Annotated in this window: 53 protein-coding genes (2 of these 53 running past the window's edge); 24 read left to right on the forward strand and 29 right to left on the reverse strand. The window is 72.2% G+C overall.

Annotated features, from left to right (window positions below; translation table 11 throughout):
* From ACIPSE_RS21650 to ACIPSE_RS21660, 3 genes are all read right to left on the reverse strand, one after another.
* A protein-coding gene (locus ACIPSE_RS21650) for an SRPBCC family protein (protein WP_401664720.1) crosses the window boundary here: on the reverse strand, positions 1-101 show its 5' portion. 340 nt of this gene lie to the left of the window's left edge; the window shows 101 of its 441 coding nt (coding positions 1-101); its start codon is at positions 99-101; its stop codon lies off the left edge, out of view.
* Between the two features lie 195 nt (positions 102-296).
* Positions 297-1,736 (reverse strand): family 43 glycosylhydrolase, encoded by a 1,440-nt coding sequence (locus ACIPSE_RS21655; protein WP_401664722.1) that lies wholly within the window; start codon positions 1,734-1,736, stop codon positions 297-299.
* Between the two features lie 19 nt (positions 1,737-1,755).
* Positions 1,756-3,243 (reverse strand): family 43 glycosylhydrolase, encoded by a 1,488-nt coding sequence (locus tag ACIPSE_RS21660; protein ID WP_401664723.1) that lies wholly within the window; start codon positions 3,241-3,243, stop codon positions 1,756-1,758.
* Positions 3,244-3,403: 160 nt separating this feature from the next.
* Here ACIPSE_RS21660 and ACIPSE_RS21665 point away from each other — a divergent pair, with 160 nt between their 5' ends.
* Positions 3,404-3,814 carry a (2Fe-2S) ferredoxin domain-containing protein gene (locus ACIPSE_RS21665; protein WP_401664725.1) on the forward strand — a complete coding sequence of 137 codons (411 nt, stop codon included), beginning with the start codon at positions 3,404-3,406 and terminating at the stop codon, positions 3,812-3,814.
* A 101-nt stretch (positions 3,815-3,915) separates the two neighbouring features.
* Entirely contained in the window at positions 3,916-4,611 is a 696-nt protein-coding gene (locus ACIPSE_RS21670) for an alpha/beta fold hydrolase (protein ID WP_401664726.1), read from the forward strand.
* Positions 4,612-4,635: 24 nt separating this feature from the next.
* Here the strand turns inward: ACIPSE_RS21670 and ACIPSE_RS21675 are convergent, their stop codons facing one another.
* From ACIPSE_RS21675 to ACIPSE_RS21690, 4 genes are all read right to left on the reverse strand, one after another.
* Positions 4,636-5,754 (reverse strand): FAD-dependent oxidoreductase, encoded by a 1,119-nt coding sequence (locus ACIPSE_RS21675; protein ID WP_401664727.1) that lies wholly within the window; start codon positions 5,752-5,754, stop codon positions 4,636-4,638.
* 58 nt (positions 5,755-5,812) lie between these two features.
* On the reverse strand, positions 5,813-6,961 hold the full coding sequence (locus ACIPSE_RS21680; protein WP_401664729.1) for an FG-GAP repeat domain-containing protein: 1,149 nt from the start codon (positions 6,959-6,961) through the stop codon (positions 5,813-5,815).
* A 148-nt stretch (positions 6,962-7,109) separates the two neighbouring features.
* Positions 7,110-7,910, reverse strand: a complete 801-nt coding sequence (locus tag ACIPSE_RS21685) for a thioesterase family protein (RefSeq protein ID WP_401664731.1) — start codon at positions 7,908-7,910, stop codon at positions 7,110-7,112.
* A gap of 154 nt (positions 7,911-8,064) precedes the next feature.
* On the reverse strand, positions 8,065-9,228 hold the full coding sequence (locus tag ACIPSE_RS21690) for an acyltransferase family protein (RefSeq protein WP_401664732.1): 1,164 nt from the start codon (positions 9,226-9,228) through the stop codon (positions 8,065-8,067).
* A 194-nt stretch (positions 9,229-9,422) separates the two neighbouring features.
* Between ACIPSE_RS21690 and ACIPSE_RS21695 the strand changes: the two genes are divergently transcribed.
* The gene (locus tag ACIPSE_RS21695; RefSeq protein WP_401665038.1) at positions 9,423-10,649 is read left to right on the forward strand and encodes a GNAT family N-acetyltransferase; all 1,227 of its coding nucleotides are present in this window, start codon (positions 9,423-9,425) and stop codon (positions 10,647-10,649) included.
* 27 nt (positions 10,650-10,676) lie between these two features.
* Here the strand turns inward: ACIPSE_RS21695 and lpdA are convergent, their stop codons facing one another.
* Together lpdA and ACIPSE_RS21705 are read right to left on the reverse strand one after the other, a co-directional pair.
* The gene (gene lpdA, locus ACIPSE_RS21700) at positions 10,677-12,089 is read right to left on the reverse strand and encodes a dihydrolipoyl dehydrogenase (protein WP_401664734.1); all 1,413 of its coding nucleotides are present in this window, start codon (positions 12,087-12,089) and stop codon (positions 10,677-10,679) included.
* Between the two features lie 119 nt (positions 12,090-12,208).
* Positions 12,209-13,333: a magnesium and cobalt transport protein CorA gene (locus tag ACIPSE_RS21705; protein WP_401665039.1), complete on the reverse strand. Its 1,125-nt coding sequence runs from the start codon at positions 13,331-13,333 to the stop codon at positions 12,209-12,211.
* Between the two features lie 130 nt (positions 13,334-13,463).
* Here ACIPSE_RS21705 and ACIPSE_RS21710 point away from each other — a divergent pair, with 130 nt between their 5' ends.
* Positions 13,464-14,543: a winged helix DNA-binding domain-containing protein gene (locus ACIPSE_RS21710; protein WP_401664735.1), complete on the forward strand. Its 1,080-nt coding sequence runs from the start codon at positions 13,464-13,466 to the stop codon at positions 14,541-14,543.
* Between the two features lie 134 nt (positions 14,544-14,677).
* Here ACIPSE_RS21710 and ACIPSE_RS21715 read toward each other — a convergent pair whose 3' ends face one another.
* From ACIPSE_RS21715 to ACIPSE_RS21725, 3 genes are all read right to left on the reverse strand, one after another.
* Complete coding sequence (locus ACIPSE_RS21715) at positions 14,678-15,466, reverse strand: S1 family peptidase (protein WP_401664736.1); 789 nt, start codon at positions 15,464-15,466, stop codon at positions 14,678-14,680.
* Between the two features lie 214 nt (positions 15,467-15,680).
* Positions 15,681-18,497 (reverse strand): AAA family ATPase, encoded by a 2,817-nt coding sequence (locus tag ACIPSE_RS21720; protein ID WP_401664738.1) that lies wholly within the window; start codon positions 18,495-18,497, stop codon positions 15,681-15,683.
* Positions 18,498-18,636: 139 nt separating this feature from the next.
* Complete coding sequence (locus tag ACIPSE_RS21725; RefSeq protein ID WP_401665040.1) at positions 18,637-19,431, reverse strand: response regulator transcription factor; 795 nt, start codon at positions 19,429-19,431, stop codon at positions 18,637-18,639.
* A gap of 106 nt (positions 19,432-19,537) precedes the next feature.
* On the opposite strand from ACIPSE_RS21725, the gene ACIPSE_RS21730 reads away from it, so the two are divergent.
* Positions 19,538-21,202, forward strand: a complete 1,665-nt coding sequence (locus tag ACIPSE_RS21730) for an AMP-binding protein (protein WP_401664739.1) — start codon at positions 19,538-19,540, stop codon at positions 21,200-21,202.
* Positions 21,203-21,234: 32 nt separating this feature from the next.
* Positions 21,235-22,818, forward strand: a complete 1,584-nt coding sequence (locus ACIPSE_RS21735; protein WP_401665042.1) for an AMP-binding protein — start codon at positions 21,235-21,237, stop codon at positions 22,816-22,818.
* Here ACIPSE_RS21735 and ACIPSE_RS21740 read toward each other — a convergent pair.
* Positions 22,815-23,534, reverse strand: a complete 720-nt coding sequence (locus ACIPSE_RS21740; RefSeq protein WP_401664740.1) for a hypothetical protein — start codon at positions 23,532-23,534, stop codon at positions 22,815-22,817. The two genes, ACIPSE_RS21735 and ACIPSE_RS21740, sit on opposite strands and share 4 nt — an antisense overlap.
* A 167-nt stretch (positions 23,535-23,701) precedes the next feature.
* Between ACIPSE_RS21740 and gcl the strand changes: the two genes are divergently transcribed.
* Positions 23,702-25,486 carry a glyoxylate carboligase gene (gcl, locus tag ACIPSE_RS21745; protein ID WP_401664741.1) on the forward strand — a complete coding sequence of 595 codons (1,785 nt, stop codon included), beginning with the start codon at positions 23,702-23,704 and terminating at the stop codon, positions 25,484-25,486.
* Positions 25,487-25,706: 220 nt separating this feature from the next.
* On the opposite strand, the gene ACIPSE_RS21750 is transcribed toward gcl, so the two are convergent.
* The 4 genes from ACIPSE_RS21750 to ACIPSE_RS21765 form a co-directional block, all read right to left on the reverse strand.
* Positions 25,707-25,946 carry a hypothetical protein gene (locus tag ACIPSE_RS21750; RefSeq protein WP_401664743.1) on the reverse strand — a complete coding sequence of 80 codons (240 nt, stop codon included), beginning with the start codon at positions 25,944-25,946 and terminating at the stop codon, positions 25,707-25,709.
* A 306-nt stretch (positions 25,947-26,252) separates the two neighbouring features.
* Positions 26,253-27,710 (reverse strand): catalase, encoded by a 1,458-nt coding sequence (locus tag ACIPSE_RS21755; protein WP_401664744.1) that lies wholly within the window; start codon positions 27,708-27,710, stop codon positions 26,253-26,255.
* Between the two features lie 208 nt (positions 27,711-27,918).
* Positions 27,919-28,809: a 2-hydroxy-3-oxopropionate reductase gene (locus tag ACIPSE_RS21760; protein WP_401664746.1), complete on the reverse strand. Its 891-nt coding sequence runs from the start codon at positions 28,807-28,809 to the stop codon at positions 27,919-27,921.
* A 28-nt stretch (positions 28,810-28,837) separates the two neighbouring features.
* Entirely contained in the window at positions 28,838-29,677 is an 840-nt protein-coding gene (locus tag ACIPSE_RS21765) for a TIM barrel protein (RefSeq protein ID WP_401664747.1), read from the reverse strand.
* Between the two features lie 137 nt (positions 29,678-29,814).
* Here ACIPSE_RS21765 and ACIPSE_RS21770 point away from each other — a divergent pair, with 137 nt between their 5' ends.
* From ACIPSE_RS21770 to ACIPSE_RS21800, 7 genes are all read left to right on the forward strand, one after another.
* Entirely contained in the window at positions 29,815-30,066 is a 252-nt protein-coding gene (locus ACIPSE_RS21770; protein WP_401664749.1) for a hypothetical protein, read from the forward strand.
* Positions 30,063-30,431, forward strand: a complete 369-nt coding sequence (locus ACIPSE_RS21775; RefSeq protein ID WP_401664751.1) for a helix-turn-helix domain-containing protein — start codon at positions 30,063-30,065, stop codon at positions 30,429-30,431. Before ACIPSE_RS21770 ends, ACIPSE_RS21775 begins: the two co-directional genes overlap by 4 nt.
* Before the next feature lie 156 nt (positions 30,432-30,587).
* Positions 30,588-31,097 (forward strand): 2-oxo-4-hydroxy-4-carboxy-5-ureidoimidazoline decarboxylase, encoded by a 510-nt coding sequence (uraD, locus tag ACIPSE_RS21780; protein ID WP_401664752.1) that lies wholly within the window; start codon positions 30,588-30,590, stop codon positions 31,095-31,097.
* Positions 31,098-31,131: 34 nt separating this feature from the next.
* A complete protein-coding gene (gene uraH, locus ACIPSE_RS21785) occupies positions 31,132-31,527 on the forward strand; it encodes a hydroxyisourate hydrolase (RefSeq protein WP_401664754.1) in 396 nt (131 codons plus the stop codon).
* A 7-nt stretch (positions 31,528-31,534) separates the two neighbouring features.
* On the forward strand, positions 31,535-32,458 hold the full coding sequence (pucL, locus tag ACIPSE_RS21790; RefSeq protein ID WP_401664756.1) for a factor-independent urate hydroxylase: 924 nt from the start codon (positions 31,535-31,537) through the stop codon (positions 32,456-32,458).
* A gap of 125 nt (positions 32,459-32,583) precedes the next feature.
* Positions 32,584-33,969 carry an 8-oxoguanine deaminase gene (locus ACIPSE_RS21795; protein ID WP_401664757.1) on the forward strand — a complete coding sequence of 462 codons (1,386 nt, stop codon included), beginning with the start codon at positions 32,584-32,586 and terminating at the stop codon, positions 33,967-33,969.
* 240 nt (positions 33,970-34,209) lie between these two features.
* Positions 34,210-35,577 carry a nucleobase:cation symporter-2 family protein gene (locus ACIPSE_RS21800; protein WP_401664758.1) on the forward strand — a complete coding sequence of 456 codons (1,368 nt, stop codon included), beginning with the start codon at positions 34,210-34,212 and terminating at the stop codon, positions 35,575-35,577.
* Between the two features lie 48 nt (positions 35,578-35,625).
* On the opposite strand, the gene ACIPSE_RS21805 is transcribed toward ACIPSE_RS21800, so the two are convergent.
* The 3 genes from ACIPSE_RS21805 to ACIPSE_RS21815 form a co-directional block, all read right to left on the reverse strand.
* The gene (locus ACIPSE_RS21805) at positions 35,626-36,378 is read right to left on the reverse strand and encodes a chitosanase (RefSeq protein ID WP_401665044.1); all 753 of its coding nucleotides are present in this window, start codon (positions 36,376-36,378) and stop codon (positions 35,626-35,628) included.
* A 176-nt stretch (positions 36,379-36,554) separates the two neighbouring features.
* Complete coding sequence (locus ACIPSE_RS21810) at positions 36,555-37,193, reverse strand: exonuclease (protein WP_401664759.1); 639 nt, start codon at positions 37,191-37,193, stop codon at positions 36,555-36,557.
* A gap of 142 nt (positions 37,194-37,335) precedes the next feature.
* The gene (locus ACIPSE_RS21815; RefSeq protein ID WP_401664760.1) at positions 37,336-38,763 is read right to left on the reverse strand and encodes an MFS transporter; all 1,428 of its coding nucleotides are present in this window, start codon (positions 38,761-38,763) and stop codon (positions 37,336-37,338) included.
* Positions 38,764-38,922: 159 nt separating this feature from the next.
* Here ACIPSE_RS21815 and ACIPSE_RS21820 point away from each other — a divergent pair, with 159 nt between their 5' ends.
* A complete protein-coding gene (locus ACIPSE_RS21820; protein WP_401664762.1) occupies positions 38,923-39,318 on the forward strand; it encodes a winged helix-turn-helix transcriptional regulator in 396 nt (131 codons plus the stop codon).
* Between the two features lie 21 nt (positions 39,319-39,339).
* Here the strand turns inward: ACIPSE_RS21820 and ACIPSE_RS21825 are convergent, their stop codons facing one another.
* The 4 genes from ACIPSE_RS21825 to ACIPSE_RS21840 all read right to left on the reverse strand — a co-directional run bounded on the left by ACIPSE_RS21825 (position 39,340) and on the right by ACIPSE_RS21840 (position 42,438).
* Positions 39,340-39,765, reverse strand: coding sequence for an acyl-CoA thioesterase (locus tag ACIPSE_RS21825; protein WP_401664763.1), 426 nt, complete (start codon positions 39,763-39,765; stop codon positions 39,340-39,342).
* Between the two features lie 137 nt (positions 39,766-39,902).
* Positions 39,903-40,538 carry a hypothetical protein gene (locus ACIPSE_RS21830; RefSeq protein ID WP_401664764.1) on the reverse strand — a complete coding sequence of 212 codons (636 nt, stop codon included), beginning with the start codon at positions 40,536-40,538 and terminating at the stop codon, positions 39,903-39,905.
* A 36-nt stretch (positions 40,539-40,574) separates the two neighbouring features.
* Entirely contained in the window at positions 40,575-41,174 is a 600-nt protein-coding gene (locus ACIPSE_RS21835; RefSeq protein ID WP_401664766.1) for a histidine phosphatase family protein, read from the reverse strand.
* Positions 41,175-41,229: 55 nt separating this feature from the next.
* A complete protein-coding gene (locus ACIPSE_RS21840; RefSeq protein ID WP_401664768.1) occupies positions 41,230-42,438 on the reverse strand; it encodes a pyridoxal phosphate-dependent aminotransferase in 1,209 nt (402 codons plus the stop codon).
* Positions 42,439-42,525: 87 nt separating this feature from the next.
* On the opposite strand from ACIPSE_RS21840, the gene ACIPSE_RS21845 reads away from it, so the two are divergent.
* On the forward strand, positions 42,526-43,152 hold the full coding sequence (locus ACIPSE_RS21845) for a winged helix-turn-helix transcriptional regulator (protein ID WP_401664770.1): 627 nt from the start codon (positions 42,526-42,528) through the stop codon (positions 43,150-43,152).
* A 67-nt stretch (positions 43,153-43,219) separates the two neighbouring features.
* Here ACIPSE_RS21845 and ACIPSE_RS21850 read toward each other — a convergent pair whose 3' ends face one another.
* The 3 genes from ACIPSE_RS21850 to ACIPSE_RS21860 are packed head-to-tail and all read right to left on the reverse strand — an operon-like array spanning position 43,220 to position 46,850.
* The gene (locus ACIPSE_RS21850; RefSeq protein WP_401664772.1) at positions 43,220-44,020 is read right to left on the reverse strand and encodes a hypothetical protein; all 801 of its coding nucleotides are present in this window, start codon (positions 44,018-44,020) and stop codon (positions 43,220-43,222) included.
* Positions 44,020-45,285, reverse strand: a complete 1,266-nt coding sequence (locus tag ACIPSE_RS21855) for a VWA domain-containing protein (protein WP_401664773.1) — start codon at positions 45,283-45,285, stop codon at positions 44,020-44,022. Before ACIPSE_RS21855 ends, ACIPSE_RS21850 begins: the two co-directional genes overlap by 1 nt.
* Before the next feature lie 59 nt (positions 45,286-45,344).
* A complete protein-coding gene (locus ACIPSE_RS21860) occupies positions 45,345-46,850 on the reverse strand; it encodes an IucA/IucC family protein (protein WP_401664774.1) in 1,506 nt (501 codons plus the stop codon).
* Between the two features lie 223 nt (positions 46,851-47,073).
* Between ACIPSE_RS21860 and ACIPSE_RS21865 the strand changes: the two genes are divergently transcribed.
* From ACIPSE_RS21865 to ACIPSE_RS21900, 8 genes are all read left to right on the forward strand, one after another.
* A complete protein-coding gene (locus tag ACIPSE_RS21865) occupies positions 47,074-48,576 on the forward strand; it encodes an IucA/IucC family protein (RefSeq protein WP_401664776.1) in 1,503 nt (500 codons plus the stop codon).
* Between the two features lie 106 nt (positions 48,577-48,682).
* Positions 48,683-49,189 carry a SigE family RNA polymerase sigma factor gene (locus ACIPSE_RS21870; protein ID WP_401664777.1) on the forward strand — a complete coding sequence of 169 codons (507 nt, stop codon included), beginning with the start codon at positions 48,683-48,685 and terminating at the stop codon, positions 49,187-49,189.
* An 11-nt stretch (positions 49,190-49,200) separates the two neighbouring features.
* Positions 49,201-49,740 carry a hypothetical protein gene (locus ACIPSE_RS21875; RefSeq protein WP_401664778.1) on the forward strand — a complete coding sequence of 180 codons (540 nt, stop codon included), beginning with the start codon at positions 49,201-49,203 and terminating at the stop codon, positions 49,738-49,740.
* Between the two features lie 118 nt (positions 49,741-49,858).
* Positions 49,859-51,070 carry a glycosyltransferase gene (locus tag ACIPSE_RS21880; protein ID WP_401664780.1) on the forward strand — a complete coding sequence of 404 codons (1,212 nt, stop codon included), beginning with the start codon at positions 49,859-49,861 and terminating at the stop codon, positions 51,068-51,070.
* Positions 51,071-51,120: 50 nt separating this feature from the next.
* Complete coding sequence (locus ACIPSE_RS21885; RefSeq protein WP_401665045.1) at positions 51,121-52,344, forward strand: glycosyltransferase family 39 protein; 1,224 nt, start codon at positions 51,121-51,123, stop codon at positions 52,342-52,344.
* A 71-nt stretch (positions 52,345-52,415) separates the two neighbouring features.
* On the forward strand, positions 52,416-52,670 hold the full coding sequence (locus tag ACIPSE_RS21890) for a hypothetical protein (protein WP_401664781.1): 255 nt from the start codon (positions 52,416-52,418) through the stop codon (positions 52,668-52,670).
* Between the two features lie 54 nt (positions 52,671-52,724).
* A complete protein-coding gene (locus tag ACIPSE_RS21895) occupies positions 52,725-53,630 on the forward strand; it encodes a HipA family kinase (protein WP_401664782.1) in 906 nt (301 codons plus the stop codon).
* The gene (locus ACIPSE_RS21900; RefSeq protein ID WP_401664783.1) at positions 53,627-53,923 is read left to right on the forward strand and encodes a SelT/SelW/SelH family protein; all 297 of its coding nucleotides are present in this window, start codon (positions 53,627-53,629) and stop codon (positions 53,921-53,923) included. The genes ACIPSE_RS21895 and ACIPSE_RS21900 overlap by 4 nt, the downstream gene beginning before the upstream one ends.
* A gap of 36 nt (positions 53,924-53,959) precedes the next feature.
* Here the strand turns inward: ACIPSE_RS21900 and aceB are convergent, their stop codons facing one another.
* Positions 53,960-55,585, reverse strand: a complete 1,626-nt coding sequence (aceB, locus tag ACIPSE_RS21905; protein WP_401664785.1) for a malate synthase A — start codon at positions 55,583-55,585, stop codon at positions 53,960-53,962.
* A 184-nt stretch (positions 55,586-55,769) separates the two neighbouring features.
* Positions 55,770-55,892, reverse strand: the final stretch of a protein-coding gene (locus ACIPSE_RS21910) for an NTP transferase domain-containing protein (protein WP_401664787.1). It continues 477 nt past the right edge of the window; 123 of the gene's 600 nt are visible here — the last part of the coding sequence; its start codon lies beyond the right edge, outside the window — the gene reads right to left on this strand; it ends in the stop codon at positions 55,770-55,772.

The raw sequence follows: 55,892 nt of genomic DNA on the forward strand, positions 1-55,892 counted from the left end.
GTCAGGGGGACGACCTCGCCGTGGCGGGGCCAGTGCGTCAGACGGCGCCAGGCCTCGTCGAGGGGGAGCGGGGCCGTGCGTTCGATGAGGAAGGTGACCACGGGAGGATCCTAAGGAAGTGAGGCAGGTCAGCGGCGCCATCCCGGACGGCTCACAGACTTCCCGGTGGGACGGCCCGTTCCCCCCCCCCCGGGGCGCGCGGGCCCTGACGTGCCGGTCCTGACGCGCCGGTCCTCATGCGCCGACGGCCCGACCGGGTGCGGCCGGCCGAGCCGTCGGTGTGCGGGAGGGCGGTGCTACTGGGCGTAGAAGGTCGCGTCTGCCTGCGCGGCCGTCGTGCTCACCGCCTGGACGTACAGCAGGTAGTTGGAGTGGCGTATGTAGCGGCCCGCGTAGTTGTACGACTCGTAGGAGATCCCGGCCGAGTCGGCGAGCCCGGAGCGCTGGTAGAAGCTGGCGTCGGAGGCGAAGGCGGCCGTCCCGTCGTTCTTCTCCACCCACACCTCGAAGTTCTTGTGACGCAGGTAGTAGCCGGGGTAGTTGGCCGACTCCAGCGAGACCGTGCCGGTGCCCGCGAGGCCCGTCACCACCCGGAACTGGGAGTCCGCGAGCGGGGACACGTTCGCCTCGATCTTCGCCCGGTACTCCCAGTGGCGGATGAACCGGTCCGGGTAGTTGTACGACGAGAGGCGCTGCGGGGTGACGCCGTCGGCGACCGGGATGCCGAAGTCGGGGGTGCCGTCGGACTTCCAGTAGACCTTCTGCACCCGGGTACGGCGGTTGGGGTCGTTCAGCGGGTCGCCGCTGATGTCCTTGTAGCTGCGGTCGTGGTAGACGAGGATGTCCGACTTGCCGTCCTCGGACGTGGTGAAGGAGTTGTGGCCCGGACCGTACTGCGAGGTCGCCGCGCTCGACTGGAACACCGGGGTCGCGCTCTTCGTCCAGGACGAGGCGCTCGTGAGGTCGGCCGTCGCGGACGCGGTCAGCATCCCCAGGCAGTAGTTGGCGTCCGTGGCCGAGGCGGAGTAGGTCATGAAGACCTTCCCGCCGTGCTGGATCACCGCCGGGCCCTCGTTGACCTTGTACCCGACCGTCTCCCACGACAGCGTCGGCTGCGACAGCTCGACCGGAGTCCCGCTGATCGTCCAGGGGTTGGACATCTTCGCGAGGAACAGGCTGGTGTTGTTGTCCTCCGACGGGTTGCGCTGCGCCCACGCCAGATAGCGCACCCCGTTGACCACGAAGGTCGTCGCGTCCAGGGAGAAGCTCTCCCAGGTGGTGGTGATCTGGCCCTTCTCGGTCCAGGTCGCCGTCAGCGGGTTGGCACCGGTGCCCTCCAGGACGTACATCCGGATCGCCCACACGTCACTGGTCGACCCGGCGGCGAAGTAGACGTACCACTTGCCGTCGATGGAGTGGATCTCCGGCGCCCAGATGTGCGCGCCCATGATCCCGCTGGAGTGCTTGGTCCAGATGGTCGTCTCGGCCGCCGTGGACAGGCCCTGGATGGTCGTCGCCCGGCGCAGCACGATCCGGTCGTACTCGGGGACGGTCGCGGTGAAGTAGTAGTAGCCGTCGGTGTGCTTGAAGATGTGCGGGTCGGCCCGCTGGGCCGCGATCGGGTTGGTGTAGGTGACGGCGGGGGAGTCCGGGACGGCGGCCTGGGCGGGCACGCCGACGCAGATCAGGACGGCGGCCAGCGCGGCCGTCAGCAGCCGAAGGGCTATACGTCTCAAGGGAGTTCTCCAGAACAGGTCACGTGGTGGGGACGAGGCGCCACTGCTGGCAGGTGTTGTTCAGCCAGGTCCACTGGCGTACGTCGGTGCCGTCGGCGGTGCCGCAGTCGGTCACGTCGGCGACCTTGCCGGTGGCCTCGTTGACGATCCGGACGTAGTCGCCGGTGGCCGTGAACACCAGCCGGAACCGCTGGCACGTGTTGTTCAGCCACGACCACTGGCGGATGTCCGCCCCGTCCGCGCTCGAACAGTCGGCCACGTCCGCGACCTTGCCGGTCGCCACGTTCACCAGCCGGTTGGTGTCGTCGCCGAGGTCCTCCAGACGCCACTTCTGGTTGCTGCCGCCGGTGCACGTCCACTGGAAGATGTTGGTGCCGTCGGCGGTGCCCCCGCCGCTCACGTCCAGGCACTTGCCGCTGTTGCGGTTGACGAGCGTGTACGACGTCGGGGTCGCCGCGGTCTCGCCCGCCGGGCCCGCGAGGGTGGTGCCGAGGGCGACGGGGGTGCCGAAGTTCGGGGTGCCGTCGGAGTTCCAGGTGAACTTCTGGGCGCGGGTGGTGCGTCCGTTGCCGCAGCCGCCGGAGGACGAGGAGTTGGCGTGGTAGACGATCCAGTTCTCGGTGCCGTCCGGTGAGCTGAAGAACCCGTTGTGGCCCGGCCCGTAGACGCCGCCTGCGTCACTGCGCTGGAACACGGGGGACGAACTCTTGGTCCAGGAGGAGGCGTTGAGCGGGTTGCTGCCGGTCAGCTCCAGCATCCCCAGCTTGTAGTCGGCCGTCTGGCAGTAGCTCGCCGAGAAGGTCAGGAACGTCCGGCCGTTGTGATACAGCGGCTCCGGGGCCTCGTTGACGGGGGCGCCCGAGGTCTCCCAGCTCGCCGTGGGGCTGGAGATGACGGTGAAGGCGGAGCTGGAGAGCGTGTACGGGTTGCTCATCGGCGCGATCACCAGGCTCTGCGTACTGCCGTTGATGAAACCGCTGCCGACCAGGTACAGGCTGCCCGAGTGCTCCAGCACCGTCGCGTCGATCAGCCAGCCGCCCGGGGTGAGGTTGGAGCCGGTCAGCGACCCCTTGTAGGTGTAGGGGCCCATGGGGTCGGTGCCGGAACTCTCCAGCACATGGGTGCGCTGGGAGTCGCAGCAGGCCGTCCCGCTCGGCCCGGCGGAGTAGTAGACGTACCAGCGGCCGTTGAGGAAGTGCAGCTCCGGCGCCCAGATGTTGGTGTTGCGCGTCGAGGTCGTGTCCGACCACACCTGCACGTTGGGCGCGGTCGAAAGGCCCGCCAGCGTCGGTGACTTGCGGATGCCGAGGACGCCGGTGAACGTCGTGGTGATCAGGTAGTAGTTGCCGTCGTGGTACTCCAGCCAGGGATCGGCGCCCTTGTAGGACTTCAGCGGATTGGTGTACGGGCGCCCCTCGGCGGCGTGCGCCGGCTGGGTGGCCGACAGGAGCGCGAGCAGCACGGCGAGCACGCAGAGCAGCAGTGAGCGGGGGTGAGTCCGAGGCATACGAGACCGTCCCTGTCCGTAATTTCGAACGAAGTTCGTGATTCCGGTCAGAAGGTAAGGGTGGGTCATGTGCGCGTCAATGGTTTCGTCAGGTGTGCGAAACCTTGCGGCACACGTACGATCTTGGTCGATGACAACGGGCGGGCGGGGAGTGGAACGCATGGGCAGCCGGGTCGTGTTCGGGGCCGCGGGGGCACGCCCCTGCACCCTCGTCGTGTGCCGGGGCTGCTGCTGCGGCGACGCGCGCAAGCACCCCGACGTCGATCACACCTGGCAGCTCGACCGGCTGCGCGCCGCCGCCGCGGAGTCCGGCGGCCTGATCGCCGTCCGCACCACCGACTGCCTCGGCCCCTGCGACCAGGCGAACGTCCTCGTCGTCCAGCCCTCCGCCGAGGGCCGCCGGCGCGGCGGCCGGGCCACCTGGATCGGCTGGTCCGGCGACGACGCCTGCACCGACGACGTCCTGGCCTGGCTCGCCGCCGGCGGCCCCGGTCTCGCCGACCCCCCGGCCACCCTCACCCTCCAGTTCATCCGCCCGCCCCGCCCGGAGGTCCGCAAGGCGCGCCGCTGACGCGCACCCCGAGGACGAGGACCGGGACCCCGCGGCCGGAGTGCCGCACCGCGACCCGCAGACTGAGGACCGACCTGGCAGTCGGCGACGAAAGGCATCCCGTGCGACTCCACACCCGCCACTGGGGCACCGGCGACCGGACGGCACTGCTCGTCCACGGCATCATGTCCGACTCCCGCACCTGGCGCCGCGTCGGACCGGCCCTCGCCGAGCGCGGCTACCGGGTGACCGCCGTCGACCTGCGCGGCCACGGCGGCTCCCCCCGCGGCGACTACGGCATCGAGCACTTCGCGGACGACCTCGTCGACACCCTGCCCACCGGGGCCGACGTGATCGTCGGGCACTCGCTGGGCGGGCTCGCGCTGTCGCTCGCGGTGGACCGGCTGCGGCCCCTGCGGGCGGTCTACTCGGACCCCGCCTGGTCCTCGCAGAACCCCGAACAGGCCCTGGACCCCGAGGTGTTCGCCTCGGCGAAGAACATCAGCCGGGAACACATCGTCCAGTTCAACCCGCGCTGGGCCGCCGAGGACGTCGACATCGAGGTGGCCACGGTCGCGGACTGGGACGCGGACACCTCGTACTTCCTCGACGGGCGCCCCCTCACCGGGTTCGTGCCCGGCCGCCCGGTCGTCCCCTCGCTCGTCCAACTCGCCGACCCCAGCCTGCTGGTGGGCCCCGCGGACGTGGAACTGCTGCGGGCGAGCGGGTTCGAGGTGCGGACCGTCACCGGAGCCGGGCACACCATCCACCGCGACGACTTCGACGGGTTCATGGCGTCCCTGGAGGGATGGATCTGACCCCGGTGGCCGCGTCCACGGCCCTCAGTCCGGCAGCGGCGCCTCCCAGTCCAGCAGCCGCACCAGCTCCTCCTCCCCGGGACGCGGGGCGCCGTTCGGCCGCTCCCCCCGGGACAGGGCGCCGCTGACCGTCGTGTTGTGGTCCACGCGCGGACGCCGCAACGCCTCGTACCGGGCGAGCGCGGCGGCCCGGTCCGCCGTCCGGCGCAGCGACTTGGCGAGCACGACGGCGTCCTCCAGCGCCATCGAGGCACCCTGCCCCGTCGCGGGCGAGGCGGCGTGCGCGGCGTCGCCGAGCAGCACCGTGCGCGCCGTCCGCCACGGAGTGCCGACGGGGATCTCGGTGGCGTCGGTGACGAGGACGTCGTCCCCGGTGGCCGCCACGATCTCCGCGGCGGGCCCGTCGTCCTTCTCCAGCAGCGCGAGCAGCGCCTCACGTGCCGCCGCCCCCGCCGCGACCGCCGGCCCGTCGGCCACTCGCGCGAACCAGTACGTCTCCCCGCCGGGCGACACCGCGTACCCGAAGTTCGTCGCGCTGCCCCGCACCATGGTGATCTGCGCGCCGTCCCCCGACGGGCGCGCGCCCCGGGTGTACCCGTACAGGACGCGCTGCCCGGCGGGTACGGGCCGCACCCCGGGCGCCACGGTCTCCCGGACCGTGGAGTGCAGCCCGTCGGCGCCGACGAGCAGCTCGGCCGTGGCACGGGTGCCGTCCGCGAAACGGGCGGTGACACCGGCCGGTCCCTCCTCGACGGACGCCAGCCGTGCCCCGTGCCGGACCTCGATGCCCCGGCGCGCCGCCTCCGCCTGGAGCGCCGCGTTGAGGTCGCCGCGGCGCAGGCACCGGTAGCGCAGCGACGGATCGCCGGTCTCGCCGAGCGGCGCCCGCCCCACCTCCGCGCCCGTCGCGTCGAGCAGTCTCAGCGACGTCAGCTCGAAGCCGGTCCCGGTCGCCGCCGCGCCCGCGTCGAGCTGGGACAGGGCCCGCACGCCGTTGCTCGCCAGCGTCAGGAACGCCCCCAGATCCTCCGCCGAGTCCGGATGGGCCTCGTGCACGACGACCTCGAAGCCCGCCTTGTGCAGCGCGAGCGCCGTCGCCGTACCGCCGATGCCGCCGCCGATCACCATCGTCCGTGTGCGCATGGGAACGAACCTACCGGCGTGGGCGCGGGGCGCGGGCGGGCCGGCCGCGGGGGACGGCTCAGCCGCAGGAGCCGGTGAAGACGTCCAGTTCGTCGGCGCCGCTGCTCGCCACGACCAGGTCCGCGGCGCCGTCGCCGGTCAGATCGGCGGCCGCGGCCTCGTACGCGCCGGCGGACGCGAGCTCGGTCAGCTCGGTCAACGGCCCGCCGGAGGTGCCCTGGAAGACGGTCACGGAACCGCCGCTGGCGGAGGACACCAGCAGGTCGGTGACGTCGTCGCCGTCCACATCCGCCGAGTTGACCGCGACCGGCAGCGCCGGGGTGGTGTACGTGACGCCCGCCCCGAAGGTGCCGTCCCCGTTCCCGGCGTACACCTCAAGGGTGTCGGAGCCGTTGCTGACGGTGGCCAGGTCGGTCGTGCCGTCCCCGTCGAAGTCGCCCTCGGCGATCGAGTAGAGCCGGTTGACGCTCGCGTACTCGGTGACCGTGCCGAAGGTCCCGTCGCCGTTGCCCAGGGCGACGGAGACCCCGCCCGCGGTGGCGACGCTCGCGGTCGCCACGTCGAGGTTCCCGTCGCCGTCGAGGTCGGTGAGGACGAGGCCGTGCGGCCGGGTCACGGTGACCGTCTCCAGGTCGACGGTGAACGCCCCGGAGCCGTCGCCGGTGAGCACGCTCACGCCGCCGCCGCTCTCCTCGGCGACGGCCAGGTCCAGGTTCCCGTCGCCGTCGACGTCCCCGGGCACCAGGGAACGGGCGCCGCCGCCGACGTCGTAGCGGACGGACGTCCCGAAGGTGCCGTCGCCGGTGCCGAGCAGCACGCTGACCGTGCCGCCGTCGAAGTCGGCGGTCGCGAGGTCGGGGGCGCCGTCGGCGTCGAAGTCGGCGATCACGGTCTGGTACGGCTTGTCGCCGACCGCGTACGCGGTGGCCGCGGCGAAGGTGCCGTCGCCCTCGCCGAGCAGCACCGAGAGGGAGTCCGCGTCGTTGTTCGCGGCGACGACGTCGGTGTTCCCGTCGCCGTCGAGGTCGCCGGTGACCACGTGACGGGGGTTGTCACCGACCGCGGCGGGCGTGTCCGACAGGGTGAACGCGGGGGTGCAGGCGCTCGCGGCCCGCGCCGCCGTGACGCTCACGCCGCTCGCGGCCAGGCCTAAGACGACCGCCGTCGCGGCGGCGAGTGCACGGGGGTGGTTGCTGCGGTGGCCCATGGTGGAGGGGTTCCTTCCTCGGAGTCCGGGGCGGCGCCACGGCCCGGCGCCGCCGGCCCGGAGGGCCGCACGCGCGCCGGAAGCGCCGCTCATGGTCACGGGAAGGTAGGGCCGCCGCCTGTGATCCACGTGTCACCGGACCGTGCTTTCACCCCGAGACGGTGCCCGGCTGGGGGCGGACCGTGAGGATCTGCTGGGCCGTGCCGACGGGGCCGTCCACATCGTGCAGGACCGTGCTGGTCAGGCCCTGCCCGCTCGGCCCGAAGGAGACCGTGGTGTCCAGGCCCGTCCAGTCGCCGTGCGGCTGCCGGTGCAGATGGACGGTCAGATCCACGTTCGGGAACATCCACTCCGACGGCGGGCGGCGCACCGCGATGCCGTTGGCGGTGTCGACCAGGGCGAGGAACCGCGCGACCGGACCGCTGGGCTGCCCGGCGACCAGGTCGAGGGAGGTGGAGATCCAGGCGGCGGTACGGCCCGGCCGCGGCGGGGCCACCGGACGGACGTCGACCGAGTCGATGTAGCCGCCCGGCCACGCGTCGGACATCCGCCACCGCGCGAGAGTCCCGGGGGCGGCGAGCCGCTCCGCGTCGGCGCCCTCCACCCCACGGGTGTCCAGGGCCGCCAGATACCAGGCGCGGGCCCGCACGACCGCCCGCCCGGAGATCGTCACGACGGCCTCCACCAGCTCGATCGTCCGCCCCGGCCGGACCGTCTCCACCCGGATCTCGCACTCGTCCAGGGCGAGCCGGCCCAGGATGTCGTAGCTGATCCGGGACAGCAGCAGCCCGCTGTCGGGCGCCGCCGCGCGGTGCCGCTCCAGGGCGTGCGCGACGAGCCCGCCCAGCGGGCTGAAGTGCTGCTCGTCCGTGCTCCAGGCGCCGACCGCGTGCGCGGTGGGCTTGTAGCGGTGGTCGTCGATGGCTTCGAAGTAGCTGTCGGGCGTCAACGGAGGCTTCTCCTGCGAAAGTTCACGGCATGACGGGCGGCACGAAGCGGCCGGACCCGTCACGGAACACCGGCGACGACCCCGCCCACCTGGAGGAACTCTCGCAGACGGGTCCCGGCGCACGGACGGCGCGGCCACCTCCCGGCGCCGTCGGCTACCGCGCCGGGGGAGTGGTGCTCCGGGCCGGCGGGCCGGGGACGTGGTCCAGTCCCGGGCGGGCGGGCTCGGGGCGGTCCTTGCGGAAGGCCCAGCTCATGTTCGGTTCCATCACGCACCGGAAGACCCGCCGGACCGGAGCCGTGCACAGCGCGGTCACCACCGTCGCGGCGACGACCGAGACCGCGATCGCGCCCGCGGGCTGCCGGAAGAAGCGCTCGTCCGACCACTGCCAGTGGTTGGCGGCCTGGATGACGAACCCGTGCAGCAGATAGCCGTACAGCGTGCCCGCGCCCAGCGTCGTGAACCACATCCGGCGCCCCGGCACCCACGACAGGAAGCAGGCGACCAGGACCAGGGAGCAGCCGAACAGGGCGAGCGTCATCAGCGGCCCGTACCAGTCGGGCACGGCGAAGTGCTCGGCGCTGTCCTTGTGGAAGAACCAGGCGTAGTCCATCCGCGGCACCGCCCAGTACGAGAACACCAGCGCGCCCGCGAGGACCGGCAGCGCCAGCAGCCGCACCCGCCACTGCCTGACCAGGCTGAAGTGCGCGGGCCGCAGACACAGACCGAGCACGAAGTACGGCAGGAACTGGAGCGTGCGCTGAAGGTCGAGGTCCTTGCCGATGGACGGGGTGAGCGTGGCGAGCGCCGCGACGGCGAGCGCGATGGGCAGCGGCCAGCGCACCCGGCGCCAGATCGGCGTCGTCAGCCGCCAGATGAACAGCGCCGCCAGGAACCACGTCAGATACAGCGGGTCCAGCAGGCTGATCTCCCGGTCGGGCTCACCGTCGCTCCAGCGCGTGAAGAACGTGTACGCCGTCTCGAACACGACGTACGGCACCACGACCCCGGTGATCAGGCGCTTGATCTTCTCCGGGCTCGCGTCGAAACTCCGCGAGAAGTAGCCGGAGATGATGATGAACGCCGGCATGTGGAAGGCGTAGACGACCGTGTAGAGGGCGGTGACCGCACGGCTGTCGGAGCGCAGCGGCTCCCAGGCGTGCCCCATCGCGACCAGCACGATCGCCAGGTACTTGGCGTTGTCGAAGAACGCGTCCCGTTGCCGGGGCCGTCCCGGCGCCGCCCCCGCCCCGGCGCCCGTCCCCGCCCGCCCCGAGACGTCCGCTCCGTACGCCGCCTGTGCCGTGCCGCTGCTCACCACTCACCCTGTCCAATCACTGTGAAACCCGCGGGGCAGGTTACGCGTCTTACTGGAGTTGCGGCAGAGGCGGGTAGGGGAGGCATCCGGTTCGCCTTGCCGCTCGCGCGCGGTGTAAACCAGTGACCGGGGAGAAGTGGCCGGGGGAACACCGGCCGCCCCGGGCGCACTAGGAGGCGGCGGCAGCGATGGAGATCCGGATCCGGTCCACGACGGAACAGGACGCGGAGGTCTTCGTCGACACCCTCCACGCGGCCTTCGGACGCTTCCCGGAGGCCCCCGCCGAGGACGGCGGCGGCGTCTGGTGGGCGGCCCTGGAGATGGACCGCGGCCTGCTCGCGGAGACGGAGGACGGCCGGCCCGTCGGCACCGCGGCCACCTACCCCTTCGAGCTCACCCTCCCCGGCGGCACCCTCGTCCCGGCCGCCGGGCTCACCGCCGTCGGCGTCCTGCCCTCGCACCGCCGCCGCGGGGTGCTCACCGCCCTCCTGCGGGAGCAGCTCACCGGGCTGCGGGCCCGCGGCGACCTCCTCACCGTCCTGCTGGCCTCCCAGGCCCCGATCTACGGCCGGTTCGGCTACGGCCCGGCGACCTCCACCCGCCGGCTGACCGTCCCTCGCCACCGGGCCGCCTTCGCCGCCCCCAGGGCCGGCGCTCCGGCCCCGGCGGCCGGCTCGGTGGAACTGCTGCGGCGCTCCGAGTGCGGCGACCTCGTCGAGGCGGTCTACGACCGCTACCGCCGCGCCCAGCCCGGCGCGCTGTCCCGGCCGCACCGCTGGTGGGCGCGGGGCGCGGGCCAGGCCCCGGTCTCCCGGGCACAGCGCTACATCGCCCTGCACCGTGACGCCGACGGCGTCCCCGACGGATACGCCAGCTACTCGCTCGGCGGCTCCGGGACCGAGACGACCCTGACGGTCGACGAGACCGTCACCACCGACGCCGGCGCCTTCACCGACCTGGCCCGCCATCTGCTCGGCCACGAACTGGTCGACCAGGTCGTCTTCCAGCACTTCCCGCCCGGCAACCCGCTGCCGTGGCAGCTCGCGGACCACCGCGCCGCCCAGCCCGGCGGCGAGACGGACTGGCTCTGGGTGCGGCTGCTGGACGTGCCGGGCGCGCTCACCGCACGCGGCTGGTGCGCCGACGGCGAACTCGTCCTCGACGTCGACGACCCGTTCCTCGGCGAGCGCGGACGCCATCTGCTGACCGTCCGGGACGGCAAGGCGGACTGCGTCCCGACGCGACGCGAACCCGACCTGTCCCTGGACGTCCGCGACCTGGGCGCGCTCTACCTCGGCGACACCGCCCCCAGCACCCTCGTGCGCGCGGGCCACGTCCGGGCCCACGGGCCCCGGGCGGCGGCGCTCGCCGACACCCTGTTCCGGACCGACCGCGCCCCGCACTGCCTGCACTGGTTCTGACCGCGGACGGGGCCGGCCGCGCCCGGCTCACATGTTGATCATGTGTCCCGCCAGGCCGTGCACGGCCTCCTTCACGGCCTCGCTCAGCGTCGGGTGGGCGTGCACGTTGCGGGCCACCTCGTGCACGGTGAGGTCCCACTGCTGCGCCAGGGTCAGCTCAGGCAGCAGCTCGGTGACGTCCGGGCCGATCAGATGGCCGCCGATCAGCTCGCCGTGCGTGGCGTCGCTGATCAGCTTGACGAAGCCGGTGGTGTCACCGAGGCCGTGCGACTTGCCGTTCGCCGTGAACGGGAACTTCGCGACCTTCACGTCGTAGCCCAGCTCGCGGGCCCGCTCCTCGGTGTGGCCGAAGCTGGCGATCTGCGGCTGGCAGAACGTCGCCCGCGGGATCATCGTGTAGTCCAGCTCCATCGTCTCCGCGTCGGCGAGGGTCTCGGCGGCGACGACCCCCATCGCCTCGGCGGCGTGCGCGAGCATCAGCTTGGCGGTGACGTCGCCGATGGCGTACAGATGCGGCACCGAGGTACGGCAGCGGCCGTCGACGTCGATCGCGCCGCGCCCGGTGAGCGCGACCCCGGTGTTCTCCAGCCCGTAGCCGGTGACGTTCGGCGCGAAGCCGATCGCCTGGAGCACCTTGTCCGTCTCCAGCACCTGCCGCGCGCCGTCCTTGCCGGTGACCGTCACCCGCACCCGGGCGCCCGACTCGTCGATCGACTCGACCCGCGTCGAGGTCAGCACGTCGATGCCCAGCTTGCGGTACTGGCGGGCGAGTTCGGCGGAGACCTCGGCGTCCTCCAGCGGCGCCATCCGGTCGAGGAACTCGACGATCGTGACCTTCACGCCGTAGTGGTGCAGCACGTACGCGAACTCGATGCCGATCGCCCCGGCGCCCGCGACGACGATCGACTCCGGCAGGTCCTCGGCGAGGATCTGCTCCTCGTACGTCACGACCCGCGCGCTGCGCTTGGTGCCGGGCAGCAGCCTCGGGGTGGCCCCGGCGGCGATGACGCAGTGCTCGAAGCCGATCGTGCGGGTGTTGCCGTCGTAGTCGGTGACCTGGAGGGTGTGCGGGTCCAGGAAGGTGCCCCGGCCGTTCACCTCCGTGATGCCGTTCTTCTTCATCAGGTAGTGGACGCCCCTGACCCGGCCGTCGGCCACCTTGCGGCTGCGCCGGTAGGCCTCGCCGTAGTCGAAGGTGACCTGTCCCTCGACCCTGATCCCGAATGTCTTCGCCTCATGGGTGAACAGGTGTGCGAGTTCCGCGTTGCGCAGCAGGGCCTTGGTCGGGATGCAGCCGACGTTCAGACACACCCCGCCCCAGTACTTCTCCTCGACGACCGCGACCCGCTTCCCGAGCTGGGCGGCCCGCACCGCGGCCACGTACCCGCCGGGCCCGGCCCCGAGTACGACCACATCGAACCGCTCGTCCCGCTCGACCATGACCCGACCTCTTCCCTCACGTGGTCCGCCGTCCTGAAGCCCATCGTCCGGCTCCCTCCGACGGCCCGCCACAGAGATCGACGCCATGCGGCGCACATCACCCGCCCGCCACGCGCCGGCTACAGCCAGTCACGCCGCTTGAAGACCAGATACAGGCTGGTGCACACCACGGCCATCAGCACGATCGCGAACGGATACCCGAACTCCCAGCCCAGCTCCGGCATCTCCCGGAAGTTCATCCCGTAGATGGTCCCGACCAGCGTCGGCGCGAACAGGATCGCCGCCCAGGAGGAGATCTTCTTGATCTCCTCGTTCTGCTCGAAGCCCGCCTCCGCCAGGGCGCGCATCTCCGCGTTCTGCTCCTGGGTGACGAGGGTGGCGTTGACCGTGAGGATCTCGGTGAGGGCCTGGCGGAAGCCGTCGACGCGTTCGCTGGTGTGCGTGACGTGGTCGGCGACGTCGCGCAGATAGCTCTGGAGTTCGTCGTCCGTGCCGTACTTGGAGAAGCCGGCGATCAGGCCGTGCAGCATGCCGATCAGAGGGCGGGTCGCGCGCTGGAACTCGACGGTCTCGCGGGAGAGTTCGTAGATGCGGCGGGAGACGGACGGGTCGCCGCGGAAGACCTCGGTCTCGATCTCGTCGATGTCGTTCTGGACGCCGGCCACCACCGGGACGTACCCGTCGACCACCGCGTCCAGGATCGCGTACAGCACCGCCTCGGGGCCCAGTTTCAGCAGGTCGGGCGTCTCCTCCATACGGCGGCGGACCGCCGACAGGTCGGGGGCGGCGCCATGGCGGACCGTGATCACGAAGTCGGGCCCGACGAAGACGTGCAGCTCGCCGAAGTCGACCTCCTCCTGCGCGTCGAGATAGCGGGCCGCGCGCAGGACGACGAACAGCGTCCGGCCGTAGCGCTCCAGCTTGGGCCGCTGATGAGCCTCCATCGCGTCCTCGACGGCCAGCGGATGCAGGTCGAACTCGGACGCCAGGGAGAGGAGTTGGGACTCGGTCGGACGGGCCAGACCGATCCACGCCATGCCCGAGGGCCGCTCGTGCAGCTCACGGTAGGTCTCGGCGAGCGTGACGGGGGAGGAGACCCGCACCCCGTCGCGGTACAGCGCCGCCTGCACGATGCTCACCGGCTCGGGGGCCGGTTCGGCGCCCGCCTCGGCCGGTTCCGCCGGCGGCTCGGGTGCCGGGGGCGAGGCCCGGCGCCAGACGGACTTCCTGCGTCGCTCGGACATCGCGGCTGCCTCCCGGCCGGCGTCGGTGATCAGCGAGCAGCGTATACGGGCACCACCGGGCCGGAAGGTCCGGGCGCGCGCGCCGAGTTGCGGACCGCCGCTGTCCGCAACCCCCACTACCGTGCGGAGCATGACGGAGACACTCGGCCCCCGCGCCCTCAACCGGGCCACCCTCGACCGGCAGCTCCTGCTGCGCCGCTCCCCGCTGTCCGCGCAGGCGGCCGTGGAGCACCTCGTCGGGCTCCAGGCGCAGGAGGTCAAGCCGCCCTACCACGCGCTCGCCGCCCGGCTCGACGGCTTCGCACCCGGGGACCTGGCCGGGCCGCTGGAGCGGCGCGAGGCGGTGCGGATCGTCACCGTGCGCTCGACCATCCATCTGCACACCGCCGCCGACGCCCTCACCCTGCGGCCCCTGGTCCAGCCCGTCCGCGACCGGGAGATCGGCCTGTTCCGCAAGGGCCTCACCGGCGTCGACCTGGACCGGCTCGCCGTCCTCGCCCGGGAGTTCGTCGAGGAGGAGCCGCGCACCATGAAGCAGCTGCGCGAGACGCTCGGCGCGCACTGGCCGGACGCCGACCCGCAGTCCCTGGCCATCGCCGCCCGCTGCGCCCTCCCGCTCGTCCAGGTCACCCCGCGCGGGGTGTGGGGCGAGAGCGCCCAGGTCGCCCTGACCACCCTGGAGCACTGGCTGGGGCGGCCCGCCGAACCCGCGGCGACCCTGGACGACACCGTCCTGCGCTATCTCGCCGCGTTCGGCCCGGCCTCCGTCAAGGACTTCCAGACCTGGTGCGGCCTGACCCGGACACGCCCCGCCTTCGAGCGGCTGCGCCCCCGCCTGGTCGCCTTCCGCGACGAGAACGGCGTCGAGCTCCTCGACCTCCCCGACGCGCCCCGCCCCGACCCGGACACCCCGGCGCCGCCCCGCTTCCTGCCCGAGTTCGACAACCTGCTGCTCTCCCACGCCGACCGCACCCGGGTCGTCCCGCCCGCGAACCGTGGCCGCACCTGGCAGGCGAACACCTTCTACTGCCCGCTGCTGGTCGACGGGTTCCTCGCCGGGGTGTGGCGGATCATCGACGACGTGCTCGTCGTGGAGCCCTTCGGGGAGCTGTCCAGGGCGCAGCGGGACGAGGTCGCCGAGGAGGGGGCGAGGACGCTGGCCGCTCTCGGCCTGGAGCACGGCATCCGCTTCGGCACGGTCATCGCGTAGAGCGAGGGCGCGGGGCATGGGGCGCGGGGACGTGCCGGGCGGGGGCATGGAGAGGGGGCGTTGCGGGCCGCTCGTGGAGGCCCGCAACGCCCCCTGGTACTTCACCTGAGGGATGCTCAGGAGAACGTCTGGGACTACGAGTTGACCTGTGCGGTCACAAGGGACGAGAAGGTGGTCAGCCGGGTGTAGACACCCGGGTAACCCGCCTCCGCGCACCCTTCTCCCCAGGAAGTGATCCCTGCCAGGACGCCCCCGATGAGCAGGGGACCGCCGCTGTCGCCCTGGCAGGTGTCGACGCCGCCGGAGGTGTATCCGGCGCAAACCATGTCGCTCGCGACGAAGTCGGAGCCGTAGGAGCTGCGGCAGCTCGTGTCGGAGACGATCGGCACGGTCGCCGTCCGCAGCTGGTTGGAGGAGTTGCCGCCCGAGGACGTGGTGCCCCAGCCGAGGATGCGGGCCGTGGCTCCGGTCGCGTACACGGAGGTGTCCGTGGAGGCGACGTAGGAGGCCGTCGTGTACGACATCGCCGTCGACAGGGTCAGCACGGCCACGTCGTCACCGTTGGTGGCGTCCGTGTAGTCCGGGTTGATCCAGATCTTGCTGACCCGGCTGACCGTTCCGTTGGTGCCGTTGAGGTAGGTGCGCCCACCCACCACACGGACACTGCTGGTGGTCTCGCCGACCATACAGTGGGCCGCGGTCACGACCTTGGTCGCCGACACCAGGGTGCCGCCGCAGAACTGGTTCTGCGAGGCGTCCGTGATCTGCATCATGAACGGGTACGCGGTCGTCGTGGTCGTGGAACCGCCGACGATGGGCTGCGGGGCGGCGACAGCGGTGGGGGCGCTGGCGAGGGCCGTGGCGGCGGCAGCGGTCGCGACGGCGACGGCGGCGGCCTTTCTGGCACGGGTGAACCCGAACACTGAGTCTCCTCGAGGTTGCCGGTGGGGGATCGCACGGGTGTGGGGGGCGGTACACGGGGGTCGCGGGACCGACCCCCGTATGCCCGGGCGAGCGGCACGTTCATAACCTAGAACGCGGAAGTTCCCCCTCCCAATGAGGGAACCCCCTAGGGGAGTTGGGGCAGGGAAAACCCTCGGTGATCCCCTCGCACGCCTGAGTAAAACCCGCCCTGCCTCACTTCGTACGGCGCCCCGCCGCCAGTCGGACGATATCCACCCGCGAGCGGATCCCCAGCTTCCGGTAGACCCGGGTCAGGGTCGCCTCCACCGTCTTCACGCTGATGAACAGACGTGCGGCGATCTCCCGGTTGGTCGCGCCCTCCATCACCAGCGCGGCCACCTGACGCTCCATCGACGCCAGCCCCTCCAGCGCGTCGGCCGCTGCGGCGGGCGACGGCTGCGGCGCCGGACCGCCCTGCGGCGCCTCGGCCGCCGCGTCCACCTGCCGCAGCCACGGCAGCGCCCGGCACCGCCGGAACAGCCGCGCCGCCTCGTCGTACGAGGTCGGTCCCGGCCGCCGGGTGCGCAACTGGGCCAGCGCGAACGCCGTCCGGGCCTCCTCCAGGCAGTAGCCCAGCTTGGCCAGCCGGTCCTGCACCGACGTCAACTGGGCCACGGCGGCGTCGTGTTCACCCCGCGCGGCCCGCACCAGCGCCTCCGCGCGGTCCAGCACGGCGAGCACGCTCTCCCGGCCCAGCCGCAGCGCCTGCTCCCGCGTCACGTCGATGACGTCCTGCGCCTCGCCCGGCTCCCCGGCGCGCACCAGGGCCTCCGCGAGGTCGCCCTGCCAGCGCCCCCGCGCCGGGTCGGTGATGCCGAGCCCGGTCTCCAGCTCCCGCACCCGGCGCAGCGAACGCACCGTGCCCTCGGCGTCCCCGGCGACGAGCTGGGCGTACCCGAGGGCGGCCAGACCCCGGGACTCGTACATCTGGTCGCCGTTCTCCTCGGCGTGGTCGATCGCGTCCCGGGCCAGCTCCAGCGCCCGTTCGACATCGCCGCCCGAGGCCTCCGAGAGGGAGGCGAGCACCGCCGAGGCCACCTCGCCGATACCCGTGTCACGGGCCATCAGCAGGGCCTCCCGGGACAGGTCCAGGGCCCGGCCGCAGTTCCCGGAGCGCAGCTCGGTCTCGGCGAACCCGCGCAGGAAGTGCACCTCGCTCTCCACCGACCCGCGCCGGCGCACCTCGCGCAGCAGCGCGGTGACCGTCGTCCGGGCCTCGGGGAGCTGGTCGCTCATCACCAGCCAGCGGAACCGGGAGTAGCCCGCCCCGTTGTGATGGCACGCCACCCGGGGGTCCTGGGGCTCCTTGAGGGCCCGCTTGATCGTCGCTGGGGCGTCCGGGTGGCCCATCAGGGTCTCGATCTGCGCCTGGAAGGCCAGCGCCATCAGCTCGTTGTAGCGGTCACCGGCCCGCGCGGCCAGCTCCGCCGAGTACGCCGCCGCCTCCCGGGCCCGGTCGAAGTCGCCGTCCACCAGGACCGCCCGCCAGGTGAGCTGGTAGTGGATCAGGGCGAGCAGCTGCGGGTCGTCGCCCGCGTCGGCGAGGGCCTGCGGGAAGACCGCGTCGACCTCCGTCATGGCGTGGCCCGCCGTGTCGATCACGATGATCCAGGCACGCACCCGGTCCGCCGGCACCGTCGCCCGGGTCAGCACGTCCCGCGCGACGTCCCGGGCGAGGTCCAGCTCACCGGCGGTGATCGAGTCCTCGGCGGCCAGCAGCCGCCGTACGTCCGGGCCCGGCACCGACTCGGCCGGGGTGTGCCGGGCGGCCAGCAGCCCCAGGGCGGCGGCCACGCTCGGCGCCCCGCGGTCCCGGGCCAGGGTCGCCGCCTCGGCGAGCCGGTCCGCGGTGTCCGGGTCGGTGCCGGTCGTGGCCAGCGCCAGATGCCGGGCCCGCTCGATCGGGTCGGAGGCCGCCGTCGACAGCGCGGCGTGCGCCGCCCGTCTCTCGTGCGCGGGCGCCTCCGCGTACAGCGCCGCCGAGATCAGCGGATGCGCGAACCGTACGGCGGGCCCCTCCGGGTCGGTCGCCAGCAGGCCCAGCGCCGCCGCCTGCGCGGTCTCCGCCTCGGCGTTCTCCCGGCCGGCCGCGCGCAGCAGGGCCGGGGTGGGACGGGCGCCCGCGCTCGCCACGAGCAGGGTGCGGCGCGCTTCGTCGGACAGCATCTCCAGCCGGTTCAGCACCAGGGCGCGCAGCGATGTCGGCACCGGCAGCGGCTCGCCAGGCCGGGGCGGCGTCGGGTTCTCGCTCAGTGCCCGGCCCAGCTCCAGCGCGAACAGCGGGTTGCCGCCGCTCGTGCGGTGGATGTCACGGACCGTGGAGCGCGTCAGGCCGGTGTAGCCGCGGTGGCCGAGCAGTTCGGAGACCTGGGTGCGGGAGAGCGGGTTCACGCGCAGGGCGAGGGTGTCCGGCGGGGACGCGCGTAGATGGCGGTCGTACTCCTCGCCCTCGGTCCGCACCGCGCACAGCATCCGCACCGGGGTGTCCCCGAGCCGGCGCGCGGCGAAGCCGAGCAGTTCGGCGCTGGCGGAGTCCAGCCACTGCACGTCGTCCGCGACGATCAGCACCGGCCCTTCCGCGGCCAGCGCGCGCAGCGCCGACAGCACGGCGAGCCGCAGGGCCAGCCCGTCGCGCTGGAGCGTGGACTCGCCCCGGCCGGTGAGCGCGGACTCCAGGGCGGTGCGCTGGGCCGTCGGGAGCCTGTCGGAGACCTCGTCCAGGACCAGACCCAGGAGATCGGCGAGGGCCAGGAAGGGGAGATGGGATTCGGACTCGGTGGCCGAACAGCGCAACACCGTGCGCGCCGAGGCGCCGATATCCGTCGCCAATGCCCGCAGGACGGTGGACTTCCCTATTCCGGCGGGGCCGTGCAGCAGGACGCTGCCGCCCCGGGTGAGTTGCTCACGCGCCTGGGTGAACACCCCCTCCCGGCCGATGACCAGGTCGGGGCGGCATCTGGCAGGCTCCTTGAAGTCCCGTCGCACGGTCACCGCTCCCCTCGTGTGTCGTGTCCGGGCCAAATTCTAGGCAACGAGTCTTTGAAATCCGGAGCGAAGACGTGGTGAGGGAAATAACAACCTCACAGCATGGGGAAATTCAGAGCGCTGGAGAATGAATGAAAGGGCAACGTCAGGGGAGCAGGCCCGCCCGCCGCGCCGCCGCCACGGCCTCCCCGCGCGTGTGCGCCCCGAGCCGGCGCATCGCCGACCGCAGGTACCCCTTGACCGTCTCCGGACGCACCCCCAGCCGGTCGGCCGCCGCCGCGTTCGTCACCCCTGCGGCCACGCACGCCAGGACGTCCAGTTCCCGCGGGGCCAGCCGCACCGACACCGGAGCCGTCGGCGCCAGCAGCCCCACGGCACGCAGCAACTCGGCCCGCAGCGCCGGGTCGGCGATCCTCGGGGCCAGCGCCCGCAGCGCGGCATGCGCCTCCCGCACCTGCTCCCGCGACACCGGGTCCACCGCCACGGGCCGCGCCGCCGCCACCAGCTCCCGCGCCTCGTCCCGCACCACCAGCGCCTGCTCCACGTCCCGGGCCGCCTCCATCGCCGCGCCCAGCACCCGGTCGCCCAGCGGATCGGCGGTGCGCAGCGCGCCGTACAGCACCCCGCGCACCCGGCGCCGGACGACGACCGGCACCGCCAGCACCGACCGCAGCCCTTCGACGGCCACCGGCGCGTCGTACTCGTGGCTGATCCGCCGCGACGCCGAGTAGTCCGTCACCGCGCACGGCCGGGCCAGCGCGACCGCCCGGCCGCCCAGCCCGTTCCCGGACGACACCGCGAGCGCCCGCAGCGAGGACGTGGCCGTGCCGCTCAGTTCGCTGATGCGCATCTGCCGGCCCGCCTCCACCAGCCCGCCGAAGGCCACCGGCAGCCCGGTCGTCCGCCGCAGCCTTACCAGCGCGTTCCCGATCTCCGCCATGTCGGTCGCCACTTTTCCGCCCTTCCACCCCCGTTCGGGGGTAGTGAGACCCGCGCCACGGAGTAAACGATGGCAGAGAGCCGCACTGCAATGCCCTGGAGGACAGATGACGACGACGACCTTCCGCGATGCGCGGGACTTCCTGCTCGAACACCGCGAGGACTATGCCGCGGCCTACGACGGGTTCGTGTGGCCCCGGCCCGCGGAGTTCAACTGGGCGCTGGACTGGTTCGACGTCATCGCCGAGGGCAATGACCGCACGGCGCTGCACATCGTCGAGGAGGACGGTACCGAGGTCCGCGTCTCCTTCGCGGAGATGGCCGAGCGCTCGAACAGGGTCGCGAACTGGCTGCGGGCGCGGGGCGTGGCGGCCGGGGACCGGGTCCTGGTGATGCTCGGCAACCAGGTCGAGCTGTGGGAGACCGCGCTGGCGGCGATGAAGCTGCGGGCGGTCGTCATCCCGGCGACACCGCTGCTGGGCCCGGCCGACCTGCGGGACCGCGTCGAGCGCGGGCAGGTCGCCCAGGTGCTGGTCCGGGCGGAGGACACGGCGAAGTTCGACGAGGTGCCGGGCGACTACGCGCGGATCGCCGTCGGGGGCGCGGGGGAGGGCTGGCTGCGCTTCGAGGACGCCCACGCCGCCTCCGCGGACTTCGTTCCGGACGGTGTGACCGGTGCGGACGACCCGCTGATGCTGTACTTCACGTCCGGGACGACGTCACGGCCGAAGCTGGTGGAGCACACGCACACCTCGTACCCGGTGGGGCATCTGGCGACGATGTACTGGATCGGGTTGAAGCCGGGGGACGTGCATCTGAACATCTCCTCGCCGGGCTGGGCCAAGCACGCCTGGTCGAACCTGTTCGCGCCGTGGAACGCGGAGGCGACCGTGTTCCTGCACAACTACACGCGCTTCGACGCGGCCCGGCTGATGGCCGAGATGGACCGGGCGGGGGTGACGACATTCTGCGCGCCGCCCACGGTGTGGCGGATGCTCATCCATGCCGACCTGAGCGGCCTGCGCACCCCGCCCCGGGAGGTCGTCGCCGCCGGTGAGCCGCTGAACCCCGAGGTCATCGAGCAGGTCCGGCGGGCCTGGGGGGTGACGATCCGCGACGGGTTCGGGCAGACCGAGACGGCCGTGCAGGTCTCCAACAGTCCCGGGCAGGAGCTGAAGACGGGCTCGATGGGACGCCCCAGCCCCGGCTACCGGGTGGAGCTGCTGGACCCGGTCACGGGTGCGCCCGGTGCGGCGGAGGGGGAGATCGCCCTCGACCTGTCCGCCCGCCCGGTCGGGCTGATGACCGGGTACCACGGGGACCCCGACCGCACCGCGGAGGCGATGGCGGGGGGCTACTACCGGACCGGGGACGTGGCCTCCCGGGACGCGGACGGCTATCTGACCTACATCGGGCGCAGTGACGATGTGTTCAAGGCGTCGGATTACAAGATCTCGCCGTTCGAGCTGGAGAGTGCGCTGCTGGAGCACGAGGCGGTCGCGGAGGCGGCGGTGGTGCCGGCGCCGGACGCGCTGCGGCTGGCGGTGCCGAAGGCGTATGTGGTGCTGGCCAAGGGCTGGGAGCCGGGTGCGGACACGGCGAAGGTGCTGTTCGAGCACTCGCGTCGGGTACTGGCGCCGTACAAGCGGATCCGGCGGCTGGAGTTCGCTCCGCTGCCCAAGACCGTGTCCGGGAAGATCCGCCGGATCGAGCTGCGCGAGGCCACCGCCACCGGCTCCGACGCCGAATACCGCGAGGAGGACCACCGATGAGTTCCTCCCCGCACATGAGCTCCTCCCCGCACATGAGTTCCTACGCCCATGGCGTGAGCGGCACCGCGCTGCTCGGCGACACGATCGGCGCCAACCTGGACCGGGCGGTGGCGGCCTGGCCGGACCGCGAGGCCCTGGTGGACGTGCCCTCGGGACGGCGCTGGACCTACGCCCGATTCGCCGCGGACGTCGACGAGTTGGCGTACGCGCTGATCGCCGCCGGGGTGGCCAAGGGCGACCGGGTCGGGATCTGGGCGGTCAACTGCCCGGAGTGGGTGCTCGTCCAGTACGCCACCGCGCGTGTCGGCGCCGTCATGGTGAACATCAACCCGGCCTACCGCACCCACGAGGTGGAGTACGTCCTCGACCAGGCCGGGATCTCGCTGCTGTTCGCCTCCGTGGGTCACAAGACGAGCGACTACCGGGCGATGATCGACGAAGTGCGCGGCAGGTGCCCGGGGTTGCGGGAGACCGTGTACATCGGCGACCCGAGCTGGGAGGCGCTCGTCGCGCGCGGCACCCCGGTGCCGTTCCCGGAACTGTCCTGCGACGACCCGATCAACATCCAGTACACGTCGGGCACGACGGGCTTCCCCAAGGGGGCCACCCTCTCCCACCACAACATCCTCAACAACGGCTATTTCGTCGGGGAGATGATCGCCTACGACGAGAACGACCGGGTGTGCATCCCGGTGCCCTTCTACCACTGCTTCGGCATGGTGATGGGCAATCTCGCCGTCACCTCGCACGGCGCCTGCATGGTCATCCCCGCCCCGTCCTTCGAACCGGCCGCCACGCTCCACGCGGTCCAGCAGGAGCGGTGCACGTCCCTGTACGGCGTACCGACCATGTTCATCGCGGAGTTGAACCTCCCCGACTTCGCCTCCTACGACCTCTCCTCCCTGCGCACCGGGATCATGGCGGGCTCGCCCTGTCCGGTGGAGGTCATGAAGCGGGTGGTCGGCGAGATGAACATGGCCGAGGTGTCCATCTGTTACGGCATGACGGAGACCTCGCCCGTCTCCACGCAGACCCGGCGCGACGACGACCTGGAGCACCGCACCGGCACCGTCGGCCGCGCCCTGCCGCACATCGAGGTGAAGGTCGTCGACCCGGCGACCGGGGTGACCCGGCCCCGGGGCGCGGCAGGGGAGTTGTGCACCCGGGGCTACAGCGTGATGCTCGGCTACTGGAACGAGCCGGAGCGGACCGCCGAGGCGATCGACGCCGGACGCTGGATGCACACCGGGGACCTCGCGGTCATGCGGGAGGACGGGTACGTCGAGATCGTCGGCCGGATCAAGGACATGATCATCCGGGGCGGCGAGAACATCTACCCGCGCGAGATCGAGGAGTTCCTCTACACCCACCCGAAGATCGCGGACGTCCAGGTCGTCGGAGTGCCCCACGAACGGTACGGCGAGGAGGTGCTCGCCTGTGTCGTCCCGCTCGACCCGGCGGACCCGGTGACCCTGGAGGACGTGCGCGCGTTCTGCGACGGCCGGCTCGCCCACTACAAGGTCCCGAGCAGACTCCAGATCCTGGACGCCTTCCCGATGACGGTGTCGGGGAAGGTCCGCAAGATCGAACTCCGCGAACGCTTCACGACGGGCTAGCCCTCCGGTGCCGGATCATGCGGGGCGGGGCGTTCGGGGGGCGCCGTCGCGTCCAGTTCGTCCGCCAGGCTGTTGACCGGTGCCGGGGTGCCCGTGAGGTCGAGGACGAAGAGGGGGACGCCCAGGGAGTCGGCCACGGCGCGGGCCTCCACGGCGTACCCGGACAGGGAGAAGTAGACGCAGGCCGCCGACTCGGACATCGCCGTGAGCCACAGGCACTCCACGTCCCGCAGCGAGGCCGGGCGCACGGTCGGGTCGACCTGCGCGAGCAGCCCCCGGGCGGCGAGGCCGATGCCGTTCGGCGGGCGCTGGTCGGCGCGGCGTATGTCCTGGTAGCCGAGCCAGCGCAGATAGAGCGCGGCGGCGGTGACCGCGTCCCGGGCGGTGCGGATCGTCACCGGCCGGAAGGCGGGCCGGGGGGCGGGCTCGGCCGGGCGCGCGGTCACGCCCTCGGCGACCGGCACGCGCAGGACCGTCCCGCAGGGGCAGCCCACCTCGGGATGCGGCCACTCGCCCTCACGGCCGCAGTCCGCGCACCGCACCGTGACCCAGTCGTCCTCCCAGGAGCGCTGGGTGACGGCCGTGGCCGGCGCGAGCCGGTCCAGCGGCGGGGTGACCGGCGCCCCGCACGCGCACGGATAGGCCGGTGCCGCAAAGAGGTGCTCGCGCCCGCAGACCGGGCAGCGCACCGTCACGCTCTCGGACATGGCCCCCATGGTCCTCCAGGCGGACCCCGCTTGTCCGTGTCTTGGGCACTCTTGACGACCTCCGCCCGCCCACCTACATTGCTTCCAGATAGCAGAAATTACTTTCCACAATGCGGAAGTACTCGCGGCGGGGCGCGACGGGAGTACACGTCCGACGGCCGAAGCAGGAGTACTCCATGGCTCGTATGACCGCTGCCCGCGCGGCAGTCGAGATCCTCAAGCGCGAAGGCGTCAGTGACGCGTTCGGCGTCCCCGGCGCGGCGATCAACCCCTTCTACGCGGCCCTCAAGGCATCCGGCGGCATCCAGCACACCCTGGCCCGCCACGTCGAGGGCGCCTCGCACATGGCCGAGGGCTACACCCGGACCCACCCGGGCAACATCGGCCTCTGCATCGGTACGTCCGGCCCGGCCGGCACCGACATGATCACCGGGCTCTACTCGGCGACCGGCGACTCGATCCCGATCCTGTGCGTCACGGGCCAGGCGCCGACCGCCGTGATCCACAAGGAGGACTTCCAGGCCGTCGACATCGCCTCGATCGCGGGGCCGGTGACCAAGATGGCCGTCACCGTCCTGGAGGCCGCGCAGGTGCCCGGTGTCTTCCAGCAGGCGTTCCACCTCATGCGCTCCGGCCGCCCCGGCCCGGTCCTCATCGACCTGCCGATCGACGTCCAGCTCACCGAGATCGAGTTCGACCCCGAGACGTACGCGCCGCTCCCGGTCTACAAGCCGGCCGCGACCCGCCCGCAGATCGAGAAGGCGATCGGGCTGCTGAACGCCTCCGAGCGCCCGCTGATCGTCGCCGGCGGTGGTGTCATCAACGCCGACGCCGCCGAACTCCTCGTCGAGTTCGCCGAGTTGACCGGTGTCCCGGTCGTCCCGACCCTGATGGCCTGGGGCGTGCTGCCCGACGACCACGAACTCAACGCCGGCATGGTGGGCCTGCAGACCTCGCACCGCTACGGCAACGCGACGTTCCTGGAGTCCGACTTCGTGCTCGGCATCGGCAACCGCTGGGCCAACCGCCACACCGGCAAGCTCGATGTCTACACCGCCGGACGGAAGTTCGTGCACGTCGACGTCGAACCCACCCAGATCGGCAAGATCTTCGCCCCCGACTACGGCATCGCCTCCGACGCGAAGGCCGCTCTCGCGCTCTTCGTCGAGGTGGCAAGGGAGTTGAAGGCCGAGGGACGACTGCCCGACCGCTCCGCGTGGGCCGCGTCCGCGCAGGAGAAGAAGGCCGCCCTCCAGCGCCGTACGCACTTCGACGACATCCCGATCAAGCCGCAGCGCGTCTACGAGGAGATGAACAAGGCCTTCGGCCCGGAGACCCGGTACGTCTCCACCATCGGCCTCTCGCAGATCGCCGGCGCCCAGATGCTGCACGTCTTCCGGCCGCGCCACTGGATCAACTGCGGCCAGGCGGGCCCCCTCGGCTGGACGATCCCGGCCGCGCTGGGCGTCGCCAAGGCCGATCCGGAGGCGTCCGTCGTCGCGCTCTCCGGCGACTACGACTTCCAGTTCATGATCGAGGAACTGGCCGTCGGCGCGCAGCACCGCATCCCCTACGTCCACGTCCTGGTGAACAACTCCTACCTGGGCCTGATCCGCCAGGCGCAGCGGGCGTTCGACATCGACTTCCAGGTCAATCTGGAGTTCGAGAACATCAACTCGCCCGAGCTGGGCGTCTACGGCGTCGACCACGTCAAGGTCGCCGAGGGGCTCGGCTGCAAGGCGATCCGGGTGACCGACCCGGCGGAACTGGGCGCCGCCTTGGAGCAGGCGAAGAAGCTCGCCGCCGAGTACCGGGTGCCGGTCGTCGTCGAGGCGATCCTGGAGCGGGTCACCAACATCTCCATGTCGACGACGAACGACATCTCCAACGTCGTCGAGTTCGAGGAGATCGCCACCGAACCGGGGCACGCCCCGACGTCGATCAAGCCGCTGAAGGTCTGAGCGGCGCCGCACACGGCCGAGGGGCGGCCCGTCCGGGAGGACGGGCCGCCCCTTTCGGCATGCCCTGCCGCGTGATGCCCGCCGCCCCCGTGCCGGCGGGCGCCACAGGAAGAGGATGCGCCCGTCCCCGAGGGCGGCTGAAGCCCCTGAAGGCGGGTTCAGAGGTTGATTTGAGGGTTCCGTACGGCGCGTACGCACACCGGAGTAGTCGTCGCGCGGTTCATCGGCCGTGGTGCTCGGAGAGTCCCGGCCAGTCGTCGGGGCCGCCGCCCTGCCATTCGACGATGTCCTCGTCCTCGACCTCGATCCGGTCCAGATCGGCGAGGCGCAGCAGTTCGACGACGTCGTCGAGGTGGGAGGCGACACCGAGGTCGGCGTCGTCCGCGGTGACCCGCCGCGAGCCGTCCAGGGCGGGCGCGTGGACCACGACATGCGGGTGGTGCGTCGGTGGAGGTGCCATGACCTCAGCGTCCTGCGCGGGCGCCGGTCGCGCACCCCGGGGCGCCGGGAACGACGAAGAGCGCCCGGCACGGAACCGTCCGTGCCGGGCGCTCTTCGTCGTGCTTGCCGGGACCGCGGCGGGGGCGACAGAGCCCGGGACGCCCTTCCCTCAGGTCGAGAAGGGGGTCCGGTTCCTTCACCACCGCACTGGCTCGCACACCGCCGCGGTCCGCACCCTGCCCGTGCCCCGTACCGAGGGACCACCCCTCATCCGGGTCGATCGGCTCATCGGGCGCGAGCAGGGAGTCTGTGACGCCGTCCGGGATCAGTCCTCGCGCAGGGCGCGGACCGCCTCCTCGACGCGCCGGCCGTACTCCGGGTCGGCGGCGTGGAAGTGGGCGAGGTTCTTCTCGATCACGTCGTCGCGGGAGACCTGGGACAGACCGCCGGCGATGTTGGCGACCAGGCGGGACCTCTCCTCGGCGGACATGAGCCGGTACAGCTCACCGGCCTGGAAGAAGTCGTCGTCCTTGGTGTGCTGTTCGGCCTCGTGCGTGCCGGTCCAGCCGCTGACCGCCAGCGGGGCGGACAGGGGGCGGCCGGTCTCGGCGGGGCCGCCGTAGGAGTTGGGCTCGTAGTTCTTCGCCGCGCGGCCCTGGGAGTCGGCGGCCATGAGGCCGTCCCGGCCGTAGGTGTGCGCGACGGTCGCCTTCGGCGCGTTGACCGCGAGCCGGGTGTGGTTGACGCCCAGACGGTAGCGGTGCGCGTCGGCGTAGGCGAACAGGCGGCCCTGGAGCATCTTGTCCGGCGAGGGACCGATGCCCGGCACGAAGTTGTTCGGGGAGAACGCGGCCTGTTCGACCTCGGCGAAGACGTTGTCCGGGTTGCGGTCCAGGACCAGACGGCCCACGCGCTGGAGCGGGTGGTCGCCGTGCGGCCAGACCTTGGTCACGTCGAACGGGTTGAAGCGGTACTCCGCCGCCTCGGCCGCCGGCATCAGCTGCACGTACAGCGTCCAGGACGGGTTGACGCCCCGCTCGATCGCCTGGAGGAGGTCCGTCTGGTGGGAGGTGGGGTCCTGGCCCGCGAGTTCGGCGCCCTGCTCGGCGGAGAGGCTGCGCACGCCCTGGTTGGTCTTGAAGTGGTACTTGACGAAGAAGGCCTCGCCCTCGGCGTTCGTCCACTGGTAGGTGTGCGAGCCGTAGCCGTTCATGTGGCGGTACGACGCCGGGATGCCGCGGTCGCCCATCAGCCAGGTCACCTGGTGCGTGGCCTCGGGGGAGTGCGCCCAGAAGTCCCAGACGTTGTCGGGCTCCTGACGGCCTGTGAACGGATCGCGCTTCTGCGAGTGGATGAAGTCGGGGAACTTGATCGGGTCCTTGACGAAGAACACCGGGGTGTTGTTCCCGACCAGGTCGTAATTGCCCTGTGCCGTATAGAACTTGACGGCGAAACCGCGCGGGTCGCGTACGGCGTCGGCGCCGCCGAGGGAGTCGGCGACCGTCGAGAAGCGCAGGAAGACCTCGGTGCGCTTGCCGACCGTGTCGAGGAAGTCGGCGTGGGTGAACCCGCTGACGTCGTCGGTCACCTCGAAGTACCCGTACGCGCCGCTGCCGCGGGCGTGCACCACTCGCTCCGGGATGCGCTCACGGTTGAAGCGGGCGAGCTTCTCCAGCAGGTGCTGGTCCTGGAGGAGAAGGGGCCCGCCGGGGCCGGCGGAGGCGGAGTTCTGGTTGTCGGCGACCGGGGCGCCGGACGCGGTGGTGAGCACGCGCTGCGACATCGTGGACCTTCCGTGCGGGTGTCAGCGGAAAACTGTTTCCGCTTCGTGGAGCCTAGAAGTGGGGCGAAGAGGGCGTCAACAGTTTGTTGAAGTGGATTCCGGGCGGCGCCGCCGCTTGGGCGCGACAGGACAGTTGTCAGCAGACGGCGCCGCCCGGAGGTCTGTCACGGCCGGTGGCCGTGGGGCCCGATGGCCTGCGGGGCGGGCGTCAGAGCCGGGCGCCCGACAGCCGCTCGACCGCGCGCAGCAGCGCGGAGTGGTCCAGGCCCCCGTCGCCCTGGGCGCGCAGCGAGGCGACCAGCTGGGCCACCACGGCGCCGACCGGCAGGGCCGCGCCGACCGTGCGGGCGGCGTCGGTGACGATGCCCATGTCCTTGTGGTGCAGGTCGATGCGGAAGCCCGGCTTGAAGTCGCGGGAGAGGAAGTTGTCCTTCTTGCGCGTCAGTACGGTCGAGCCCGCCAGGCCGCCGTTCAGGACGTCCAGCGCGGCCTTCAGGTCCACGCCGGACTTCTCCAGGAAGACCACGGCCTCGGCGCACGCCTGGATGTTCACGGCGACGATCAGCTGGTTCGCGGCCTTCACGGTCTGCCCCGAGCCGTGCGGACCGCACAGCACGATGGTCTTGCCGAGGGCGTCGAACAGCGGCTTGGCCTGGTCGAAGTCGGCCTGCTCGCCGCCGACCATGATCGACAGCACCGCCTCGACCGCCCCGGCCTCACCGCCGGACACCGGCGCGTCCAGCACGCGGACGCCCTTGGACTCCGCGGCCCTGGCGAGGTCCACGGAGGTCTGCGGGGTGATCGAGGACATGTCGATCAGCAGCGCGCCGGAGCGCGCGTTCTCCAGGATGCCGTCCGGGCCGTACGCGATGGCCTCGACCTGCGGGGAGGCGGGCACCATCGTGACGATCACATCGGCGTCCCGCACGGCCTCGGCGATCGACGCGGCGGCCGTGCCGCCGGCCGCGCTCAGCCGGTCCAGCTTGTCCCGCTCCAGGGTGAAGCCGGTGACGTCGTACCCCGCCTTGATGAGGTTCTCGGACATGGGGGAGCCCATGATGCCGAGGCCTATCCAGGCGACCTTGGGAAGGTTGCTCATGGTGGAAGTGCCTTTCACGTGAAGGGGGTCAGCGGGGCAGCCAGTCGAAGGCCTCGGCGCTCGGGCGGTCGCCCGGCTTGTACTCCAGGCCGACCCAGCCGTCGTAGCCCGCCTTCCGCAGCTGGTCGAGAAGGTCCGCGAGCGGGAGCGTGCCGGTGCCGGGGGCGCCGCGGCCGGGGTTGTCCGCGATCTGCACATGGCCGGTCCGGCCGGCGTACCGCTCGATGACCGCGGGGAGGTCCTCGCCGTTCATGGACAGGTGGTAGAGGTCCATCAGGAACCGGGCGTTGCCGAGGCCCGTCGCCTCGTTGACCTTGTCGACGACGCCGACGCCGGCCGGGGCGCTCACCAGCGGGTAGCGCGGCGACTCCGGTGCGTTGAGGGTCTCGATCAGCAGGATCGCGCCGATCCGGTGCGCGGCCCGCGCCGCGAGCACCAGGTTCTCCAGCGCCAGCGCGTCCTGCTCGGCCGGGTCCACGCCGTCGACGCGGTTGCCGTACAGGGCGTTGAGGGCCTTGCAGCCCAGCGAGGCGGCGAAGTCGGCGGCGACGTCGATGTTGGCGCGGAAGCGCTCCGACTCCTCGCCCGGGATCGACAGGGCGCCGCGGTCCGGGCCGGGCAGCTCGCCGGCGTAGAAGTTCAGCCCCGTGAGCTGGACGCCCGCGTCCTCGATCGCCTTCTTCAGGGCGTCGAGCTCGGACCGCTCGGGGGTGGGGGAGTCGACCCAGGGCCACCACAGCTCGACCGCGGTGAAGCCCGCCGCGGCGGCGGCCGCGGGGCGCTCCAGGAGCGGGAGTTCCGTGAAGAGGATCGACAGGTTGACGTTGAAGCGCTGCTCTGCGGCGGTGCTCGACTCGAAAGCGGGCATGCGGTCCGGCGCTCCCTTCCGTGGTAGAGATTCCGTATTACGGAAGTTCGTTTCTGCTTAATGGAAGATTGCCGTCGGGGATCGTGGCTTGTCAAGAGGGCTCGGCACAACTCGGTGCCGCGCGTTAGGTTGTGCGCGTGCGATTGAGAGTGGAGTTCACGACCGAACCCTTCGACCTGGACGAGGCGCCCGCGCACGCGGTGGCGGCCCGTGAGGTGGTCGAGGCCGCGGAGCTGGACGCGGTGGACGTCGGCCCGTTCGGCAACACCGCGGAGGGCGGCGCGGACGCCGTGCTCACCGCTGTCGACGCGCTGCTGCGCCGGTCCCTGGAGGCCGGGGCGACCCGTATCTCGCTCCAGGTCAATGTGATCGGGGAGGGCGGGAAGTGACCGGTTCCGCGGACGAGCCCTTCATCACGGCCGTGAAGCCGCTGGTCGACGCCATGGGCGGGGAGATGGTCCCGCCGGACGAGGCCGGCCCCGACGACGTCGTCCTCGCCTGGCGGGGTGCCGACGTGGTCGCCGTACGGCTGCCGCAGCTCGCGGACTCCCTCGATCACATCCTCGCCGCCATGGAGCGCAAGCAGGGCAAGCCTCTGGCCGACCTGGACCGCAAGGCCAAGCAGGAGGTCGTCCGCATCCTGGAGGCGCGCGGCGCCTTCTCGGTGCGGCACGGGGTGGAGACCGTCGCGAGCGCCCTCGGGGTCAGCCGCTTCACGGTGTACAACTACCTCAACCGCGACAAGGGCGTCTGACTGGCCCCGTAGGGGTCGGTCCGCGGTCGGTCCGCGGGCGGGCCGGGGTGGGGGTCCGGGGCGGGGTGCCGGGGCCGGCCGGGGCGACCGGCGATGTAACCCCGAATTTTCAACAAAGTGTTGACGCGGTGTTGCGGGGAGGCGTTAGCTGACCCCGTGACTTCGACTTCCGCGTCCCCTGGTCTGGCCCGGTTCAACGCCCTGGAGGAGCACGCGGCCCACGCCGCCCTCCACGAGGCGTGCGCCTCCGTGACCTGGGTGCGGCGACTGCTGGCCGCCCGCCCGTACGCCACCGACGACGACCTCTTCGCCGCCAGTGACGCCGCCACGGCCGAGCTGACCGCGGCGGACCTGGCGGAGGCGATGGCCGGACACCCGCCGATCGGCCGCCCCAAGGAGGGCGACCCGACCTCGGCCAGGGAACAGGCAGGCATGGCGGACGCCGCCGCCGGCCTCAAGGCGGAGATGCTCGAACTGAACCTGGCCTACCAGGAACGGTTCGGCCATGTCTTCCTGATCTGCGCCACCGGCCGGACCGGCGAGCAGATGCGCGACGCGCTCAAGGAGCGGATCGGCAACGCGCCGGAGCGCGAACGGGAGATCGTCCGCGTCGAACTGGGCAAGATCAACCGCATCAGACTCGCCCGCATCTTCGAAGCGGACTGAAGACGTCGAAGCCGACCGGAGAGGACGCCCGACCATGAGCACCAGCACCACCGCATCCGTGTCCACGCACATCCTGGACACCAGCATCGGCCGCCCCGCCGAGGGCGTCGCCGTCGAACTCTCCGCCCGCGGAGGTCGCGAGGCCGGCTGGCGGACGCTCGGTGCCGGCGCCACCGACGTGGACGGGCGGTGCAAGGACCTGCCGGCCCTGCCGGAGGGAACCACCCACGTACGGCTCGACTTCGCCGTCGAGGCGTACTTCGAGAAGAAGCAAGCCGATGCGCAGCAGGACGCCCCCGCGAACCGGGACAGCGGACCGGCCGTGTTCTTCCCGGAGGTGGCGATCACGTTCGCCGTCGAGCCGGGCGAGCACTACCACGTACCGCTGCTGCTCAACCCGTTCGGCTACTCCGTTTACCGAGGGAGCTAGCAGACACATGCCTACGATCCTGGGACAGAACCAGTACGGCAAGGCCGAGAACCGAGTCGTAAAGATCACGCGGGACGGCGCCACCCATCACATCAAGGACCTGAACGTGTCCGTGGCGCTGAGCGGCGACATGGACGAGGTCCACTACTCCGGCTCCAACGCCAACGTGCTGCCGACCGACACCACCAAGAACACGGTGTACGCGTTCGCCAAGGAGCACGGCATCGACTCCGCCGAGCAGTTCGGCATCCACCTGGCACGCCACTTCGTCACCTCGCAGGAGCCGATAAGGACGGCCCGCATCCGGATCGAGGAGTACGCCTGGGAGCGCATCGACGCCTCCGACGCCAACTCCCGGTTCATCGGCGCCGACGAGGTCAAGCACTCCTTCGTCCGCAAGGGCCAGGAGACCCGGGTCACCCAGATCACCTACGACGGCTCGTCGTGGGAGGTCGTCTCCGGGCTCAAGGACCTCGTCGTGATGAACTCGACCAACTCCGAGTTCTGGGGCTACGTCAAGGACAAGTACACGACCCTGCCCGAGGCGTACGACCGCATCCTGGCCACCCAGGTCTCCGGCCGCTGGCGGTTCAACTGGACCGACGACGAACAGCGCATGCCCCACTGGGAGAAGTCCTACGAGCAGACGAGGAAGCACATGCTCCAGGCCTTCGCCGAGACCTACTCGCTCTCGCTCCAGCAGACCCTCTACCAGATGGGTTCGCGGATCATCGAGAACCGCAGCGAGATAGACGAGGTCCGCTTCTCCCTCCCCAACAAGCACCACTTCCTGGTGGACCTGGAGCCGTTCGGGCTCAAGAACGACAACGAGGTCTACTTCGCCGCCGACCGGCCCTACGGGCTGATCGAGGCGACCGTCCTCCGGGACGGCTGCGAGCCGAGGATCCCGGTCGACCTCACCAACCTGTGACAACAGCACCCCGATAACTGCATGTCGCGGCACCCGCGGCCGGTGAGGACGACCTGACCGGCCGCGGCACTCAAATCTCCCGGGGTCCTGCCGTGCCCTCTCCTCCGAAGCGCAAAGGACGAACCATGGCAGCAGACCGGCCCATCGAGCGCACCGTCATCGAGAACTGCTCGATCGCGACCGTCGACGCGCACGACACCGAGCACGCGCACGGTCATGTCGTCATCGCCGGCAACCGCATCGAGTCCCTCGGCGCGGGCCGGGCCCCCGAGGGCCTGGAGAACGTCGTCCGCCGCATCGACGCCACCGGGCACCTGGTCACCCCCGGCCTGATCAACACCCACCACCACTTCTACCAGTGGATCACCCGCGGTCTGGCCACCGACCACAACCTGTTCGACTGGCTCGTCGCGCTGTACCCGACCTGGGCGCGCATCGACGAGACGATGACCTACTCGGCCGCGCAGGGCTCGCTGGCCATGATGGCCCGCGGCGGCGTCACCACCGCCATGGACCACCACTACGTCTTCCCGCGGGGCTCCGGCGACCTCTCCGGCTCGATCATCCGCGCCGCCCGCGAGACGGGTGTCCGCTTCACCCTCGCCCGCGGCTCCATGGACCGCAGCGAGAAGGACGGCGGACTGCCCCCGGACTTCGCCGTCGAGACCCTCGACGGAGCCCTCGCCGCGACCGAGGCGACCGTGAAGGAGCATCACGACGCCTCCTTCGACGCCATGGTCCAGATCGCCGTCGCGCCCTGCTCGCCGTTCTCCGTCTCCACCGAACTGCTGCGCCAGGGAGCGGAGTTGGCGCGCCGCCTCGGCGTACGGCTGCACACCCACGGGTCGGAGACCGTGGAGGAGGAGCAGTTCTGCAAGGAACTGTTCGGCATGGGCCCGACCGACTACTTCGAGTCCACCGGCTGGCTCGGCGAGGACGTGTGGATGGCGCACTGCGTCCACATGAACGACTCCGACATCGCCGCCTTCGCCCGTACGAGGACCGGCGTCGCCCACTGCCCGTCCTCCAACGCCCGGCTGGCCGCCGGCATCGCGCGGGTCCCGGACATGCTCGCCGCCGGTGTCCCGGTCGGCCTCGGGGTCGACGGCACCGCCTCCAACGAGTCCGGCGAACTCCACACCGAGCTGCGCAACGCGCTCCTCGTCAACCGGCTCGGCGCCCATCGCGAGGCCGCCCTGAACGCCCGCCAGGCCCTGCGCCTGGGCACCCACGGCGGCGCCCAGGTCCTCGGCCGCGCCGACCAGATCGGCTCCCTGGAGCCCGGAAAGCTCGCCGACCTCGTCCTGTGGAAGCTGGACACCCTCGCCCACGCCTCCATCGCCGACCCGGTGACCGCGTTGGTCTTCGGCGCCGTGGCCCCGGTGACCGCGTCCTTCGTCAACGGCCGCCAGATCGTCGAGGACAACCGCCTGCTGCACGTCGACGAGGACGCCGTCGCCCGCTCCACCCGCGAGCAGGCCCAGCGGCTCGCCCGGATCGCGGGTCACTGAACCCCACGCCGCCGTACGGCACTTGAACTCCGGCCGGGAGGGACGGCTCCCGGCCGGTAGCCGTGGACCCCACGGGGATCCATGGCGACCGTCTCCGGGGCGCGCGCCACCCGCGCGTGCCCCGGAACGGTCACCGTCTGTCCCCCCCCAGACGTCCGTCCTCCGGTCCCGCACGACCGCGCACCACCTCCAAGAAACCCACGTCAGAGCCGACGTGTCACCCGCCCGGAGGAGCCGCCCGTGTCCGCCCACCCCGTCGACGAGAAACTCCCCGCCCTGAGAATGGCGACCACCGGCCTCCAGCACGTGGCCGCCATGTACGCGGGTGTCGTCGCCCCGCCCCTGATCGTCGGTGCGGCCATCGGTCTGTCCGCCACCGAACTCACCTTCCTCACCGGGGCCTGTCTCTTCACGGCCGGCCTCGCCACCTTCCTCCAGACCCTCGGCGTCTGGAAGATCGGCGCCCGGCTGCCGTTCGTCAACGGCGTCACCTTCGCCGGGGTCGCCCCCATGACCGCGATCGTCGCCTCCACGGACGACCCTTCCGACGCGCTGCCCGTCATCTTCGGCGCGGTGGTCGTCGCCGGTCTCCTCGGCTTCCTCGCGGCCCCCTTCTTCAGCAAGGCCGTCCGCTTCTTCCCGCCGGTCGTCACCGGCACCGTCATCACCCTCATAGGCGTGTCCCTGCTGCCGGTCGCCTTCGGCTGGGCGCAAGGACCCAACCCCGGTGCGGACGACTACGGTTCGGGGACCTACCTGGGCCTGGCCGCCGCCACCCTCGCGATCGTGCTGCTGCTGCGCCGGTTCACCCGGGGGTTCGTCAAGCAGATCGCCGTGCTGCTCGGCCTGGTGATCGGCACGCTGGTCGCGATCCCGTTCGGCGTCACCGACTTCGGGCCGGTCGCGGACGCGGCCGTGGTCGGCTTCCCGACGCCCTTCCACTTCGGCGCACCGCAGTTCCAGCTCGCGGCGATCGTGTCGATGTGCGTGGTGATGGTGGTGTCGATGACCGAATCGACCGCCGACATGCTGGCGTTGGGCGAGATCGTCGACCGCCCCGCCGACGAGCGGACCATCGCGGCGGGCCTGCGCGCCGACACCCTCGGCTCCGCCCTCAGCCCCCTGTTCAACGGGTTCATGTGCAGCGCCTTCGCCCAGAACATCGGCCTGGTCGCGATGACCCGCATCCGCAGCCGCTACGTCGTGGCCACCGGCGGCGGCTTCCTCGTCCTGATGGGCCTGTGCCCGATGGCCGCCTCGCTCATCGCCGTCGTCCCGCGCCCGGTGCTCGGCGGCGCGGGCGTCGTCCTGTTCGGGTCGGTGGCGGCGAGCGGCATCCAGACCCTCGTCCGGGCCGGTCTCGACAAGGACAACAACGTCCTGATCGTGGCCGTCTCGCTGGCCGTCGGGATCATCCCGATCACGGAGCCGGAGTTCTACCACGCCTTCCCGGAGACCGCGAGGATCATCCTCGACTCGGGCATCTCCACGGGCTGTGTCGCGGCCGTCCTGCTCAACCTGGTCTTCAACCACCTGGGCAGGCGCCGGGACGCGCAGGACGTCACGCATCCGATGGAGGCCGGCGAGGAGATCGCGGCGGCCCGCTGAGGCGCCGTACGACAGGGCGCGGCACCCTCGGGTGCCGCGCCCCGACGGCTACGCGATCTCGTAACCGTCCCCGTACACCTTCCACTTGAGCGGTGTGTCCAGATCGAGGTTCCCGTTCCTCAGGAACACCCGCTGGGCGGTCTCGACCCGGCTGACGTCGCTGTGGGCCGCCTCCTGCTTCATCGCCCACACCCGGGCGTCGAGGAAGGCGTCCAGATACGTCTTCTGGCCGCCGCCGTCCGCGGGCGTGTCCGCGAGAGCGCGGGCCCGCTCACGGATGCCGCCGAAGCTGACGCTGTCGGCGCCGGGACCGTGCATGACCATCGCGTCGTAGTAGACGAACTGGCCGAGCGTGCCGAGCCCGTCCTTCTTGGCGCGCGCCACCGCCGGGTCGAAGTACACCCGGTCCCGCTCGTCGCGCTGGGCCCTGCGGAAAGCGGCCGTCCTCGCCGCCTTGCGCCAGGCCGACGGGAACCCGGGATCGAGGCCCTCGTGCGAGGCGGTGCCGTCCACCGCCCGCAGCGCGGGCAGATAGCGGGCCAGCGGATTGTCCGCGTCCCGGTCCGTGTACAGCTCCACCAGCGCGAGCATGTCGCTCGTACCGGAGCAGAACCCGACGACGCCCCCGGTGTACCCGCGCCCGTCGCCGATGTCCTCGATGTACGTGTACTGCGCCTTCCAGTCCAGCGAGGAGTTCTCGGCGCTGGACACCAGCCGCATCGCGATGTCCTTCTTGCCGGGATCGTCGAGCCCGGTGGCGTCCGCCGCCTCGGCGGACGGCCACTGCGTGCTCAACGCCATGCCCCCGAGCGCGGCGAGTACGGTGCGACGGGCGGCTTTTCCGGACAGGAAGGGCACGTCATCTCCAAGGAGGGTGCGGTGAAGGACGGTTGAGGCACGCCGAGGTGCGGCACGCTGTGAAAGGCAGTTGAGACTCGCGCGCCGACTTGGGAAAGCCGTGGGGCGCCGTTAGGAAGTCACTGTGAGTCTCTCTCCGGGCCGGGCTCCTGCGGGCGAGCCGCTCCGGGCCATGCCATGAGATGGGCGAACAGCTCTGCCTGCTCGATCGCGTCGTCCAGGGCGTGATGGGTGTGGCGCCGCGCGGACAGCAGTTCCGGCGGCATCGTCCGCTTCGCCACCGCCCGCAGGGGCAGTCCCGCCTTCGTCGCGTACAGCGTCTTCATGTCCAGACAGCCCGAGTGCCCGAACGGGCTCGCTCCCGTGAAGCGGATCAGATACCAGTACAGGAACATCCAGTCATACGACGCCGGGTAGCCGCACATCACCGGCTGCGCCCCGCCGCTCACCCGGCGGACCCAGTCGCCGAACCCGGTCAGCGCGGCGGCCGGGTCCGTTCCCTCCCGCAGCAGCCGGTCCCGGTCCAGCCCGCTCACCGCGAGCGCCTCCGGCACGAAATCCGTTCCGATCGGGCGCAGTTCGCGGTAGAACGTGCTCCTCGCCGGATCGGCCGCCGTGAATCCGTCGGCGTCCTGCACCCCGGCGACCGCCGCACCCAGGCTCAGCATGGAGTACGGCCCCGGAATGGGTCCGTCGGCCTCGATGTCGACGGAGATGTACACGCTGGGGCGGATCGGCTTGGGATGTCGTGCGGCCATGGGATCGGAGCATCCCAGGCCCGCACCGCCTCCGCACCTCGATTTCAGAGCCGGTCAAGGGAACGGCACGCCAGGACCCCGGGCAGTCGTCCGGTGACGAGAGATCGCGGCAGAACGCCCATCGAGGTGCGAAAGTCGGTCGTCAGGCGCGCGCGGGCCGCAGCACCGTCGCCGCCAGTGCCAGCGCCCCCGCGGCGATCCCCGCGCCCACCAGGAACGCCAGCCGGTATCCGTCCGCGGTGGCCGCCACCTGTGCCGTACCGCCGTCCACGAGCCGCTCCGTGCGGGTGGCCGCGAGGACCGTCAGCACCGCCAGACCCAGTGAACCGCCCACGACCTGGGTGGTGTTGAAGAGACCGGAGGCGAGTCCCGCGTCCTCCTCCCGGGCCCCCGACATCGCGAGCCCGGTCAGCGCGGGCATCGCGGCGGCGAACCCGGCGGAGAGCAGCAGCAGAGGCGGCAGCACGTCCGTCACGTACACGCCGTCGACGGGCGCCCGGCCCAGCAGCGCCATGCCCGCGACGATCAGCGCCAGCCCGCCGAGCAGCACCCGGTGGGCACCGAACCGGCCGATGGTCCGTGCCGACAGGCCCAGCATCAGCACGCCGATCGCGATCGGTGCGGGCAGGAACGCGGTCCCGGTGAGCAACTCGCCGTATCCGAGGACGCGTTGGAGGTAGAGCGCGCCGATGAACTGGAAGCCGTACATCGTCGCGATCATCAGGATCTGGACGGCGTTCGCCCCCGTCAGCATCCGGGAGCGGAACAGGCGCAGCCGCAGCAGGGGACGGGCGGTCCGGGCCTGGCGGAACGCGAAGGCCGCGAACAGCGCCAGGGCGAGGGCCGCGAGCAGCGCTCCGGCGGCCGGATCGCGGTCGCCGGAGCCGACGATGACGTACACCGTGAGCATCAGCGCGCCGGTGATCAGCGCCGCGCCCGGGTAGTCGGCGCCCCTGCCGGACCCGGCACCCCGGTCCGGTGCGAGCACACGCAGCGCCGCGAGCCAGGACGCCACCCCGATCGGCAGGTTGATCAGGAAGATCCAGTGCCAGTTCAGGGCCTCGGTGAGCGCGCCGCCGAGGAAGGTGCCGAGCGCGCCGCCCGCCGCGCCGACCGCGCTGAACACCGCGATGGCACGGGCCTGTTCGCGCGGCTCGGGGAAGAGGGAGACGAGCATCCCGAGCACCACCGCCGAGGTCATCGCCCCGCCGACGCCCTGGAGCGCGCGGGCCGCGACCAGCGTGGCCCGGCCGTCGGCGACACCGCACAGCACGGACGCCGCGGTGAACACGGCGAGCCCCGCCGTGAACATCCGCCTGCGGCCGATGAGGTCGCCGAGCCGGCCCGCCAGCAACAGCAGCCCGCCGAACGGGATCAGATAGGCGTTGACGACCCAGGCCAGTCCGGGTCCCGAGAAGCCGAGATCGTTCTGGATCGCGGGCATGGCGACCGTGACGATGTTGCCGTCCAGGATCGTCATCAGGGTGCCCGCGCACAGGACGACGAGGGACGCCCAGCGGGAGTACGTTCGTCGTGCGGTCCCCGTCCGGGACTTGATGAGGGCTGTCACCGGGATCTCGCCTCCACGCTCTTCGAAGATCTGTTCGTCGGATCTGTTCGTCGGATCCGTTCGCCGGATGTGCTCGCCGCGTCGCACCGCCAAAGGTGCACGACTTGTAACGGGGAACATCGTCGGGAACCATGAAGGCAGGCGTAAGGAGGCAGTCGGATGTCCCAGAGGAACACCGGTGTAACCGTCCAGGCAGTGAACGCGCACGCGTGCCCGGTGCGTGAGGTTCTTGACAGGGTCGCCGGGAAATGGAGCGTCCAGATTCTCGTCGCGGCGGCCTACGGCCCGATCCGCTTCACCGAGTTGGAGCGCGGCATCGAGGGGATCAGCCGTCGCATGCTGACCCTCACCCTGCGCAACCTGGAGCGCGACGGCCTGGTCACCCGGACCGTGTTCCCGACGGTCCCGCCGAAGGTGGAGTACGAACTGACACCGGTGGCCCGGGAGTTGAACGAGACCCTGCAACGCCTGACCGACTGGTCGGAGCGCAACAGGGTCTACATCGCCGAGGCGCGGGCGGCCTACGACGCCGGGCGGGAGACCGCCGACGCGTGACCCGGGCAGCCGGAGCCGCCGCTACAGCCCGAACAGGCCCGGATCGGCGGCCAGTTCCTTGAACACCTCGTCCGGCCGGGACTCCAGGCGGCGCTCCTTGAGGTTCAGCAGTCCGATGACGACGCTGACCTCGGCGGCGACCGTGCCGTCCGCCTTGCGGATCGCCTGCTCGATGCGGAACGTCTTGCCGCCGCCCCACTCGAACGCACAGGTCACCTCCACCTCGTCACCGGCGACCAGCTCGCGCCGGTAGCGGATCGTCTGCTCCAGGACGGCTGGGCCCACCCCCTTGCCGAGCAGCATGGCCTGGGTCATGCCCGCCTCGGTGAGCAGGCACCAGCGGGCGTGCTCCGCGTAGTTGATGTACACGCTCTGGTTCAGGTGGCCCATGATGTCCGTCTCGTACCCGCGGACGGTCACCGGAACGGAAAACGGCTCGGCGCTCACGTCGATCCCCTCTCGGATCACGGCAGTTGACCCACCGATCTTGACATGAGCCCGCCATGCGCGTCGGGGGGAGGCCTGTACGCGCCGGGGAGAGGCCTGTACGCGTCGGGTAGGGCCTGTGCGCGCCGGGGAGGGACCTATACGCGTCGGGGAGAGGCCAGGAGGTACCGGGTCCTGGTGCGGGGTTCGGTGTACTCCCCGGCCTGCCAGCCCGCCTCCTCCAGCGTGGCCGCGCACGCCCGCAGCAGCCCCGGGTCCGGCGCGTGGACGGCGACGGCGTCCGGCTGCGGGGTCGCCCGTACCCGGTAGCCCCCTTCGGGGCCCGGATCCTGCGGCGGGTGCCCCGCCGCCTCCAGGGCCAGCGCGGCGGCCTGGACCAGATGCGTCCGCTCCCAGCCGCACGGGCGGCCCGTGTCCCCGTCCGGGTTCGTCATCCGGCGCAGCTCCAGCAGCCCCTGCCAGGCGCTGTGCACCTCACGCACCCGCGCCGGGCCGCCCGCCGCCGGGTGCTCCTCGCCGCCGATCCGCGCGGTGAAGACCCCGGACGCGGCCGGCGCGGGGGAGGCCCCGGGCGGGGGCGCCACCGGCTCGGCGTCCCGTACCCGGTGCCCGGCCGGGGTCAGGAAGTGGTCGTGCGGCGGCCTCGGATGGCGGAACGCCAGCCCGTGCCTGACCAGGCCCGCGAGCTGGGCCTCGGTGCCCCTGAGCCGCCCGGTGACAGGATCGGCGGTGTCGATCACCCGCCGCTGCGCGGCGGTGGGCGGACGTGTCACGGGACTCCCCCTCCCTCTGTCTCACCTCGTCGAAGGCTACGACGGGGGTCTGACATTCCAGCCCGCGATCACCGGCCGCCCGTGCTCGGTCCCCAGCCGGCACGCCGTGCCCGTCGCCAGCTGGAACAGCGCCCCCTGCGCGGGCGGCAGCCCCAGCCGCCGGGCCGTCAGCACCCGCAGGAAGTGCCCGTGGGCGACCAGCAGGACGACGCCCTCGGTGTTGGCGAGCGCCGCGTCCACCTTGGCCAGGACCCGGTCGGCGCGTGCCCCGACCTCGTCCGCCGTCTCCCCGGGATGCTCCGGCGGCCCCGGTGCGACCCCGTCCGTGAACAGGAACCAGCCCGGCCGCTCCCGCTGGATCTCGACGGTCGTGACGCCCTCGTACCCGCCGTAGTCCCACTCCCGCAGATCGACGTCCACCCGCGCGTCCGGCACCCCGATCAGCGCGGCGGTCTCCCGGGCCCGCTGGGCCGGGCTCACGAACGCGGCCCCGATCCGGTGCGACCGGATCAGCGGCACCAGCCGCCGCGCCTCCTCCCGCCCGTGCTCCGTCAGCGGGACGTCCGTCGAACCGGTGTGCCGTCCGGACCGCGACCACTCGGTCTCACCGTGCCGGACGAGGAAGAGATCACCCATACCTCACAGGCTAAGAGCCGGACGCCCGGGCCGCGCGGACAAGCGGTCCCGGCCGCTACTGCCGGTACCCGCTCAGGAACCGGCCGATCCGGCCGATCGCCGCCTCCAGGTCCTCCGCGTGGGGCAGGGTCAGGATGCGGAAGTGGTCCGGGGTCGGCCAGTTGAAACCGGTGCCCTGGACGACCTGGATCTTCTCCCGCAGGAGCAGGTCGAGGACGAACTTCTCGTCGTCGTGGATCGGGTAGACCTTGGGGTCCAGACGGGGGAAGGCGTAGAGGGAGCCCTTGGGCTTGACGCAGGACACCCCGGGGATCTCGTTGAGCCGCTCCCAGGCGACGTTGCGCTGTTCGTACAGGCGCCCGCCGGGCACGGTGAGGTCGCGGATGGACTGCCGGCCGCCGAGCGCGGCCTGGATGGCGTACTGGGCGGGCGCGTTGGCGCACAGGCGCATGGAGGCCAGCATGGTGAGGCCCTCCAGGTAGTCCTTCGCGTGCTGCTTGGGGCCCGTGACGACGAGCCAGCCGGAGCGGAAGCCCGCCACGCGGTAGGTCTTGGAGAGGCCGCAGAAGGTGAGGACGACCAGGTCGGGCGCGAGGGCCGCGGCCGAGTGGTGGACGGCGTCGTCGTAGAGGATCTGGTCGTAGATCTCGTCGGCGAGGACCATCAGGCCGTGCCGGCGGGCGAGATCGAGGATGCCCTCGACGATCTCCTTCGAATAGACCGCGCCGGTCGGGTTGTTGGGGTTGATGATGACCACGGCCCTGGTGCGGTCCGTGATCTTCGACTCCATGTCGGCCAGGTCCGGGTTCCAGTCGGCCTGTTCGTCGCAGACGTAGTGCACCGCCTTGCCGCCCGCGAGGGTCGTCACGGCCGTCCACAGCGGGAAGTCCGGCGCGGGGATGAGGACTTCGTCGCCGTCCTCGATCAGCGCCTGCACGGCCATGGAGATGAGCTCGGAGACGCCGTTGCCGAGGTAGACGTCGTCGACGTCCACCTCCAGGCCGAGGGTCTGGTAGCGCTGGGCGACGGCGCGGCGGGCGGAGAGGACGCCCTTGGAGTCCGTGTAGCCGTGCGCCTGGGGGAGCATCCGGATCATGTCCTGGACGATCTCCTCGGGCGCCTCGAAACCGAAGAGCGCGGGGTTGCCGGTGTTCAGGCGCAGCACGCTGTGACCGGCCTCCTCGAGCGCGTTCGCGTGCTCGATCACCGGACCGCGGATCTCGTAACAGACGTCGCTGAGCTTGCTGGACTGGCGGAACTCCATGCTCTGCTGCCTCTCCGGTTTCGGCTGATGCTTGGTTTTACCAAGTAGCAGCTTGGAAAGTCCAACAAGTTGTCTAGACTGCGTCGCATGTCACCTCGCCGAAGCTACGACCAGTACTGTTCCGCGGCCCGCGCCCTCGACGCCGTCGGTGACCGCTGGACCCTGCTGATCGTCCGCGAGCTGCTCGCCGGTCCCCGCCGCTACACGGACCTGCACGCGGACCTGCCCGGCGTCAGCACGGACGTACTCGCCTCCCGGCTGAAGGACATGGAACGCGACGGCCTCACCACCCGCCGCAGGCTCCCGCCGCCCGGCGCGGCGTACGTCTACGAACTCACCCCCCGGGGAAGGCAGTTGCTGCCCGTCCTTCAGGCCCTCGGTGCCTGGGGCGAGGCGGAGCTGGGCGAGCTGCGGCCCACCGACGCGGTCCGCGCCCACTGGTTCGCCCTGCCGCTGCTGCGCGCCCTCGACGGCGAGGGCCTCGTCGAAGTCCACCTGGACGAGGGCGACTTCCACCTCCATGTGGGCAGGGAGGGCGGCCCGGTCTACGGCGACGGCCCCGCCCCCTCGGAGCCCGACGCCCGGCTCGTCCTGGACACCGCGACCTGCTCGGCCGTGGCCCGGGGCGAGTTGAGCGTCCCGGACGCGGTACGGGCGGGCCGTATCACGGTGACCGGCGAGGGCACCCTGGCCAAGGCCCTGCGGGAGGCGTGACACGGAGGACGCCGGAAGGGCCCGTCGCACCGGGGTGCGACGGGCCCTTCCGTGGGAGGCGGCAAGGTCAGGGGCGCGGAGGGCGCCCCGAGCCGCGGGTCAGGGCGTAGCCGCCGATGCCCGCGAGCGCGGCCAGGACGCCGCCGATCCCGGACCACACCCAGCGGTCCGACCACCAGCCGGAGGCCCAGCCGTCGTCGGGCTCGAGGCTGGAGAGCACGGCCGCGGTCCCCTCCGAGTCCTCCGACTCCTCGGCGGACGCCTTCAGCGCCACGCCCGGCACCAGCGGCTCCGCGAGCGAACCGTCCACCGCCGCCGAGCCGCCTATGTCCTTGGAGTCGGCCTGCACCGACGTCCGCACGGGCTGGCCGAGGTCGGCCGTGCTGAGCCCGGTCGCCGTCAGCCGGACGTAATAGGTGCCCGGCAGCGGGTCGTTGGCCCACGGCTCCGACCAGGCGCGGACCGTGCGGAGCACGCACGTCACCTCGACGGAGGTCGCGCCGGCCGCCGCCGTGCGGGTCTGCGCCCCGTACTGGCACGCCTGGCGGCGCCGCAGACCGTCGTAGACGTCGACCTGCCAGGTCTGCGCGGCGTGCGACTCGGGGAGTTCCACCGTGGCCCGCACGGTGGGGCGCTGCCCGCCGTCGGCCGGGAACGACCAGTACAGGTAGTCGCCCGTGGAGGCGCCGGCCGTGGCCCGCTGCCCCTGTTCGATCTCGGTCGCCGTACGGAACGACGTACCGGCGGTCGTGGGCGCGTCGGCGTCGGCCGAGGCCGAGGGGGACGGCGACGCGTCGTCGGCGGCGGCGGGGGCCGCCGCGAGGCCGAGGAGCAGCAGGGCGGTGCCCACCGTACGTGTGATCCGCATCAGTTGGTCCTCCAGACCGCGACGCGCCAGCGTGACACCCAGCCCCACAGGAGACCGGCGAGGAAGCCCGTCACCACGAGCGCGACGAGCAGCCACCAGCCGCGGCCGAGCCCGAAGGAGGCCACGTCGCTCGACGCGGACGGCGCGTCGACGACGTCCACGGTCAGTTCGAGAGGCAGACCGGGCGTGGTCTTCACGCCGGACGCCGCGGAGAAGGAGTGGGTGACCTGAAGGCACACGGTCTCGGCCGCCGGATCGTCCTCGTCGGACTCCTGCTCGGGGTAACGGACGCCGGTGGACAGCACGTCGGTGCGGCCCGTGCCGGACGCCTCACCGCGCACGATCTCCCGGCCGTGCGTGGTCACCGCGCGCACCAGCAGGCCGTAGGACGGGTTCACGGACCGGTCGGCGGCCACGCTCACGGAGGCCCGCAGTTCCTGGCCGGGCTTCACGTCCACCCGGTACCAGCGCTGCCCGCCGAACTCCGCGCGGTCCGTGTACAGACCGGACTCCAGGGTCGGCGCCTTGGCGCACGAACCGGCACCCTCGGTGGCCACCGGCGTCACCACCGGGTCGGCCGCACGGTCCACCAACTGGTTCACCTTGTCGGTGAGTTCCTCGGTGTGCTCGACGGAGGTGTACGTGCCGCCGGTCGCCTCGGCGATGCAGCTCAGCTGCTGCCGCATCTTGGTGTTGGGGACCAGGCCGAGCGTGTCGATGGTCAGGCCGATGCCCTTGGCGGCGATCTCCCGGGCCACCTCGCACGGGTCGAGCGGGGCGCAGGTGTCCTCGCCGTCGCTGATCAGGACGATCCGCTTGGAGCCGTCGCCGTCGGCGAAGTCGCCGGCCGCCGCGAGCAGCGCCGGGCCGATCGGGGTCCAGCCGGTGGGGGAGAGGGTCGCCACCGCCGACTTCGCCTCGGTGCGGTCCAGGGTGCTCACCGGGTACAGCTGGGCGGTGTCCTTGCAGCCCGTCTTCTGGTTGTCGCCGGGGTAGTTGGCGCCCAGGGTCCGGATGCCGAGCTGGACGTCCTCCGGGGTCGCGTCCAGCACCTCGTTGAAGGCCTGCTTCGCCGCCGCCATCCGGGTGCCGCCGTCGATGTCCGCCGTCCGCATCGAGCCGCTCACGTCGAGGACGAGGTCGACCTGGGGTGTCGTGTCCCCGGTCGGCTCACCCGCGAACGCGGCGGTCGGGACGGCGATCCCGGCCGTCAGGGCGGCGAGCAGGGCACACACTCCTGCCGCCAGCCGTGTTCTTGTGATCATCGCCGGATCCTATTGACCGGGGCCACCGCACTCCAAAACGGCCCCGCCCCGGCGTCCGGTCACCGCAAGGGGTTCGGCAGCCGCGTCCACTGGTCCCCGGGCGTGCCGGGCGACAGCCGCATCAGCGTCAACGCCTTGGTCGGCAAAGGCTCTTCGAGCAGCGCGGTCAGATCCTCGGTGCGCGCCAGATCCGGTACGGCCCGCTCCATCGCCTCCCGCAGCGCCGCCCCCGAACCCGCGGTACCGGCGAGCGCCCCCGCCACGAGCGACCCGAACAGCTTGCGCCGCAGGGCCGTTTCGTCGTCGGTGACGACCCGGCCGCTCAACTCCGGTACGGGCACGCCGTGCCGGGCCAGCCGGGCCGGGCTGACCCGGATGTCCGCGAGGTCCCGGTAGACCAGCCGCAGCGGCTCGCCCGTCGCCGACAGCACCACGAGCAGGTTCTGGCCGTGCCCCTCCAGCGCGACGCCGAGGTCCAGCAGACGCAGCCCCACGGTCAGGGCCAGCCGCGTGAAGTCCGCCAACCAGCCCGGCCGCGAGGGCAGTTCGGTGGTGGCGAGCGCGCCCACCGGCATGACGTGCTCGCCCTGCCCCGCGTACACCTGCGGCGACTCGCGCAGCACGGCCGCCAGATCGGGGGAGTCGGCGGTCGCCGCGCCCAGCGTGCGCGTGATGTGCAGCAGCCCGTCCGTGAGGGACTCCGCGAACCGGGACAGGGTCGCCGACATGCCGATCGAGTAGACGGAGATGTCCCGCACCGACGACGTCAGCCGGGCGCTGAGCGCGGTCTTCACATGGACGTCCGCGAGCTCCCCCGACAGGGCCAGGGTCCGCAGCGACATCAGCGGATGCGCGGCCGGACCCTCCCCGCCCGCCCGCTTCAGCACATGGGCCGCCTGCCACGGGTGCACCGGCAGCAGCAGCCGCCCGCCGTCGCCGCCCCGGTCCCGCAGCGCGTTTGGCCAGTCGCCCGTCAGCAGGCACTCCCCGACCGGGACCGGCACCGTCCGCAGCCCGACCACCGGCCGGTGCTCGGGCCCGTACGCCAGTTGCTCCGCGACCGAGAAACCGGGCCGCGAACGGCAGTTGGGGTGGAACGGATGCCCGTCCACGACCCGCTGCTCCCAGCCCCAGTCCACCCCCGGCCACTCCCGCGCCGCACCCTCCTGCCCGGCCCGCGACAGCGCCAGCGAGGCGACGCTGTGCCCGAGTTCGGCGGCGAAGGGCAGACCATGAGGTACGCCGAGGTCGGTCATCAGCCGCGCGGGATCGTCGTACGCCGTCCCGTCCAGTTGTACGACCGTGACGTACGCGGCCGTCGCGTACGGGTCGGGCAGCGGGCCCTCCAGACGGCGCCCGTCGCGCAGGAGCAGGGCGAGTCCGTCCCGGCCGGTGCGGCGGTCGGTGATCCAGGGCAGCGGCTCATGGGCCAGCGCCCGCCACAGCCGGGTCAGTACGGCCGCCCGGGCGCCCGGCAGTTCGGCCGAGTACCGCGGCACGAGAGCGGGGCGGGCCGCCGACAGCTCGGCGGCGACCTCGGCCTCGGCGGTGGGGGAACGGTGCACGGGCGGGCTCCTCGGGGTACGAGTCGGACACGAGCACGGACACCGGTGGGGACACCGGCGCGGATGCGGGCTCGGGTACGTGATCGGGCGGTCGGTCGGGTGCCGGGCCGGTGTCGGCTCGGGTGTGGGCCCGGGTGCCACCTGGGCTCACGGCGGGGCGTGACGACATGGATACTGATCGTCTCCGCCCAGGACGAACCGTAGAGAACGCCGCAGAGAACGAGTGAATCGCGTGGACCTCATCCCCCAGCCCGCCGCTGCCGACGCCGTCGCCGACGCGTACGCCGCCGCGCCGCTGCTGAACTGTCTGCTGCGCGAGGCCGCCGAACCGGTCCCGGGCCCGGACGGCGCGCCGGGGCCGGGCGCGCGGCGGGTGCACCGGCTGCCGAGCGGACGGCTGCTGCGGGTGCGCGGCGAGCGGCGGCCCGTCGAGCCGGAGACCCGGGTGGAGGGGGACTGGACCCGCATCGGCCACCCCGAGCTGGTCAAGCTCGTCGCCGAGGAACTCACCCGGCACACCGGCCTGTCCAACCACGAGCTGCCCGCCGAGATGACCGACAGCCGGGACGCCGTGGCCGCCCTCCTCGCGGCCCGCGCGCGGGCCGTCCCGCCCGAGGACCCGTACCTGCTCTCCGAGCAGTCCCTCCTCACCGGCCATCCCTACCACCCCGCCCCCAAGGCACGCGGCGGCGGACCGGTCGCCGCCTGGCTGCCGTACGCGCCCGAGGCGTACGCCCGCTTCCCGCTGACGCTCCTCGCGGTGCGCGAGGACCTGGTCGTCGAGGAGGGCGACACCTCCGCGCTGGACGCCCTCGGCGAGGCCCCGCCCGGCTACCGGCTGCTGCCCGCCCACCCCTGGCAGCTCGACCTGGTGGACCTCACGGACGCGTTCGCCGACGGCCGCCTCGTCCACCTCGGCGAGACCCCCTCCGAGGTCTTCCCGACCGCCGCGATCCGTACCCTGTACGCGCCCGGACCCGACCTGTTCCTCAAGTTCAGTCTCGACGTGCGCATCACCAACGACATCCGCCGCCTGTGGCGCCACGACCTGCTGAAGCTGCGCCGCACGGACGCCGCGGCCTCCCGCGCCCTCGCCGGCGGCCCGGCCGGCTGGCTGTCCGACCGGGGCTACCGCACCGCCGCCTTCGCCTTCGAGGAGCTGGCCGTCCTCGTCCGCGACGGCTTCCACGGCCGGCTGCGCCCCGGCACCACCCCGCTGCTCGCGGCGGCGCTCGTCGAGGGGTTCCCGGGCAGCCCGCTCGCCGCAGCCCCGGACCCCGGCGCCTGGTGGGAGGCGTACCTGGACGCCGTCGTCCCGCCCGCGCTCGCGGCCTTCGCGGACCACGGCGTCGTGCTCGAAGCGCATCTGCAGAACGCGCTCGTCGCCGTCGACGCCGACGGGATGCCCGTCCAGGCCCTGTTCCGGGACGCCGAGGGCGTCAAACTGCTGGGCGACGTCGAGCGGGCGGCGGGCTGGGAACGGCTCGTGTACTGCCTGGTCGTCAACCACCTGTGGGAGGTCGCCACGGCCCTCGCCGAGCGGCACCCCGGCCTCGACCCCTGGCCCGCCCTGCGCCGTGAGCTGTCCCGCCACGACCTGCCGGAGGCCACCGCCCTGCTCACCGCGCCCACCCTCCCGGGCAAGACGAACCTCCTGCTCCGCTGGACCGGCGCGGACGGCGCGGACGCCCGCTACCTCCCCCTGCCGAACCCCCTGGCCGGCTAGCCCTCTCGGGACCGTGACGCACGTCACGGTCCCCGAGTGCAGCGTGACCCGCCGTTCAGTGCCTTTTCCCTGGTGTAGGCGACCGGTGGGAGCAAGGGCAGTGCGGATGGATCAGGGACAGGCGGGTGAGTTCGACGCGTTCGTGGCGGCCCGCTGGTCGGTGCTCGTCCATCTCGCCCGGCTGCTCGTCGGCGGCGACCGGTACCGGGCCGAGGACCTCGTGCAGGAGTCCCTGGTCAAGCTCTGGTTCGCCTGGCCCCGGGTCGGTCAGGAGGTGCCCGAGGCGTACGTCCGCAAGGTGATGGTGCGGGCGGCGGCCCGTGCCGGACAGCGCCGCTGGTGGGGCGAACGCCCCGTCGAACGGCTGCCCGAGACGCCCGTGACCGGCGATGTGTCCGCCGACGTCGCCGAACGCTCCCGGCTGGAGGCCGCCCTCGCCCAACTCCCCGCGAAGCAAAGGGTGGCGGTGGTGCTGCGCTACTACCAGGACCTGCCCGAGGGCCAGGTCGCGGACGTGCTCGGCTGCCCGGTGGGCACCGCACGCTCCCACGCCAGCCGCGGCGTGGCGCGGCTGCGGCGGCTCCTGGACGACGTCGTCGAGCCCGCGCGGTGAAGGAGGACGCCATGGACCACTTCGAGCGGCAGCTGACACGGATGATGCACGACACCGCCCAGCAGCCCGTGTCCTTCGAACCGCGCCACCGCGACCGCCTCCGGGACGGGGTGGCCGCCCGCAGGCGCGCCCGTGCCGTGCGGCGGGCCGTCGGCTCCGTCCTGGCCGTCGCGGGCCTCGGCCTCGGGCTGTTCCTGCTGCCCGGCCACCCCACCCGCGTAGAACCCAGCGGCCCCCGCCCCCCCCCCGCGACCAGCCCGGCGCCCTCCGGCACCCAGGGCGTCACCCCGGACCCCGGCACGAGCGCCCCGACCCCCTCGGACACCCCCACCGGGACGCCCACGGACACGCCCACCGCGACCTTCGGCGGGACGCCCACCGCCGGCAGCACCGGCACGGCCACCGCCACCATGACCCCGACCGGGGACGCCTACGTGTCGCCGCCCGCGACCACCGTGCCGCCCCCGTCCGCCACCGGCACCACCGGCGAACCGTCCGTCGGGACGTCCTCGCAGACCTTCACCTCCACCGTCTCGCCCACCTCCGGATAGCCGGTCCCGGCCCCCCTCCGCCCCTCCACCCGCTTCCCAGGCATCGCCCCGACCGGCTTCGGCATGCCCCGAACCAGCCCACGGACAAGGACGAACAGTGACAGAAGGCGGCTCGCTCATGGCGCGGAACCCGGCCCCCGAGAACCCCGGGAGGCTCCCGCGGCGCACCCCCGTGCCGACCGCTCCGCCCGACCCCGTCGTGGACGTCGTCGTCCCCGTCCACAACGAGGAGCGGGACCTGGAGCGGAGCGTGCGGCGGGTGCACACGCACCTGAGCGAGAACTTTCCGTACCCGTTCCGGATCACCGTCGCCGACAACGCCAGCACCGACGCCACCCCGCGGATCGCCGCCCGGCTCGCCGCCGAACTCCCCGGCACCCGCTGGACACGGCTGCCGGACAAGGGCCGCGGCCGGGCCCTGCACGCCGCCTGGTCGGCCTCGCCCGCGCCGGTCCTCGTCTACATGGACGTCGACCTGTCCACCGAACTCGCCGCGCTCCTGCCCCTCGTCGCCCCGCTGATCTCCGGCCACTCCGACCTCGCCATCGGCACCCGGCTCGCCCCCGGCGCCCGGGTGGTGCGCGGACCGAGACGGGAGATCACCTCCCGCTGCTACAACGCCCTGCTCCGCTCCACCCTCGCCGTCGGCTTCTCCGACGCCCAGTGCGGGTTCAAGGCGATACGGCGGGACGTGGCCGAACGGCTGCTGCCCCTCGTCCAGGACACCGGCTGGTTCTTCGACACCGAGCTGCTGGTGATCGCCGAGCGCGCCGGGCTGCGCATCCACGAGGTCCCCGTCGACTGGGTGGACGACCCCGACAGCCGCGTCGACGTCCTCGCCACCGCCCTCGCCGACCTGCGCGGCATCGCCCGCGTCGGCGGTGCCCTCACCCGCGGCACGCTGTCGCCGGCGGCGCTGCGCCGCACGGAGGGGACCGGCGGCGCCGCGGTCGGCAAGCTGCTGCGGTTCGCCGCCGTCGGAGCCGTCAGCACCCTCGCCCACCTGCTGCTCTACGCGGCCCTGCGCCAGGCCGCCGGAGCCCAGGCCGCCAACGCCGTCGCGCTGCTGCTCTGCGCCGTCGCCAACACGGCCGCGAACCGCAGGCTCACCTTCGGGCTCCGTGGCCGGGGCGGCGCGCTGCGCCAGCAGGCCAAGGGGCTGGTCGTCCTCCTCATCGGCCTCGCCCTCACGAGCGGCGCCCTCGCGGCGCTGCACCACGCCTCGCCCTCGGCCGCGCACGGCACCGAACTCGCCGTCCTCCTCGCGGCCAACCTCGCCGCGACCGTGCTGCGGTTCCTGCTCTTTCGGGCGTGGGTGTTCCGCGCGTGACCCCGACCGGCACCGCCCCGGACACCCCCGTGACCCCCTGGAACGCGCGACTGAACGAGCCGCCCGCCGCCGAGGCCCCCCGCCGGTGGCCGGGCGCGCGCCGGGCCTTCGCGCGCCTCGGCCCGGTCCTCGCCCTGTACGGCACGCTCAAGCTCATCGGCTTCGCCTCCTTCATGTACCTGCTGGACGCGGCCGGCGACTTCCGGCACAAGAACCCGCGCTTCGGCGGCGGCGCCCACCCCTGGGACGTCCTCGCCACCTGGGACGGCTGGTGGTACCAGCAGATCGCCGTGCACGGCTACCACCCCGCTCTCGTGGAGATCCCCGGTGCCACCGGCCTGATCACCCTCGAAGGGAACGCGGCGGCGTTCTTCCCGCTCTACCCCGCCCTGATGAGGCTGGTCTCCGCCGTCACCGGCCTCGGCCCCTACGGCGCCGGGATGGCCGTCTCCGTCGTCGCGTCCTTCGTCGCCGCCCTCGGGGTGCACGCCGTCGCCGAGCGTCTCGCCGGGCGGCGGGCCGGGCTCGCCGCGGCCGGACTGTGGGCCGTGTGGCCCGGCTCCGGGGTGGAGTGGGCGGTCTACTCCGACTCCCTCTACGTCGCCCTCGCCGCCTGGACCTGCCACGCCGTGATGACCCGGCGCTGGCTCACCGCGGGCCTGCTCGCCTGCTGCGCCGGGCTCAACCGGCCCACCGCGGGCGCCCTGATCGCCGCCGTCGCCGTGGCGGCCCTGGTCGAGCTGCGCCGCCGCCGCGACGGTGTCCCGCGCCCGCTCGCCGCGATCGCCGTCGCCCCGCTGGGCCTGCTCGGCTACCTCGGCTGGGTGGGGTACCGCACGGGCGACCCGGGCGGATACTTCACGCTCCAGTCCGGCGCCTGGGCCCACGAGTGGGACTTCGGACGGCAGACCCTCGACGTCCTCACCAACGTCCCGGTCGGCCACGGCGACTACCTGTTCTCCTGGCCCTACGCGGACCTGATCGGCGTCGCCGTCGTCCTGCTCGCCGCCGCCCTGTTCCCGCTGCTGCTGAGGCTGCGCCCGCCCGCCGTCCTGGTCGTCCACACCGTCCTGACACTCGTCCTCGTCCTGGGCAGCCAGCAGATCTTCAGCAACGTCTCCCGCTACCTCCTCCCCGCCTTCCCGCTGTTCCTGCCGCTCGCCGTCGCCCTGCGCCGCCTGGGCGCCGTCCACCGCTTCGTCCTCCTCGCCGTCGCCGCCCTGGCCTCCGGCTCGTACGCGGGGTACGCCCTGTTCGAACTGGGGGTCCCGTGACCGGTGTGTGCTGCGGCCGGTCGTGAAGATCTCTCTTCCGCCGCGGGCGTCCATGTGATCGGCTGGACCCCGTGCTCTTCCTCGTCGCCGCCCTCGGGCTCGCCCTGTCCGCCGTCACCCTGTGGTGCGCCGTGTCCGTCGCCCGGATGCGCGGCCTCCCGCCCTGGCGGCGGTACCTGCCCCTGGCGTTCTTCCTGGTCGCCCTGGGGACGAGCCTGCTGCGGGCCTTCGGGGTGCACGAGCCGGCCGAGGCCGTCGCGTTCCCGCTGAACCTCGCGGCGCTCCTGCTCGCCCTCCGGGAGATCCGCCGCCGCGGACGCAGGTGACCGCCCGTTACGATGCTGGCCGGACAGCACGAACGAACGGTGGGGCCTTCAACGATGCTGAGAGAGGTCACCGCGACCCGCTATGTCGAGCCCCTGCGCTCCGGGGGCTCCGTCCCCGCGGTCGTCGAGGCCGACGACCTCGGCATGTACGTGGTGAAGTTCACCGCCTCGGCGCAGGGCACGAAAGCGCTGGTCGCCGAGGTGATCGTCGGTGAGCTGGCCCGCGCGCTCGGGCTGCGCCTCCCCGAACTGGTGCTGGTCCGGTTCGACCCGGCGATCGCGGACAGCGAGCCGCACCAGGAGGTCCGCGAACTGCACGCGGCGAGCCGCGGCGTCAACCTCGGCATGGACTATCTGCCGGGTGCGCGGGACTTCACGCCCGAGGTCGCCCGGCACGCGCGCGTGGACCCCCTGGAGGCCGGCCGGATCGTCTGGCTGGACGCCCTGACCACCAACGTGGACCGCACGGTCCACAGCTCCAACCTGATGGTCTGGCCCACGTTCGGCACCGCGCCCCCGCGCCTGTGGCTCATCGACCACGGCGCCGCCCTCGTCTTCCACCACCGCTGGGACGGCGCCGACCCCGAGAAGGCCTACGACTTCCGCCACCACGCCCTCGGCCAGTACGCCCCCGACGTCCGCGCCGCCGACCGCGAGCTGGCCCCCAGGGTCACCGAGGAACTGCTGCGCGGGATCGTCGCCGAGGTCCCCGACGCCTGGCTCACCGGCTTCGCGACACCGCACGAGGCCCGCGAGGCGTACGTGACGTACCTCCACGCGCGCGTGCGGGCGTCCGCGGCCTGGCTCCCCACCGACTTCCCCACCCGGGAGGAGCTCGCCGCGGAGGAGGCCCTCCGGGCGGCGAGGACACAGGAAGGCCGGCCGCCGTGGCTCAAGCGGGTCCCCGACCTGCACGGCAAGCCGGCCGCGGAACAGGATTGGTCGGTGCACCTCGGATGAGTGGCCGTGTCGAGATCGAGTACTGCACCCAGTGCCGCTGGCTGCCCCGGGCGGCCTGGCTCGCCCAGGAACTGCTGACCACCTTCGAGACCGAACTGACCGAACTCGCGCTGCGGCCCGGCAAGGGCGGGATCTTCGTCGTCCGCGTCGACGACGAGGTCGTCTGGGACCGCAAGGAGCAGGGCTTCCCCGAGCCCACGGCCGTGAAGCAGGCCGTACGCGACCGAGTGGCCCCGGACAAGCCCCTGGGCCACTCGGACAGGAGCGGGCAGGAGAGGGCCGGGCAGGAGTAGCTCCCGCCCGGCCCCGGACCGGTCCGCGCGCGGACCTCAGCCGCGCAGCTGCTCGTACGCCGGCAGCGTCAGGAAGTCCACGTAGTCCTCGTCGAGGGAGACCTCCAGGAGCAGGTCGTGCGCCTGCTGCCAGTGGCCGGCCGCGAAGGCCTCCTCGCCGATCTCCGCGCGGATGGCGGCCAGTTCCTCGGCGGCGACCTTGCGGGCCAGCTCCGGCGTCGCCTTCTCGCCGTTCTCGAACTCGACGCCCGCGTTGATCCACTGCCAGATCTGGGAGCGGGAGATCTCCGCGGTGGCCGCGTCCTCCATGAGGTTGAAGATGGCGACCGCGCCGAGCCCGCGCAGCCACGCCTCGATGTACCGGATGCCCACCTGCACGGCGTTGACCAGACCCGGGTAGGTCGGCCTCGCGTCCAGGGAGCTGATCGCGATCAGGTCGGCGGCCTCGACGCGCACGTCCTCACGCAGCCGGTCCTTCTGGTTCGGGCGGTCGCCGAGCACCTTGTCGAAGGACTCCATGGCGATCGGCACCAGGTCGGGGTGGGCGACCCAGGAGCCGTCGAACCCGTCGTTCGCCTCCCGGTCCTTGTCGGCGCGGACCTTCTCGAAGGCCACCTTGTTGACCTCGGCGTCCCGCCGCGAGGGGATGAACGCCGCCATGCCGCCGATCGCGTGCGCGCCCCGCTTGTGGCAGGTGCGCACGAGGAGTTCGGTGTACGACCGCATGAACGGGGCCGTCATCGTGACCAGGTTGCGGTCCGGCAGGACGAACGCGGCGCCGCCGTCACGGAAGTTCTTCACGATAGAGAACAGGTAGTCCCAGCGGCCCGCGTTCAACCCGGAGGCGTGGTCGCGGAGTTCGTAGAGGATCTCCTCCATCTCGTACGCCGCGGTGATCGTCTCGATCAGGACGGTCGCCCGGACGGTGCCCTGCGGGACGCCGACGTAGTCCTGCGCGAAGACGAACACGTCGTTCCACAGGCGGGCTTCGAGGTACGACTCCGTCTTCGGGAGGTAGAAGTAGGGGCCCTTGCCGAGGTCGAGGAGCCGCTGCGCGTTGTGGAAGAAGTACAGCCCGAAGTCGACGAACGCGCCGGGCACGGCCGCGCCCTCCGCGTCGACCAGGTGCCGCTCGTCGAGATGCCAGCCCCGCGGGCGCATGACGACCGTCGCCAGCTCGTCGTTCCCCTTCAGGGCGTACGACTTGCCGCTCGCGGCGTCCGTGAAGTCGATGGCGCGCGTGTACGCGTCGGCCAGGTTCACCTGACCGAGGATCACGTTCTCCCAGGTCGGCGCGGAGGCGTCCTCGAAGTCCGCGAGCCAGATCCGGGCGCCCGAGTTGAGGGCGTTGATGGTCATCTTGCGGTCGGTGGGACCGGTGATCTCGACGCGGCGGTCCAGCAGCGCGGGCGGGCAGTCGGCGACCTTCCAGGAGTCGTCGGCGCGGATCGCGGCGGTCTCGGGGAGGAAGTCGAGCGTGGAGGTGCGGGCGATCTCGGCGCGGCGCTCGGCGCGGCGGGCGAGGAGCTCGGCCCGGCGCGGCGTGAACCGGCGGTGCAGCTCGGCCACGAAGGCGAGGGCCGCCTCGGTGAGGACCTCCTCCTGCCGGGGCAGGGGCTCGGCGTCGACGATGGCCAGCGGGGACGGCGCTGGTGCGGACATGAGCGGTCACTTCCTTCAGCGGTGGCACCGGGTGCCAGTCGAACCGGGTACGTCGGAGAGCGCCCCGCGATCAGGGGGACGCTTCTGAACAGTGGATACTAGTTTCCTCATTGTGGAACTTCAATGGTTTGTTGATGTCGAGATTCTCAGGGTCGAGGCAAGGTGGCGCTCGGTGCCACCCCGCTCACTCAAGGTGCTCCAGATCGCCTGTGGTGTCGATGTCGTACGGCTCGGCGACGTCCCCGCACTCCACGAGCGTGACCGCCTCCCGGTGTGCCGCCAGATAGGCGCGCGCCCCCCGGTCCCC

Origin of the sequence: Streptomyces sp. NPDC090106 (assembly GCF_044747265.1) — a bacterium.
Taxonomy (GTDB): Bacteria; Actinomycetota; Actinomycetes; order Streptomycetales; family Streptomycetaceae; genus Streptomyces.

Excerpts from the sequence above, each read along its gene's own strand:
- ACIPSE_RS21660 (WP_401664723.1), bottom strand. The coding sequence starts at position 3,243 with ATGCCTCGGACTCACCCCCGCTCACTGCTGCTCTGCGTGCTCGCCGTG.
- ACIPSE_RS21665 (WP_401664725.1), top strand. The coding sequence starts at position 3,404 with ATGGGCAGCCGGGTCGTGTTCGGGGCCGCGGGGGCACGCCCCTGCACC.
- ACIPSE_RS21675 (WP_401664727.1), bottom strand. The coding sequence starts at position 5,754 with ATGCGCACACGGACGATGGTGATCGGCGGCGGCATCGGCGGTACGGCG.
- ACIPSE_RS21680 (WP_401664729.1), bottom strand. The coding sequence starts at position 6,961 with ATGGGCCACCGCAGCAACCACCCCCGTGCACTCGCCGCCGCGACGGCG.
- lpdA (WP_401664734.1), bottom strand. The coding sequence starts at position 12,089 with ATGGTCGAGCGGGACGAGCGGTTCGATGTGGTCGTACTCGGGGCCGGG.
- ACIPSE_RS21705 (WP_401665039.1), bottom strand. The coding sequence starts at position 13,333 with ATGTCCGAGCGACGCAGGAAGTCCGTCTGGCGCCGGGCCTCGCCCCCG.
- ACIPSE_RS21710 (WP_401664735.1), top strand. The coding sequence starts at position 13,464 with ATGACGGAGACACTCGGCCCCCGCGCCCTCAACCGGGCCACCCTCGAC.
- ACIPSE_RS21725 (WP_401665040.1), bottom strand. The coding sequence starts at position 19,431 with ATGGCGGAGATCGGGAACGCGCTGGTAAGGCTGCGGCGGACGACCGGG.
- ACIPSE_RS21730 (WP_401664739.1), top strand. The coding sequence starts at position 19,538 with ATGACGACGACGACCTTCCGCGATGCGCGGGACTTCCTGCTCGAACAC.
- ACIPSE_RS21735 (WP_401665042.1), top strand. The coding sequence starts at position 21,235 with ATGAGTTCCTACGCCCATGGCGTGAGCGGCACCGCGCTGCTCGGCGAC.
- ACIPSE_RS21740 (WP_401664740.1), bottom strand. The coding sequence starts at position 23,534 with ATGGGGGCCATGTCCGAGAGCGTGACGGTGCGCTGCCCGGTCTGCGGG.
- gcl (WP_401664741.1), top strand. The coding sequence starts at position 23,702 with ATGGCTCGTATGACCGCTGCCCGCGCGGCAGTCGAGATCCTCAAGCGC.
- ACIPSE_RS21750 (WP_401664743.1), bottom strand. The coding sequence starts at position 25,946 with ATGGCACCTCCACCGACGCACCACCCGCATGTCGTGGTCCACGCGCCC.
- ACIPSE_RS21755 (WP_401664744.1), bottom strand. The coding sequence starts at position 27,710 with ATGTCGCAGCGCGTGCTCACCACCGCGTCCGGCGCCCCGGTCGCCGAC.
- ACIPSE_RS21760 (WP_401664746.1), bottom strand. The coding sequence starts at position 28,809 with ATGAGCAACCTTCCCAAGGTCGCCTGGATAGGCCTCGGCATCATGGGC.
- ACIPSE_RS21765 (WP_401664747.1), bottom strand. The coding sequence starts at position 29,677 with ATGCCCGCTTTCGAGTCGAGCACCGCCGCAGAGCAGCGCTTCAACGTC.
- uraH (WP_401664754.1), top strand. The coding sequence starts at position 31,132 with ATGAGCACCAGCACCACCGCATCCGTGTCCACGCACATCCTGGACACC.
- pucL (WP_401664756.1), top strand. The coding sequence starts at position 31,535 with ATGCCTACGATCCTGGGACAGAACCAGTACGGCAAGGCCGAGAACCGA.
- ACIPSE_RS21795 (WP_401664757.1), top strand. The coding sequence starts at position 32,584 with ATGGCAGCAGACCGGCCCATCGAGCGCACCGTCATCGAGAACTGCTCG.
- ACIPSE_RS21805 (WP_401665044.1), bottom strand. The coding sequence starts at position 36,378 with ATGGCGTTGAGCACGCAGTGGCCGTCCGCCGAGGCGGCGGACGCCACC.
- ACIPSE_RS21810 (WP_401664759.1), bottom strand. The coding sequence starts at position 37,193 with ATGGCCGCACGACATCCCAAGCCGATCCGCCCCAGCGTGTACATCTCC.
- ACIPSE_RS21820 (WP_401664762.1), top strand. The coding sequence starts at position 38,923 with ATGTCCCAGAGGAACACCGGTGTAACCGTCCAGGCAGTGAACGCGCAC.
- ACIPSE_RS21835 (WP_401664766.1), bottom strand. The coding sequence starts at position 41,174 with ATGGGTGATCTCTTCCTCGTCCGGCACGGTGAGACCGAGTGGTCGCGG.
- ACIPSE_RS21840 (WP_401664768.1), bottom strand. The coding sequence starts at position 42,438 with ATGGAGTTCCGCCAGTCCAGCAAGCTCAGCGACGTCTGTTACGAGATC.
- ACIPSE_RS21845 (WP_401664770.1), top strand. The coding sequence starts at position 42,526 with ATGTCACCTCGCCGAAGCTACGACCAGTACTGTTCCGCGGCCCGCGCC.
- ACIPSE_RS21850 (WP_401664772.1), bottom strand. The coding sequence starts at position 44,020 with ATGCGGATCACACGTACGGTGGGCACCGCCCTGCTGCTCCTCGGCCTC.
- ACIPSE_RS21855 (WP_401664773.1), bottom strand. The coding sequence starts at position 45,285 with ATGATCACAAGAACACGGCTGGCGGCAGGAGTGTGTGCCCTGCTCGCC.
- ACIPSE_RS21870 (WP_401664777.1), top strand. The coding sequence starts at position 48,683 with ATGGATCAGGGACAGGCGGGTGAGTTCGACGCGTTCGTGGCGGCCCGC.
- ACIPSE_RS21875 (WP_401664778.1), top strand. The coding sequence starts at position 49,201 with ATGGACCACTTCGAGCGGCAGCTGACACGGATGATGCACGACACCGCC.
- ACIPSE_RS21880 (WP_401664780.1), top strand. The coding sequence starts at position 49,859 with ATGGCGCGGAACCCGGCCCCCGAGAACCCCGGGAGGCTCCCGCGGCGC.
- ACIPSE_RS21895 (WP_401664782.1), top strand. The coding sequence starts at position 52,725 with ATGCTGAGAGAGGTCACCGCGACCCGCTATGTCGAGCCCCTGCGCTCC.
- ACIPSE_RS21900 (WP_401664783.1), top strand. The coding sequence starts at position 53,627 with ATGAGTGGCCGTGTCGAGATCGAGTACTGCACCCAGTGCCGCTGGCTG.
- aceB (WP_401664785.1), bottom strand. The coding sequence starts at position 55,585 with ATGTCCGCACCAGCGCCGTCCCCGCTGGCCATCGTCGACGCCGAGCCC.